A 57,671-nucleotide genomic window follows, 5' to 3' on the forward strand; every position below is an offset into this window, starting at 1 on the left:
GGGTTTGGCCTTGTGGGGTACGGTCGGTACCGTCAGCGGCCAGGGTTTGGCCTTGTGGAGTGCGGTCAGTACCGTCAGCGGCCAGGGTTTGGCCCTGTGGAGTGCGATCCGAACCATCCTGAGTGATCAGGCCTTTTTCTTTCAGGCGCTCGTTACCGTTGGCACCATCGGCAACGGTTTGGCTGAACACCGAGTGGCTGTCTTTGACTTGTGGAGTGGCCTGATCAGCAGCCGGCAGAGCAAAAGCGGTGCTGGCTAACATCGAGAGGGTCAGGCTAAGCAGTAATTCGCGTTTCATGATGGGTTGCTCCTTGGGAGGGCGATAAAGTGGGTACGAGGTCAATGCTACTCTCGATAAGTCGATATAAAAGTTCATAAACGCAATGGTAATAATCAACGGAATTGATTGTTTGGCCGAGCGGCTCTAGATCGGGCGTTTCCGGCGAACGGTTTTGCACTGAGGTGGGTATTTTCGACTCATTTTCGCCTTGCAAAAGTGCGGGGCCGGTAACGCTAAAAAGGGCGGGGGCGAGCCGGCTATTTACGTTCGAATCGGCCTTCGGGTTAAACCTGCGGGCCATTTTCCAGTCGTACATTTCATGGCAGGCCGGTTCTGGCCTAACGTTTCATCGGTGCGTCGCTGTCAGGGCGCTCAGTCGTATTCAGGAGCTCTGTGCAATGACGCGCACTCGTAAAATGCTTGCCTGGACCTCCGCCAGCCTCGTTGTGCTGCTGGCCGTCCTGGTGCTGCTCATCGCGTTCTTCGATTGGAACCGGATCAAACCGCCCCTTAACGCCAAAGTCTCCGAAGAACTGCATCGTCCATTCGCCATCAATGGCAACCTCACGGTGGTCTGGCAGCGCGAGCCCGACGAGGGCAGCTGGCGGGCCTGGGTGCCGTGGCCGCATGTGGTGGCCGAGGACCTGAGCCTGGGCAACCCGGACTGGTCGAAGCAACCGCAGATGGCCTCCCTCAAGCGCGTCGAACTGCGCATTTCGCCGCTGGCCTTGCTGACGCAGCGAGTAGTGATCCCGCGCATTGACCTGACCGAACCCAATGCCGACTTGCAGCGTCTGGCCGACGGCCGCGCCAACTGGACATTCAAGTTCGACCCCAAGGATCCGAACGCCGAGCCTTCAAACTGGGTGTTGGACATCGGAGCCATCGGCTTCGATAAGGGCCATGTCTTGCTCGATGACCAGAAGCTGAAAACCCAGCTCGATCTACTCATCGATCCACTAGGCAAACCGATTCCGTTCAGCGACATCGTCGGCGATAAAGCGGCAAAAAAAGCGATTGAAAAGGGCGGCTCGCCGCAGGATTACGCGTTTGGCTTGAAGGTCAAAGGGCAATACCACGGCCAGAATCTCGCCGGCCAAGGCAAGGTTGGCGGTCTATTGGCATTACAGGACGCCACCAAGCCGTTCCCGCTTCATGCGCAAATGAAGATTGCCGACACCAGCGTCGAACTGGCCGGCACGCTCACCGACCCATTGAACCTCGGCGCCCTGGATCTGCGCCTGAAACTGGCCGGTGCCAGCCTGGGCAATCTCTATCCGCTGATCGGCGTGACCCTGCCGGATACCCCGCCGTACGCCACGGATGGGCATTTGACCGCCAAGTTGCATGAGTCGGGCGGGGCGGTTTACCGCTATGAGGACTTCAACGGCAAGATCGGCGAGAGCGACATCCATGGCAACCTGGCTTATGTCGCGAGCCAACCGCGGCCCAAGCTCAGCGGAGCGGTGGAGTCCAATCAACTGTTGTTTGCCGACCTGGCCCCACTGATCGGCGCCGACTCCAACGCCAAGCAAAAGGCCCGCGGCGGTGAAAGCAAGCAGCCGGCAGACAAGATACTGCCGGTCGAGGAATTCAAGACCGAGCGCTGGCGCGATATGGACGCTGACGTTGAGTTCACTGGCAAGCGCATCGTCCACAGCGAAAAACTGCCGTTCAACGACCTCTACACCCATTTGGTGCTGACCGATGGTGTGCTCAGTCTCGAGCCCCTGCGTTTCGGCGTGGCTGGCGGCAATCTGGATGCGCAGGTTCGTCTGAACGGGCGCGCCGAGCCATTGGAAGGCCGGGCCAAACTGACCGCGCGCAAGTTCAAGCTCAAACAGTTGTTCCCCTCCATTGAACGGATGAAAACCAGTTTCGGTGAGCTCAATGGTGACGCCGACCTTACCGGTCGTGGCAACTCGGTGGCCAAGCTGTTGGGCACCGCCGACGGCAATTTGAAGATGCTGATCAATGACGGCGCGATCAGTCGCGAGTTGATGGAGCTGGCGGGGCTCAACGTCGGCAACTATGTGGTCGGGAAAATCTTTGGCGACAAGGAAGTGAAGATCAACTGCGCGGCGGCCAATTTCGACATCAAGTCTGGTTTGGCGACCACGCAGTTGTTCGTCTTCGATACCGAGAACGCGATCGTCTATATCGATGGCACCGCGAACATGGCAACCGAGCAATTGGACCTGACCATCACCCCGGAATCCAAGGGCTGGCGCTTGATTTCGTTGCGTTCGCCACTGTATGTGCGGGGCAAGTTCATCAAGCCGGATGCGGGGGTCAAACCAGTGCCGCTGATGCTGCGCGGGGCCGGGATGGTGGCGCTGGGTGTGATTGCCGCGCCGGCGGCGGGTTTGCTGGCGCTGATCGCGCCAAGCGCTGGCGAGCCGAATCAATGTGCGCCGTTGCTGGAGCAAATGAAGGCGGGCAAGGCGCCGGTGACGGTCAAGCCCACCCGGTAGATCAAAAGATCGCAGGCTGCGATCTTGGCAATAGACCAGACAATCGAGCCTCCTCCTGCAACCACGCAAAAAACGCCCGCACCGGCGGATGCCGTTCGCGCCCTGGTACGCACAGTGCGCTGTATCCGGCCCCGTCGACCTGAATCTCACCCCGGTAAGGCAGCAACAGACCGATAGCCACACTCTCCGACACCAGAATATTGCTCGCCAGCACCAAACCTTGCCCGGCGATGGCGGCTTGCAGGGCGTAATGTTCTTCGTCGTATTCACGCGCCGCTGGCTGCCCGGTCAGCCAGGTTTCGCCGGACTGCGCACACCAGGCCTCCCAGCCGTGGGCATACAGTTTGGAGTTGTGCCAGCGCACGCTGATCAGGGTCGGCGCCCGACTGGTTGCCAGGGCCACTTGTTCAGGCGAGCCATAAACCCCGAAGGATTCATCAAACAGGCACAACCCATACAGGTTCGGATAATCGTCGAGGCTGTAACGCAGCACCAGATCGACGCTGGCGTCCTGATGCAAATCGATGACTTCGCAGTGAGTGTCCAGCCGCACGCTGATGTGCGGATGCCGGGCATAAAACCGTCCCAGCCGTGGCACCAGCCAAAGGGCGGCGAAAGCGGCGGTGGTGGAGATCGTCAGGCTCGTGCCGCTGCGTTGCGGGCGCAAGGTATCGACGCTCTGCGCCACTTCCAGCAGCGCGCCGTGCAGGCTGCGGAACAGGCGTTCACCGCACTCGGTGAGGCGCACCTGGCGTGGCAGGCGTTCGAACAGCGGCACGCCGAGCCAGTTTTCCAGGGCGCGGATCTGGTGGGAAACCGCCGTCGGCGTCACGGACAGCTCTTCGGCGGCAGCCTTGAAACTCAGCAGGCGCGAGGCGGATTCGAAGGCCCGCAGGGCGGTCAACGGCAACGAGGCAAACATTGAAAACTCCATGGATGAAATGGATTCATCCTGACTGATTTTTGCTCATTTGAAGGCAGGCGGCTGCGCGCTTCAAGCTGCAAGCACAAGCCGTTTCAGTTTAGCCCTTAAGGAGATTCAGATGAGCAGAATTCTTGCCATTCACGCCAGCCCCCGTGGTGAACGCTCTCATTCGCGGCGGTTGGCCGAGGTGTTTCTTTCAGCCTGGCAGGTCCGCAACCCACAGTCGCATTTGACCCGCCGTGAAGTCGGCCGGGCGTTGATCCCGGCCGTCAACGAAGCGTTCGTAGCGGCTGCTTTTCATCCGGAGCCTCAAGCGCGACCGCTGTCGATGCAGGCCGACCTGGCACTCAGCGATGAGTTGGTGGGGGAGTTGTTCGGCCATGATCTGTTGGTGATTTCCACGCCGATGTACAACTTCAGCGTGCCCAGTGGCCTCAAAGCCTGGATCGACCAGATTGTGCGGCTCGGGCTGACGTTCAATCACACCCTGGACAACGGCATCGCGCAGTACGAGCCGCTGGTGCGGGGCAAGAAGGCGTTGATCGTCACCAGTCGCGGCGGGTTTGGCTTCGGCCCCGGTGGTGAGCTTGAAGCGATGAACCATGCCGATCCGTTTTTGCGCACGGCACTGGGGTTCATCGGCATCACTGACGTCACAGTCGTCGCCGCCGAGGGCGAAGAGTCCGCCGAGCGCACCTTCCAGGTTTCTGTGGCCGAGGCCGAGCAGCGTTTGCAGGCGCTGGCCAGGGAGTTCTAGATGGCCTGGCTGTTCTTGCTGATCGCCGCCGGGTTCGAAGTCACCTTCGCCATGGGCATGAAGTACGCCGAAGGCTTCACCCGGCTCTGGCCTTCGGTGATGACGGTGATAGCTGCAGTGGGCGGGATTTACTTCCTGACGCTGGCCATGCGTGAACTACCGGTGAGCATCGCCTACCCGATCTGGACCGCCATCGGTTCACTGGGCACGGTGTTTCTCGGCTTTGCGCTGCTCGGCGAAAGCCTGACCGCGCTCAAGCTGGTGTCGGTCGGGCTGATTGTGGCGGGCGTGGTGGGGTTGAAGTAGGGTGGATGTCATAGACTGGTCGTCGAGTTGTCATCTTGGGTGGCGATGCTTGGCTGAGGCCTTGCATCCAGCCTAGCTTCATCTCACCGACCACAAGGATGTTCATCCATGTCGCAAGGCTCCGCCACGCGTTACCCGTTGGTGCTGGTTCCGGGGATGCTCGGGTTTATCCGTCTGCTGCTCTATCCGTACTGGTTCGGGATCATTTCGGCGTTGCGCCGGGATGGGGCGACCGTGATTGCAGTGCAGGTCTCGCCGCTCAATTCAACCGAGGTGCGCGGTGAACAATTGCTGGCACGGATCGAGGAAATTTTGCGCGACACCGGGGCCGAGAAGGTCAACCTGATCGGCCACAGCCAGGGCTCGCTGACCGCCCGTTATGCCGCAGCCAAACGCCCGGACCAGGTCGCTTCGGTGACCTCGGTGGCCGGACCGAATCACGGTTCGGAACTGGCGGACTACCTGCACACCCATTATCCGGCGGATAGCGCCAAGTGCCGGCTGCTCAGTTTTTTGCTGTGGCTGATCAGCGCCTTGATGTGCCTGTTGGAAACCGGTTATCGCGGGCCAAGGCTGCCGGTGGATATCCCGGCTTCGCATCAGTCGCTGACCACGGCAGGCGTGGCGCTGTTCAATCAGCGTTATCCACAGGGGCTGCCTGACACTTGGGGCGGGCACGGCCCGGAAATGGTCAATGGCGTGCGCTATTACTCCTGGTCCGGGACTTTGCAGCCGGGCAAGACCGATCGCGGCTGCAACCTGTTCGACGGCACCAACCGCAGTTGCCGGTTGTTTGCCAGAACCTTCGTGCGTGAAGCGGGGCATTGCGACGGGATGGTCGGGCGTTACAGCTCGCATCTCGGGACGGTGATTGGCGATCAATACCCGATGGATCACTTCGATATCGTCAACCAATCGCTGGGGCTGGTGGGCAAGGGGGCAGAGCCGGTGCGGTTGTTTGTCGAGCATGCGGCGCGGTTGAAAGCTGTCGGGTTATAAGATCTTTTGATCTATTTACGGCCCAACACACTGGTCCAGCGCTCGGAAAGAATCACCCCACCCAACGTCAACACCCCACCCACCAGGTGATACAGCGCCAACTGCTCATACAGCACCACCGCCGCAATCAGCGCGGTGATCAACGGCAGCAGGTTGAAAAACAGCGTGGTCCGGCTTGGGCCCAGGCGCACCACGGCCTGCATCCACGCCAGCGGCGCAAGCATCGAGGCCAGCAGGCAGGCGTAAAGCACCAGCGGAATGTTATGCAGGGTCGGGCCGATTTTCGGTGAGGCGAGGAACAACGGAAACAGCACCACCACTGCGACCATCACCTGCAAATACAGCAACACCAGCGGCGGCAAGCGCAGCTGCCATTTTTTCAGCAAGGTGCTGTAAACCGCATAAGCCAGCGTGGCGATCAGCATCATCGCGTCGCCCAGGTTCACCCCGTGCTCCAGCAACGCGCCAAGGCTGCCGGACGACACCACCACCAACACGCCGGCAAACGACAATACCGCACCAGCCAGGGCACCGGCGGTCAGGCGTTGGCCGAGGCTGAGCATCGCCATGGCCAGCGACATCAACGGCATCAGCGACAAAATGATCCCCATGTTGGTGGCCGACGTCAGCGTCGCGGCGAAGTAAGCCAGGCTCTGATAAACCGCCATGCCGAGCACGCCGAGGATGAAAATTTTGCCCAGGTTCGGGCGTATTGCCGGCCAATGGGTTATCACCGGTTTAAGCATGAAAGGCGTGAACAGAATCCCGGCCAGCAGCCAGCGGTAGAAGCCGATTTCGGCGGGGAAGATTACGCCCACCGCGAGTTTGTTGATCACGGTGTTGCCGGCCCAAATGAAAATGGCCAGCAGGGGATAAGCGTATTGCATCGGGAAAAAGCCAAAACGTTAATGAGGGGTGATTATCCGTCTGTCTGGATGCAAGCCTATACTGCGATCCAGACAACCTGCCTCTGATTCCGGACAGCATGAACAGTAAACACATCGACCTGCTGGACTTCAGCGAACTGCCGTCGGCGGTGTATTTCCGCTACGCCGACTTCAACGCCCACGAATACGCCGCGCCTCACCGGCATCCGTGGGGCACGCTGGAGTACGCAGCCCATGGTGTGCTGCACATGGATGTCGATGGCAGCCGTTTCATGTCGCCGCCGCAATACGCGATGTGGGTGCCGCCCGGGACCGAGCACAGTTTTTATAGCAATCAGCCGATCAACTATCGCGCGGTCTGCCTGGCGCCGACGCTGTGTCACGATTTGCCGCAGCAGGCCTGTACCTTGGCGATCAGCGACATCCTCAAGGCGATCCTGAAAGACTTCGCCGCCCGCGATGTGAAAATTCCCGAGCACGACGCGGACCGGCGTCTGGCTCAAGTGCTGGTGGACCAACTGCAACAGGCGCCCATGCATGAGTGCTATTTGCCCTACGCCAGCAGTCCCGGGTTACTCGGCATCCTTGAGTCATTACAGGCCGAGCCTGGGGATAACCGACCGCTGGCGTATTGGGCCGGGCAGATTCACGTCAGCGAACGCACGTTGGCCCGGCAGTTTGTTCGCGAGTTGGGCATGAGTTTCGGTGAGTGGCGGCAACGGTTGCGGTTTCTGGCGGCGATCGAAGCGCTGGACAGCCACCGCAGCGTTCAGGAAATCGCCTTCGACATGGGTTACAGCACCGGCTCGGCGTTTATCGCGATGTTTCAGCGCCAGGCCGGGTGTACGCCGGAACAGTATCGGCGCGGCCACCTCGATAGCAGGTGAACGTGTAACAGGCTTTGTCTACACTCCAGAGCGAGGCCGTACCCATCGGTGCGGTAACAAGGAGAAAACTCCATGAAGATGTTGCGTGTCCCGTTGTTGATGATCGGTCTGCTGCTCTGCTCTCAGGGTTTCGCCGCCACCGCCCAGCAGAACAAAATGACCACCTGCAATGCCGATGCTACCGCCAAGAGCCTTAAAGGCGACGAGCGCAAAGCCTTCATGAGCACCTGCCTCAAAGCCGCGCCGGCCGCCGATGCCGCCAAACCCCTGACTCCTCAGCAAGAAAAAATGAAAACCTGCAACGCCGATGCCGCCACCAAAGCCCTCAAGGGCGATGCGCGCAAAGCGTTCATGAGCGAGTGTCTGAAGAAAAAATAAACATCTTCTCCTGTAGGAGCGAGCGGTGCGGCGATCCTACAGGTTATGCACAATCCCTAGTGCTGGCATCCGAACGCTGGCAGACTGCCAATCCTTTTACGTCGTTCGTTTTGAGGCTGTATGTCAGCGTTTTCTCAGCGTCAGGTCTTGTTGCTCATCAGTTGGGTCATCATCTTTGGCGGTTTGCTGCTGGTGATCCCTCTGCGATTGCTGCCCAGCCTGCTGGCCGGGTTGTTGGTGTTCGAACTGGTCAACATGCTCACGCCGCAATTGCAACGGCTGATCGAAGGCCGCCGTGCGCGCTGGTTGGCGGTGGCATTGCTGGGGACATTGGTGGTCAGTGTGCTGGCGCTGATCTTCGCCGGTGCGATCAGTTTCCTGCTGCACGAGGCGGAAAACCCCGGTGCTTCCCTCGACAAATTCATGGGCGTGGTCGACCGCGCACGCGGGCAGCTGCCGCCGTTCATCGACGCTTATTTGCCGGCCAGTGCCGCCGAGTTCCGGGTGGCCATCGGCGAGTGGATGAGCAAGCACTTGAGCGACTTGCAACTGGTGGGCAAGGACGCGGCGCACATGTTCGTGACGCTGCTGATCGGCATGGTGCTGGGGGCGATCATCGCCTTGCAGCGCGTGCCGGACCTGACCAAGCGCAAGCCCTTGGCTGCGGCGCTGTTCGACCGCTTGCACCTGTTGGTCCAGGCGTTTCGCAACATCGTATTCGCGCAGATCAAGATTTCGCTGCTCAACACCTTTTTCACCGGGATTTTCCTCGCGGTGATCCTGCCGATGTTCGGGATCAAGCTGCCGTTGACCAAAACCCTGATCGTGCTGACCTTCCTGCTCGGCTTGTTGCCGGTGATCGGCAACCTGATGTCGAACACTCTGATCACCATCGTCGGCCTGTCGCTGTCGATCTGGGTGGCGGTGGCGGCACTGGGGTATCTGATTTTTATCCACAAGCTCGAATACTTCCTCAACGCGCGCATCGTCGGCGGGCAGATCAGTGCCAAGTCGTGGGAGTTGTTGCTGGCGATGCTGGTATTCGAGGCCGCGTTCGGCCTGCCGGGGGTGGTGGCGGGGCCGATTTATTACGCGTACCTGAAGAGTGAGTTGAAGCAGGTGGGGATGGTGTAACCCCACCCGATCGTTCCCACGCAGAGCGTGGGAACGATCATTAACAGGATCTCGGATCAGGCCAAAGTGCCGTAACGCTTCATCGCCTCAATTGCCAACCCGCTGCCAATGCTGCCGAAGATGTTCCCCTCAACATGCTGCGCCTTCGGCAACATCGCCGAGACGCTGTTGCGCAGCGCCGGAATCCCGCTCGAACCGCCAGTGAAGAACACCGTATCCACCTGATCGACCCGCACATTGGCGTCGTTCAGCAATTGGGTCACGCTGTTGCGCACCCGCTCCAGCAAGTTGTCGATGGCTGATTCGAACAGCGCACGAGTCAGTTCCACACTCAAACCGGACTCGATGCGATCCAGCGGTACATGGCGGCTGTCGGCGTGGGTCAGCTGGATTTTGGTTTCTTCCACTTCCATCGCCAGCCAGTGCCCGGCGCGCTGGTCGATCAGTTTGAACAGGCGATCGATGCCGCCGGTGTCTTCAATGTCGTAACGCATGCTGCCCAGGGCCAGGGTCGATTTCTGCGAGTACACCGAGTTGATGGTGTGCCAGGTCGCCAGGTTCATGTGATGGCTGGTGGGCATGTAGGCGCCGCTCTTCATGCGGCTGCCGTAGCCGAACAGCGGCATCAGGCCCTGCAGGCTCAGCTGCTTGTCGAAATCGGTCCCGCCGATGTGCACGCCGCCGGTAGCGAGAATGTCGTCGTGACGGTTGTCGTGGCCACGTCGCTCAGGGGACAGGCGCACCAGGGAGAAGTCGGACGTACCACCACCGATGTCCACAATCAGGACAAGCTCTTCCTTTTCGATGGTCGACTCGTAGTCGAACGCCGCAGCGATCGGCTCGTACTGGAACGAGACTTCCTTGAAGCCGATGGCGCGGGCCACGTCCACCAGGGTGTTCTCGGCTTCCTGGTCGGCCAGTTCGTCGTCATCGACGAAAAACACCGGACGGCCCAGCACCACTTCCTCGAACTCCCGACCGGCGGCGGCTTCGGCACGCTTCTTCAATTGGCCGATGAACAACCCGAGCAGGTCCTTGAACGGCATCGCCGTGCCGAGGACGCTGGTGTCGTGCTTGATCAGCTTGGAACCCAGCAGGCTCTTGAGCGAGCGCATCAGCCGGCCTTCGTAACCTTCCAGGTATTCGTGCAGCGCCAGCCGGCCGTATACCGGGCGGCGTTCTTCCATGTTGAAGAAGACCACCGAGGGCAGGGTGATCTTGTCGTCCTCCAGCGCGATCAGCGTTTCCATGCCGGGGCGCAGCCAGCCGACGGTGGAGTTGGACGTGCCGAAGTCGATACCACAGGCACGGGCTGGAGATGCGTTTTTCATGTCTTTCAAGTTCCGGTTAAAAAACGGCCGCGCAGTGTATGTCAGTGCGGCGCAGATTCGAAGGCCGACTATCTGTTAAATCACATTGATCTGCGCTTGAAAGATGCGTCATCACCCCCAAACTTCCCTGCATAGGTTTGGCAATCCTTGGGCGACAGCAAGAACTGCGCCCTGTTGCCGATAAACTTCTGATGCGCTGCCCGGTCACAAAATTGAGATCGGTCAATCAAGACGCTGCAAACAAGAGCATGCTGTGCCGAGCGGCGCGATTTCGATAATGGATGGTGATTCCCTCGATGGACTTCAAAGACTATTACAAGATTCTCGGTGTGGAGCCGACCGCGGACGATAAGGCGATCAAGGCCGCCTATCGAAAGCTGGCGCGCAAATACCACCCCGATGTCAGCAAGGAAAAGGACGCCGAGGCCAAGTTCAAGGACGCGTCCGAAGCCTATGAAGCGCTGAAAAGCGCCGACAAGCGCGCCGAATACGACGACTTGCGCAAATACGGTCACCACGGCCAGCCCTTCCAGGGCCCGCCGGGTTGGCAGAGCCGTGGTGGTTTCGGTGGTGGTGGGCAGGACACGGGCGATTTCTCGGACTTCTTCAGTTCGATCTTCGGCAACCGTGGTCCGGGTTTCGGTGGTGGTGGACGGTCGGGCCATAGCGCCGGTCGTCGAGGGCAAGACGTGGAAATGGAATTACCGGTTTTTCTGGAAGAAACCCTGTCGACCGAATCGAAGAAGGTCAGCTTCCAGGTGCCGCAGTACAACGCTGCCGGCCAGCATGTCAGCAACACCAGCAAAAGCCTGAACGTGAAGATCCCGGCCGGCGTGACCGACGGCGAGCGCATCCGCCTCAAGGGCCAGGGCGCTCCGGGCATCGGTGGCGGGGCCAATGGCGACCTGTACCTGACCATTCGTTTTGCGCCGCACCCCAAATTCGACGTCGAAGGCGAGAACCTGATCATCACCTTGCCGCTGGCACCGTGGGAGCTGGCGCTGGGGACTGAAGTCGCGGTGCCGACCCTGACCGGCAAGATCAACCTCAAGGTGCCGGCCGGCAGCCAGAATGGCCAGCGCATGCGCGCCAAGGGCCATGGCCTGCTGCACAAGGCCGGTCACCGCGGCTACCTGTTCGTGCAGCTCAAGGCGGTGATGCCGAAAAAACTCGACCATGACGTCAAGGCGTTGTGGGAGGAGTTGGCGAAAAAAGCCGCTTTCGATCCGCGAGAGAATTTTTGATTCCGAGATAAGGAGGAGCCCAATCATGAGCGACCCCGTGATCGTTCAATTGGACCTGGCAGAATTCTGTGAGGCGACCGAGTTGTCGGACGTGCATGTGATCGAGATCGTCGAACACGGCATCCTCGAACCACAGGGGACAGAGCCCAAGGATTGGCGTTTCACCGACTATGAACTGGTATTGGCCAAGCGCGCCGCCAAGCTGCGGCGCGACCTGGAGCTGGAATGGGAAGGCGTCGCCCTGGCACTGGACCTGCTTGACGAGGTCCAGCAACTGCGGGCCGAGAACCGCATGCTCAAGCAGCGGTTGGGGCGGCTGGTGGTCGAGTAACGCGAAACATTCATTCAATAAAAGTCGCAGCTGACGTACCTGAGGACAGGTATGTTACTGATCGGCTATGCGCTTTTGCGGATAGGTCACAGTTATGAATACTGGCAATGACGCCAAGTGTCCCTTCTGGATTCCGTTCGTGGGTGAGGAGGGGGCAACGATTCAGGGATGAAAAACCATGTCACCAAAACCGCCTGTCAAAGGCAAAAAAGGTACGGGCGCAGGCGATATAAACACTCGTCCGATGCAGCCATCAAGCGAGCCTGCACCGAGTCCTACTGTACCCCATGTCGACTTCGGCCCGTCAATCGGGGCGCATCCGCGAAACCCCGCGGGACGGCGCCGAATACCGGGGGGAATCGAGCCAGGTGAAATCCCGCCAGCGCCGACAATATCAATTAGCGAAATACCTATAGGGTCTGTGCCGGTGCCGGATCACACGCATCGCCCGCTGCAGCATTACCGGATTACCGCTCGTGCCCGACTTCCGGAGTCCGATGCACAAGGTTTCAGGACGTTCAAAGGGCGGCGGTTTGTCGATGTCCCCGGCGGCCTCGTACACGTCGGAACGGACCCGCAAACAGGTCAGTACCGGGCCAAATTGCTAAGTGAGCTGACACCTTCCGGGCCGGTGCTGGTGCGCGATTCCGACCTCAAGCTCTGGTACCCGCTGGATGACGCCGGCCCCAGCCGCTTTCGGTCGGCCGCCCCCCGCACGGATGCCTTGTCGGCCATGAATACGGCGTCTCCTCTACGAATGTCCGCTGCGCAAGCAATCGAATTCGATGGAGGACACTATTTTATTGCCGGGTTTCCTGATGCAGGTGACGGACAGCACTACCTGTTGAGAATAATCGATCCGGATAATTCGTCCGAGCTCGTCAGCAGTGGAATCATTGCCGGATCGGATGACAATGGCGTCTGGCGTCGCAACAATATGCCAGAAAAGCTGATGTCGGAGTTGTCCGATGACGAGTTTCATCTGGCTTCAGAATCGATGCCGGTGAAGTCCTTTACCCCTGCGGAACTCGAGGTCATGCGGCGCGAAGAGCCTTACTTGGCTAAAAACAATCGACTGGGAACCTACAATCGCGCAAACAATGGAAAGTACCCACTCAGGGATCTGCGGGGTAGACCCGTACGTATTCGAACACTTGAGACCAAAGTCACACTCTCCGACGGTCGTCAATACACCTCGGAACAGATCAAGCCTTACATTAAGTTTGAAGGGTATGAAGATGTCGCCAGGTTATACGAAGAAAAACTGGAGTTGCGCCTGTTCACCGAGGCGGATGTAAAAGTGCCGGGAGAAAAGGCCTTGATAGGTCAATCCATGGTGGTTGCCAATAAGCGCATCGCCGAAGGTGAAATCGTTGGCGTTTATGGAGGAACACTTCGCGCCGGCAGATACCTTGACTTCGAGGAGGAAACGTTCTCCATGCTCGCCGGTATCAACCTCAAGTATGGTGAAGGACAGTTCGAGCAAGAGCGGATCGCTGTCGTGGGGGACACTATCGTTTCCAGAATCAATACCAACTTCGAATACGACGCTGCCGCGAAACCGATACGCCAGGCGGCGGCTGGCTATAACGTTGATAACATTCCATTTCAATGTGAAGCTGATCTGCAATTGGGCGACAAACTGGTCAGGAGGCAATATAGCTTGAATGCGATGTTTGCAACTGCTGATATCCCCGCGGGTACGGAGTTACGTTTGAATTATCGATATTCAGAGGATGAAATCGCGCGGAAATTTCCGTAAGCGCCGGGCTAGTCAAGGATGGGTAACCTCCATCAGTTGCGGCAAAACCAAAAGCCTGGCGATGCTAAGCAGCTGGCGCGTTTTTAGTTAACGTCACCGTAAACAACGTGCCATCTGCCTCGCTCGACGTTACCTCTATCGTGTCCTGATGGGCATCGACCACTTCCTTGACGATAAACAACCCCAGGCCAAAGCTGGTGGAGGGCTGGCCGAGTTCCTCGTAGGCACTGCGCACCAGCGGATCGAAAATAGTGACGATCGCTTCGGCCGGAATCGGCACGCCGTCGTTGTGCACGGTGAGCCGAACGCTGTCCTCTTCACCCCGGAGTGTCAGGATTGCCAGGAAGATGTCCCGGGAATGATTGACCTGCTCGGCATAGGCGGTGGTCGATTCGGCCAGGGCTTCGTCGATGGCTTCGTTGACGCGGATCATGTCCTGGAAATAGGCGATGTCGGGGGATTCCAGGCTATTGACCTACAAGCGGATCACGCAGGCGCGCAAATGGCGAAATTCGCTGGTCATCTGCACTAGGTCAGCGCCTACGGTATGGCGCAGCTCACCATGGCTGGCGCCGGCCTCGTCCATGCTCGGAGTTTTTTCCAGACCTTCGCCTTTGGCCTTGGCAATCTGTTCGCTGGAGGTTTGCGCGGTGGTCATGTCTCGTGCCGAGGCCAACAAAATGGCCTTGGCGTGATCGCGCAAGGCGGCCCTGTCCATGTGCTCGGCCGCCGGGGTAATGGTTTTGGCGAATTGCTCCCATTCATCGACGATACGGTCCACGTGTTGCCTGATGAATTCGGGTAGGCGTATGTCCGGTTTCCTGGTGGGACGTCTGGCGCACCTTACCCCCCCTTTGTGCTTCGCTAAAAACTACCGTTGCGCGGTGGGGCCCTCTATTCGGCAGTGTTCGGGTGGTAATTACTTATTTTTCAGATTCTGAAATCGAATGCGATCTTGATGTATTGCTGATTTCTGAGCTGTTTTTTGATCTTTTGTTTTTGTCGCCAACCCATAGTCTGGTCGTTCCTTTCATCGCATAAGGATTTGCGAAATGAACGAGCTTTCGGGCACTGCGACGTTGCAAACAATGACCGGGGTTGTAGGTGAAGAAGGAGAGCACAATGTTTATCGTGATTATCTTCTGAGCAAACTGCCCTCGCCGATAAAAGATGCACCCGCCTCACGCCTTGTTTCAATTGCCCATTCGGAACCGGATTTTCCTGAATGGTATTTGAATTCAAGGGCCATCGATCGCCAGTACCTCAAGGAGTTGATCGACGAGCGCTGGCGCCTCCAGGGTCCATTGGACGATACGCTGGAGGATGTGCAACAAGACATTCATGCCTTTGCCGAACCCTTGCTTGTTCAAGCATTGAAAGAGCAATTGAATCTGGAGCTGGACGTCAATACGACGCTGATTCGGCTGTATATCCCGGCCAAACTGGGTATTGGCATCGATACCAATGCCAGTCGACTCAGAGAGTCCACATTGCTGGAAGCTGCGTTGCACAATTTTGAACAACCCGAAACGCAGGAGGGCGCGTTTCGTGACGGTTCCGGCATCTTCATCAAGGATGACGAGAACCAACTTCAGCGGCAGGCACTGACGGTCGAAAGATTTGCTGTCTTGTGTCGGACGCTTGATATCGGTGCGCAATATCAGCGGCACATCAAGGCATTGCTGGCACCTGAGGCAGTCGCGGCCAAAGCGACAGTGGTGCGGCAATGCACGGCCAGTGAAAAAGCCGCCTTCAACGAATCGGCGCTTATCGCTTATCTGAAAAAAGACATCACTTCCTATGGCTACGGGAAACTTCGGCAGATTCGTGACAATGAACAAGGCGTTTTGATGGGGCGTCGTCCCTTGCAATGTCATCGGCTGTCGATCATGGGTTTCAGGCTGTCCGGTATTGTGTTGTTCAGTGCGGTGGCAGACCCTTCAAAAATCAAAAGAGTTTACGACGCTCTGATTCCACGGCATCAACGAACGATGCTGGAATGGTCGCGCCGTCTGACACTGCTCCCGGGACAGGAGTTTGAACAGTTCAAGTTGCTCGAGGCGTTTTTCGCCAATGGCCCCAGTGGTCTCGTCGACGCCATGCTGCAACGCAATGATGTTTATCAACAAAGCCGTCTCGAGGGGACGTTGATTGCGTATATACCCGATGATCCTGAGCACCCCTTCAAAGAGTACGAGTCCTTCACTGATTTCATGAAGGAACTGACGAGCCAGTTGCGCTCGCCGAGCTATCAACAGTTTTTCAGCCGTTTCGTGGCGCAAAAAGACAAGGGCAAGTTTTTTGCCCGGGTTCGCGAGCGTCTCTCGACGTTCACCTGGACACAGCGTGAACCATTGAACATGGGACCCTGGTGGCGAGAAACCGCGGTCGAAAATGCCGATGCAGAGCCTGTCACGAATATCATTTCCGGCGATCTCTGGCCGCAAATGGGCCTGTGGCGCAGGGAAAAAGCGATTGCAGATGCGCGGCAAATCGCCGTGCCGACTGGCGATGAAGACGCCACCACCCGTTGGAATCGCCTGAGCAGTTACCTGAACATCGGCTGGAACGTGTTCAACTTTGGCGCCATGCTGGTTCCCGGCCTGGGCGAAGCGATGCTGGCTGTCATGGTCGGGCAGATGCTCTTCGAAACCATGGAAGGCATCGAAGACTGGAGTAAGGGAGACAAGGAGGAAGGGGCGGCCCATCTTACTGGTGTCATGATCAATTTCGCCCAGTTGGCCATCATGGCGGCCGGGCATGTCCTGCCCTCCGGTGCGGCTGCGTCCGTCAAACCATCGGCTTTTATCGACCGGTTGAAAAAGGTTGAGCTGCCGGACGGCAAGACGCGCCTCTGGAACCCGGACCTTTCGCCCTACGCGCATGACGTGGCATTGCCCAATGAGGCGAAGCCAAACGAGCTGGGTCTGTACCGGCACAGTGGAAAAGACATCCTCAAGCATGAAAACAAACACTTCGAAGTCATAAACGATCCTCTCACCGGCCAGCCACGCTTGCGTCACCCGAACCGGCCACAGGCTTATCAACCGACACTGGAGCACAACGGTGCCGGCGTGTGGAAGACAGAACTCGACCGCCCCCTCGAGTGGGACAAAACCACACTCATGCGGCGCATGGGGCCGACGGTCGAGGGTTTTTCCGATGGCACGCTGGAGCAGATTCGTCTCGTCAGTGGACTGGAGGAGGACCAATTACGCAGGTTGCACGTCGTTGGCGATCCGCCGCCAGCGCTGCTGACCGATACCATCGAACGCTTCAAGAGCTGGGCTGATGTGCAAAAGCTGCCCGAGCAGATAAGGCTCAATGAGGTTGCGCAAGCGTTCGTCGAGCAGGTGCCCCGGTTGCTGGTTGAACTGCCGGGATGGCCCGAGCAAAAAAGCATCGAGCTTGTTGACGGTGCCGGACACGGGGAGCGCTCGATAAAGTTTGGCAACGTCGATGCGTTGCCGGCCAACACGCTGAAGGTAAGCCGTGCCGAGGTCCGTGCAGGAAAACTGCCGGGGCTTGCCGTGAAGTTTGCGAACGAGACCGACATCCACGCGATGCTCGGGCAGGGCATTTCCACTGACGAGCAAATCCGCATCGATGCCTTGAAAAATCAGCTTGCCGAGCGGGCAGGCAATCGGCCCGGGCCTCTGTTTGACGCGCTTGATCGTCGTTTGCAACAGACCGACAACCCACAAGTGCTGGTGCTCCAGGACGCGTTCAGTGGGCTTCCCACTGCCATAGCCCGGGAGCTGCTGGCCGACATCAAGCCGCAAGACCTGCCCAATATCACCGAGCCGTCGTGCATCCCCCTGCGGCTCAGAGAACGTGCGCGCGCCGCCCTGCAGGCGATACGAACCGCGCGCGCTTATGAAGGGCTCTTTCTCGATTCGGCGTTCAGTGTGGACACCGAGCGGTTGGCGTTGCGCTCGTTGCAAGCATTGCCCAACTGGCCGGAAAACGTTCGGATCGAAATCCGTGAAGACTCATTCGACGGGCCGTTGCACGACAGCGTCGGCCCGGCAGATGCCACCCACCGCAGAATCCTGGTCAGCGAGGACGGTCAGTATCAGGCACGCGATGCTGACGATCTTCATTTGCATGGCGCCGATAACCTTTACGCTTCGGTGTTGCATGCCCTGCCTGACGCCGAACGAAACGCGCTGGGGTATCACATCAATCAAGGCATCACGCTCAAACACGCGATTCATAAGGCGCCGTTGCCACGCGATACGTTCAGCGCCCTTCTCGCGGAAAACCCTGTACGCAAACCGACGTACGATCCCGCCACGATGCGACTGCGTGGCGGCATGCGTGGGGTTTCTCAAGGGGGGCGTCAAGTCACCGGGCCGATGACGCTGCAAGAGCGGGTTCGTGTCGTCCGTCCCGGATGGACGGAGGCCGAAGCCCAGGCTTATCTGCAGGCGGGTGGCAGCGAAGTGAGTCTGGAGCAGAGGGCGAGCGCACTCGAAGCGGAATTCAATCGGCTCAACGCCAATTTTCAACGCTGGTTGAAATCGCCAACCGAAGCGTACGGCTTCATGCCTGCCGGCATCGCCGAATGGCAGTCCAGAAATGCGTTATACAAAGCTGTCAGGGAGTGCTGGCAGCAAATCGGGTTGCGCGATGTGGATTCGTTTGGCGATCTGCGTGGCGTTGTGCTCGACCTGGAAAACATGCCGCTGGGGCGTCATCTGGGCACCATGCCCGCACTGGAAGGTAATTTCGATCACGTCACACGCCTGAATTTGAACCTGACCGAACTGACCGACGCGCACATTTCCTTCCTCGATCATTTCCCCCGTTTGCGTTCGCTCAACGTCAATGGCAATTCGCTCACAAGGTTTCCTCGGGCCATTGGCCGAATGCGCACGCTGGCGGAGCTGAACATGCGAGGAAACCGGATTGTGCTGGATGCGCCGGCGATCGCTGACCTGCGCAACCTGACACGCCTTGAGATCCTGGACCTGCTCGGTAATCCGTTGGGGCAAGTCCCGGATATTGGCAGCATGAGAATCTTGCATACGCTGATCCTGACGGACACCGGCGTTCATACCTGGCCGGATGGGTTGTTCGCACAGCCTCGGTTCCGGCATTTTTTCCTGGACATGCAGCGCAACGAAATCACCCAGATACCGACAGTGCCCCGTGGCTCCGCCCAGGCAGAGCTGCTGGCGCGTACCGTATTGAACCGGGAGCCGCAGTGGTTGGCGCAGGCCAATTTGCAGACGCTCAGGGACTACATCGAGTCCGTCGGCATGGATCCTGATCGACCGTATCCGCCGCGCGGTGTGCGCGACAGCCTCGACTGGGAGTCGGGTATGACACGGCCAGAGTGGGTGGCGAAACAAGAGGTCTGGAACAGCGTCGAGGATGAGGTCGGTTCGGTCGGGTTTTTCAATGAGATTCGTAAACTCACCGAATCGGGGCATTTCAAGCACGACCCTGCGTTCCGTGTCGACATGACCGCCAAGGTCTGGCGAATGCTCGAGGCGATGTCCAAAAACACCGGGCTGCGGCAAAAACTGTTCACCCTGACCACCGTGCCCACGGCGTGCGTCGATGCTGGCGCGCAGCTGTTCAATGCCATGGGGATGGAGGTGCTGATTCATGAGGCTTATGAGCTGGCAAGTCCCGCGTTGGTGGAGAGTGAGCTGGTGTCGCTGGCGCGGGGCAAGTCACGCCTGGATGAACTGAGCCGGATTGCCCGCAAAACGATCTCCGAGCGCGAGGCGATGGGCGAGGAGTTCAGGCGGGTGAATGCCACGGGCGAGGTGACAGGCACGATTGATGAGGTTGAAGTTCACCTGGCGTTCATGACGGATCTTGCAGACCGGCTGGACCTGCCCTGGCAGTCTCGAAACATGCAGTTCAGAGGGATTGCCGGCGTGACGTCAGGGATGATCGAGTCTGCGTACCGACGTGTGCTGGACCTTGAGGAAGGTGAACTGCTCGGTGATTTGCTCGTCGAGCAACCGTTCTGGTCATCCTATGTCGAGGGTTCCAACCGAAGTGCTTTCAAAGGCTTCAGACGTCGGATCGATGCCACGACAGCGTTCTACATGGCGTTGGACGAGCGCGCGACCGACACGACGCTTTCCCTTGAGCAAAAGGCTCGGTTGAAGGAAGAACTCCGGGTGCTCGGCGCTGAACTTAACAAACCGGAAAGCACGTTTGCGCCAGGACGCGTCATGACCGAAGAGGACTATGCCGCTGAGTTGAATGCAATCGACGAAGACAAAAAAGCGTTACTCAAGACCCTCTCGCAGCAGGCGATCGATCGGGCAAAACTGCAAAGGGTGGAAGCCCCCTTTACCGTACAACCGAATAGCTGATTGCTGTTGCCATTCGCAGGGGCCTGGCATGCCAGGCCCCTGCGATTTCGATTCGGTGTGTCAGGCCGATCGAGCGATCAAAACAGGAAGTAACGCTGGGCCATCGGCAGTACATCCGCAGGTTCACACCACAGCAGAACGCCGTCAGCCTTGACTTGATACGTCTGCGGATCGACGTCGATGTCCGGCAGGTAATCGTTGTGGATCAAGTCGGTTTTCTGCACATCGCGGCAGCCTTTGACCACAGCGATCTTTTTCTTCAAACCCAATGCTTGCGGCAACCCCGCCTCCTGCGCCGCCTGACTGATAAACGTCAGGCTGGTGGCGTGCAGCGAGCCGCCGTAACTGGCGAACATCGGGCGGTAGTGCACCGGTTGCGGCGTTGGAATGGAAGCATTGGCATCGCCCATCAGGCTGGCCGCAATGGCACCGCCCTTGAGGATCAGCGTCGGTTTGACCCCAAAGAACGCCGGGCGCCAGAGCACCAGATCCGCCCACTTGCCCACTTCGACCGAGCCCACTTCGTGGCTGATGCCATGGGTGATCGCCGGGTTGATGGTGTACTTGGCGATGTAGCGTTTGGCGCGGAAGTTGTCGTTGCCTTCACCGTCCTGGGGGAGCGCGCCACGCTGTTTTTTCATTTTGTCGGCGGTCTGCCAGGTGCGCGTGATGACTTCGCCGACCCGGCCCATGGCCTGGCTGTCGGAGCTGATCATCGAGAAGGCGCCGAGGTCGTGCAGGATGTCTTCGGCGGCAATGGTTTCGCGGCGGATGCGGCTTTCGGCGAAGGCCACGTCTTCGGCAATGCTCGGGTCCAGGTGGTGGCAGACCATCAGCATGTCGAGGTGTTCGTCGATGGTGTTGCGGGTGAATGGCCGGGTCGGGTTGGTCGAGCTGGGCAGCACGTTGGCGAAACCGCAGGCTTTGATGATGTCCGGCGCATGACCGCCGCCCGCACCTTCGGTGTGATAGGTGTGGATGGTGCGGCCCTTGAACGCGGCAAGGGTGGTTTCGACGAAGCCGGATTCGTTGAGGGTGTCGGTGTGAATCGCCACTTGCACGTCGTACTGGTCGGCCACGCTCAGGCAGTTGTCGATGCTCGCCGGGGTGGTGCCCCAGTCTTCGTGCAGCTTGAGGCCGATGGCGCCGGCCTTGACCTGCTCGATCAACGGTTCCGGCAGGCTGGCGTTGCCCTTGCCGGTGAGGCCGATGTTCATCGGGAACGCATCGGCGGCCTGGAGCATGCGCGCCAGGTGCCACGGTCCTGAAGTACATGTGGTGGCGTTGGTGCCGGTGGCCGGCCCGGTGCCGCCGCCGATCATAGTGGTGACGCCGCTCATCAGCGCTTCTTCGATCTGCTGCGGGCAGATGAAGTGGATGTGGGTGTCGATGCCGCCGGCGGTGAGGATCATGCCTTCACCGGCGATGACTTCGGTGCTGGCGCCGACGGCGATGGTGACGTTGGGCTGGATGTCCGGGTTGCCGGCCTTGCCGATGGCAGCGATGCGCCCGTCTTTCAGGCCGACGTCAGCCTTGACGATGCCCCAGTGGTCGATGATCAGCGCGTTGGTGATCAGGGTGTCGACCACATCGCGTGCCAGTAACTGGCTCTGGCCCTGGCCGTCGCGAATGACCTTGCCGCCGCCGAATTTCACTTCTTCGCCGTAGGTGGTGAAGTCCTGTTCCACTTCGATCCACAGCTCGGTGTCGGCCAGGCGGACCTTGTCGCCGACGGTGGGGCCGAACATGTCGGCGTAGGCCTGACGGGAAATTTTCATTGGAATTCCTTGCACAAATTGATCGTTCCCACGTCGAGGCGTCGAACCGTCTGCGTGGGAATGCCGCCATGGACGCTCTGCGTCCGCCGTTATGTGACGCGGAGCGTCACGGGATGCATTCCCACGGGGACCGTGGGAACGATCAGTCACCATGAAATTAAAGGTCGCCCATGATCCTGCCGGCAAACCCGAACACCCGGCGATGCCCGGCCAGGTCCACCAGCTCAACCTCGCGGCTCTGCCCAGGTTCAAAGCGCACCGCGGTGCCGGCGGGGATGTTCAGGCGCATGCCGCGGCTGGCGGCGCGGTCGAAGGTCAGCGCGTCGTTGGTTTCGAAGAAGTGATAATGCGAGCCGACCTGGATCGGCCGGTCGCCGCTGTTGGCCACCTTCAGGCTGAGAGTGCGTCGGCCCACGTTAAGCTCGATGTCGCCGGACTGGATCTGGTACTCACCGGGAATCATCACTGGGCTCCTTGGAGAATCTTGTAGTAGAGGGCAGTCGGTTTGTAGCGCCCGTCCGGGTCGCAGGCGTAGTCCGGGATTTCGCCGGCACGGGTGTAACCCAGGGCCTTGTAGAAGTCTTCGGCGGGGGAGCCGGCCTCGGTGTCGAGGTAGAGCATGCCGCGCTTGTGCTGGCGGGCCGTCAGCTCAAGGGCATTCATCAACTGCTGGCCCAGGCCGCGACGACGGGCGTTTTCACGCACCAGCAGTTTTTGCACTTCGGCGCGATTGAGCCCATTGGCTTTCTGGCACAGCGTCAGTTGCACGCTGGCCTGCACCTGTTCGTCCTTGACCACCACCCACAGCAGCACGTTGCCTTTGTTCAGGTTCTCCTGGACGTCATCGAAATAAGTCCGGGCCTGGGTGGCGTCCAGATCCGCCATGAAGCCGACGCTGGCGCCATAACCGACGGCATCGAGCAGCAGATCAATCAAACCCTGACGATAGTGCGCAAAGCTTTCAACGTTGACACGGCGCAGTTGGGCGGCGTTCATGGGGTATCACTCCTTGTGGGGACCAGGTGGCATTGCGCCCGGGTCGAGGATCAGTTGCATGAAGGTCAGGTCCAGCCAGCGGCCGAACTTGGTACCCACCTGCGGCATTTGGCCGGTGACGACGAAACCGGCCCGCTCGTGCAGCCGGATCGAGGCGCCGTTACCGCTTTCGATGGCGGCGACCATTACGTGTTTGTTGCAGGTTTTGGCGCGCTCGATCAGCGCGTCCATCAGTCGCGGCCCGAGGCCATTGCCGCGCTGGTCGTTGCGCACGTACACCGAGTGCTCGACCGTGTGGCGGAACCCGTCGAACGGCCGCCAGTCACCGAATGAAGCGTAGCCGAGTACGCTGTCGTCGCCGTCGACGATCACCAACACTGGGTAGCCCTGGGCTTGCCGGGCGCTGAACCAGGCCTGGCGGTTGTCCAGGTCCACGGTCTTATCGTTCCAGATCGCCGTGGTGTTGAGCACGGCGTCGTTGTAGATATCGCGGATCGCCGGCAGGTCGGCGAGCAGCGCATCGCGGATGTGGTAAGTCATGGCGGCCTCAGGCGATCGGTTGGTGAACGGTGACCAGTTTGGTGCCGTCCGGGAACGTCGCCTCGACCTGGATCTCCGGGATCATTTCCGGGATGCCTTCCATCACTTGTTCGCGGCTGAGCAGGGTGGTGCCGTAGTGCATCAGCTCGGCCACGGTCTGGCCGTCACGCGCGCCTTCGAGCAGCGCCGCGGAAATATAGGCCATGGCCTCCGGGTAATTGAGTTTCACGCCGCGAGCCAAACGCCGCTCGGCCACGAGGCCGGCGGTGAAGATCAACAGCTTGTCTTTTTCGCGTGGGGTCAGGTCCATCGTAGAAATCCATAATCGGCAGTTAAAAAATCTTGAATCGTGCAGGGTGGATCGTATTCAGGTGGCCCATATTCTGGGTGGTACGGCTTCGCGGCCAAGCAACGCAGGCCTGAGCAAACGCCACAAATCGATCAGCCAACCACGCGCCAACAGCGCCTCACTGGCCAGGCACCGAGCAACCAAAAGCCCCGGCAACTGTGTCAGATCCCCGTGCACCTCATTGGGCAGCGAGCGGCACTTCTCCAGCAATTCGCTATCAATTTCCCCGGTCACCAGCAACGTTGCAAACACCGGTTGCCCATCCAGCCCGATCGGTGAATCGAGCAAACCGTCAGCCCCGACAATGCGCTGGCGTTCGTGCCAGAGCAACTGGCCGTCGCGGCGGATGTCCAGGTGGGCCTGAAAGTGCCCGAGGTCGAAACGCTCGCCACTGGCCGGGCGTCCCAACGCCACCACGTCCCAGTAGAACAGCCGGGCATCGCCCTCAAGATCAATGCTCGTGCTGAGTTCAGCCTGAGCGGCGCTGAAGATAATCGTCTCTTGCGGCAGCCACTCCAACGTAGCACCGGCGCCAACGCGCAAATCGAGTTTCTGATAAGCCGGCCCGGCCGCGCGATACCACTTGGCAGCGCCGGGGCTGGTGATTTGCGCCCAGGCGTGCGTGCCGACGCTGGCCGAGATGTCCAGCCGATCACCGCCGGCAATCCCGCCCGGCGGGTGGACGATGATGTGCTGACACACCTCGGGGCCTTCGGCATACAGGTGCTTTTGCACCCGCAGCGGGCCTTTGTGGCGGCGTTGCACCGGGCGCGTGCTGGCGCCGAAACGGGCATAGGCCAGCTCCAGCTCGGCATGCCAGCTCGGGGTAAACAGCGCAGTGGGGAGAGGTAAATTCATATCGTCTAATTATCGTCAGAAGGCTGCAGGTTAGATCGTAACCAGTCCACGCACACCTTCGGCTTCCATATTTTCGCCACGACCCTGCTGGACGATCTCGCCCCGGGACATCACCAGGTACTGATCGGCCAGCTCGGCAGCGAAATCGTAGAACTGCTCCACCAGCAAAATCGCCATATCGCCGCGTGCTGCGAGCTTTTTGATCACGGCGCCGATTTCCTTGATCACCGACGGCTGGATGCCTTCGGTGGGTTCGTCGAGAATCAGCAGCCGTGGACGACTGGCCAATGCCCTGCCGATCGCCAGTTGCTGTTGCTGCCCCCCGGACAAGTCACCGCCACGCCGTTGCTTCATTTGCAGCAGCACCGGGAACAACTCGTAGATGAATGCCGGGACTTCCTTGGCTTCGGAGCCGGGGAACCGCGACAGGCCCATCAGCAGGTTTTCTTCCACGGTCAGCCGGCCGAAAATTTCCCGGCCCTGAGGCACGTAAGCGATACCGGCATGCACCCGTTGGTGCGGCTTGAACGTGGTGATCGGTTGGCCTTCCCAGTTCACCGCGCCTTCTTTGGCCGGCAGCAAACCCATCAGGCATTTGAGCAAGGTGGTCTTGCCCACGCCGTTGCGCCCGAGCAGGCAAGTGACTTCGCCGACCTTCACCTCAAACGTCAGGCCCCGCAGGATGTGGCTACCGCCGTAGTACTGGTGCAGCTTGTCGACTTGCAGCATCTTCAAATTCCCCCCTGTGATCAGCGGCCGAGGTAGACCTCGATCACCCGCTCATTGTCCTGCACCTGTGCAAGCGACCCTTCGGCCAGCACGCTGCCCTGGTGCAACACGGTGACGTGGTCGGCGATCGAGCCGACGAAGCCCATGTCGTGTTCCACCACCATCAGCGAATGCTTGCCGGCCAGGCGCTTGAACAGCTCGGCGGTGAATTCGGTTTCGGCGTCGGTCATGCCCGCCACCGGCTCGTCGAGCAGCAGCAGTTGCGGGTCTTGCATCAACAGCATGCCGATTTCCAGAAACTGCTTCTGGCCGTGGGACAACAACCCCGCCGGGCGATTGACCGAACTGGTCAGGCGAATGGTCTCCAGCACCTCGCTGATGCGATCCCTCTGTTCACCACTCAGCCGCGCCCGCAAGCTGGCCCATACCGACTTGTCGGTTTTCTGCGCCAGCTCCAGGTTTTCGAACACGCTCAGCGCTTCGAACACGGTTGGCTTCTGGAACTTGCGACCGATGCCGGCCTGGGCGATTTGCACTTCGCTCATCTGCCTCAGGTCCAGGGTTTCACCGAACCAGGCCTTGCCGTGGCTGGGGCGGGTCTTGCCGGTGATCACGTCCATCAGCGTGGTTTTGCCCGCGCCGTTGGGGCCGATGATGCAACGCAATTCGCCAACGCCGATGTACAGGTTCAGATTGTTCAGGGCCTTGAAGCCATCGAAGCTGACGCTGATGTCTTCCAGGGTCAGGATGGTGCCGTGGCGCGTATTCAGGCCCGGGCCGACGCGTTGACCGAGGCCGATAGCGTCGCGGCTGCTGCCGGCATCCTTGTTGGGCTGCGGCGGAAAGAAGGCCGGTTCGAGCATGAATTCAGCGGTTGCAGTAATTCTCATTGCTCACTCCTTTTCTTCAGCAATCCGATCACCCCTTTGGGCAGATACAACGTCACGACGATGAACAGCGCCCCGAGGAAGAACAGCCAGTATTCCGGAAATGCCACGGTGAACCAGCTCTTCATGCCGTTGACCACACCGGCACCGAGCAGCGGGCCGATCAGCGTGCCGCGCCCCCCCAAGGCAACCCATACAGCCGCTTCGATCGAGTTGGTCGGCGACATTTCGCTCGGGTTGATGATCCCGACTTGCGGCACATACAGCGCCCCCGCCAAGCCGCACAACACCGCACTCAACACCCAGACAAACAGCTTGAAGCCGCGCGGGTCGTAGCCGCAGAACATCAGGCGGTTTTCCGCGTCGCGCAACGCGGTCAGCACCCGGCCGAACTTGCTTTGCGCCAGCCGCCAACCGATGAACAGGCTCGCCACCAGCAACAGCACCGTGGCGAAAAACAGCACCGCACGAGTCCCCGGTTCCGTGATGCCAAACCCGAGAATGCTGCGGAAATTGGTGAAGCCGTTGTTTCCGCCAAACCCGGTTTCGTTGCGGAAAAACAGCAGCATCCCGGCGAAGGTCAGGGCCTGGGTCATGATCGAGAAATACACGCCCTTGATCCGCGAGCGGAAGGCGAAGAAACCGAACACCAGCGCCAACAAGCCCGGCGCCAATACCACCAGGCACATGGCCCAGAGGAAGCTGCTGGTGCCGGTCCAGTACCACGGCAATTCGGTCCACGACAGGAACGTCATGAACGCTGGCAAGCCGTCACCCGAAGCTTGGCGCATCAGGTACATGCCCATCGCATAACCGCCGAGGGCGAAGAACAGGCCGTGCCCCAAGGACAGCAAACCGGCATAACCCCAGACCAGATCGAGGGCCAGGGCGACGATGGCGTAGCACAGGATTTTGCCCATCAGCGTCAGCGTGTAGGCCGAGACATGAAACGCACTGTCCGGCGACAACAACGACAGCAGCGGCAACGCCAGCAACAATACGAGGATCACCGCGCCGACGGCGATGGTGACCTTGGGGCCGGCCTTTTGGGTGGCCGTGAGCATCAGGGGCTGGTTCATCAGTCGATCACCCGTCCTTTCAGTGCGAAGAGGCCTTGCGGACGTTTCTGGATGAACAGAATGATCAGCGCGAGGATCAGGATCTTGCCCAGCACCGCACCGATCTGCGGTTCGAGAATCTTGTTGGCGATGCCTAGGCCGAACGCGGCCAGCACGCTACCGGCCAGCTGACCGACACCGCCGAGCACCACCACCAGGAATGAGTCGATGATGTAGCTCTGGCCGAGGTCCGGGCCGACGTTGCCGATCTGGCTGAGCGCCACGCCACCGAGGCCGGCGATGCCCGAGCCTAAGCCGAAGGCGAGCATGTCCACTCGCCCGGTGGGCACGCCGCAGCAGGCGGCCATGTTGCGGTTCTGGGTGACGGCACGCACGTTCAAGCCAAGGCGCGTCTTGTTCAACAGCAGCCAGGTCAGCACCACCACAAACAAGGCGAAGGCGATGATCACGATGCGGTTGTACGGCAGCACAAGATTGGGCAGCACCTGAATCCCGCCCGACAACCACGCCGGGTTGGCCACTTCGACGTTCTGCGCGCCGAACACCAGCCGCACCAATTGGATCAGCATCAGGCTGATGCCCCACGTCGCGAGCAGGGTTTCCAGCGGGCGGCCGTAGAGGTGACGAATCACCGTGCGCTCCAGCGCCATGCCGATGGCGGCGGTAACGAAAAACGCCACCGGCAGTGCAATCAGCGGATAGAACTCGATGGCTTGCGGGGCGAAGCGCTGGAACATCAGCTGCACCACGTACGTCGAGTAAGCGCCAAGCATCAGCATCTCGCCGTGGGCCATGTTGATCACGCCGAGCAGACCGAAGGTGATCGCCAATCCGAGGGCCGCCAACAGCAGAATCGAGCCGAGGGACATGCCACTGAAAGCCTGGCCGAGCACTTCGCCGATCAGCAGTTTGCGTTTGACCTGGGCCAGGCTGGTTTCGGCGGCGGTGCGCACACTGGCGTCGGCTTCAACGCCGGGTTCGAGCAAGCCTTCGAGGCGGGTGCGGGCCAGCGGGTCGCCGGTTTCGCCGAGCAAACGCACGGCGGCGAGGCGCACGGTCGGGTCGCTGTCGACCAGTTGCAGATTGGCCAACGCCAGGCTCAGGGCGGCGTGAACGCTTTTGTCTTGTTCGCTGGCCAACTGCTGGTCGAGGAATTTCAGTTGTGCCGGTTTGGCGCTTTTCTGCAATTGCTGCGCGGCCGCCAGACGGATTTTGGCGTCGGCGGCGAGCAATTGGTGGCTGGCCAAAGCGGTGTCGATCAGACCCCGCAGGCGATTGTTCAGGCGCAGGGTTTTCGGTTGGCCATCGATGGTCAGTTCGCCTTGTTGCAGGGCGTTGATCAGTTCGATACGGGCCGGATCGGGCTGCGCGGCCCAGGTTTCCAGAAGCTTGGCTTGCTGCACGGGATTGGCCGCGACGAAGTCTTCGGCGTCGCCGGCGTGGGTGGCCATCGGTAATAACAACACGATGGCGAGGATGAAACGGTAAAGGGCGGTGGGCATAGCAGGTGTCCTGTGTTGATCGTTCCCACGCGCAGCAAAGGAATGCAGCCAGGGACGCTCCGCGTCCCCAAGGCGGACGCAGAGCGTCCGTCGAGGCATTCCCACGCAGAGCATGGGAACGATCAGGCTGTGCGGGGTGACTCAGTTGCTCTTCACCGCATACTCCGGCTTCTTGTCGTTACCCGGGATGAACGGGCTCCACGGTTGGGCGCGGATCGGCCCTTCGGTCTGCCACACCACGTTGAACTGACCGTCGGCCTGAATCTCGCCGATCATCACTGGCTTGTGCAGGTGATGGTTGGTCTTGTCCATGGTCAGGGTGTAGCCGGACGGTGCGGCGAAAGTCTGGCCGGCCAGGGCTTCGCGGACTTTGTCGACGTCGGTGGACTTGGCTTTCTCGGCGGCTTGCGCCCACATGTGGATGCCGACGTAAGTGGCTTCCATCGGGTCGTTGGTCACCGCTTTGTCGGCGCCCGGCAGGTTGTGTTTCTTGGCGTAGGCTTTCCAGTCATCGACGAACTTCTTGTTCACCGGGTTTTCCACCGACTCAAAGTAGTTCCACGCCGCGAGGTTGCCCACCAGCGGCTTGGTGTCGATGCCGCGCAGTTCTTCTTCACCCACGGAGAACGCCACGACCGGCACGTCGGTGGCTTTCAGGCCCTGGTTGGCCAGCTCTTTGTAGAACGGCACGTTGGAGTCGCCGTTGACGGTGGAGATGACTGCGGTCTTGCCACCGGCAGAGAATTTTTTGATGCTGGCCACGATGGTTTGATAGTCGCTGTGGCCGAACGGGGTGTAGACCTCTTCGATGTCCTTGTCCGCCACACCTTTGGAGTGCAGGAACGAGCGCAGGATCTTGTTGGTGGTGCGTGGGTAAACGTAGTCGGTGCCGAGCAGGAAGTAGCGTTTGGCGCTGCCGCCTTCTTCGCTCATCAGGTACTCCACCGCCGGGATCGCCTGCTGGTTCGGCGCCGCGCCGGTGTAGAAAACGTTCGGCGACATCTCTTCGCCTTCGTATTGCACCGGGTAGAACAGCAAGCCGTTGAGCTCTTCGAACACCGGCAACACTGATTTACGCGACACCGAGGTCCAGCAACCGAACACCACTGCCACCTTGTCCTGGGTCAGCAACTGCCGGCCCTTTTCGGCGAACAGCGGCCAGTTCGATGCCGGGTCCACGACGACAGGTTCGAGCATCTTGCCGTTCACGCCGCCCTTGGCGTTGATTTCGTCGATGGTCATCAACGCCATGTCTTTGAGCGAGGTTTCGGAGATCGCCATGGTGCCGGACAACGAATGCAGAATACCGACCTTGATGGTCTCGGCTGCCTGGACAGTCCAGGTCATGCCCATCGCGGCAATGCTTGCCGTGAGTGTGAAAGCCTTGATCAAACTGCGACGCTTCATTGTGCGATCTCCATGAACGTTAAAGTTTTTTATGGTTGGCAGATGCGGACGACTGAAGGGTCTGTAGCAAGGGCTGTGCCTGGACGGCAAAGGCAGGGAAACATCGTAATAGAGCCATCGGTGAACCCGGTGGCGCACCAGACTGGGGCTTGATGCAGGCGTGGGTGCATCGGCGTGCGCAGCATTGGTGCCTGCAGCGTCAACAGCCGAAACCCTGCGGGCGATAAATATGTACCACCTGCGGCGCTCCGGGATCCTGATCATGATCCCTTCTCAATCAAGTGAGCAGCGCATGGACAGCACCTCTATCAGCACACCTTCAATACCTCGAGAGACGGCCAGATTTCCTGCCCTGGGACCGACATTCATCAGTGCCGATGATGCGGCTTATTGGGTACACCGGCAGATCGGCGCGCGCCGTGACAAAGCCTACGGCGGCGTGATCGTGCAGCGTGGCGACGGAAAGTTTCAGCCCACATTGCCGGTGGCGGGAAGGATGGGGCATTTCGATTTCGACTTCCTGATGTCTACCGGCAACCCCTACGAGCTGTTTGCCCCCCCGGGATACAGCGGCGCGGCCTATTACCTGACTCATTCGGCCAGCCACGCCGAGGTCCTGCGTGCTCATCCCCGCTGGACGACGGAACAGGTCAAGTTGAACCTCGGTTTTTTTTCGAGAGGACACATCCTGAGCCACATGCAGGACCCGGGCGCCTATGGCCAGCGCCACTATCTGTCGGGGCCGGATGGCTCGTTGATCAAGTACGAGTCGACTCAACCGGCTGAGGAGAAAAAACTCTTTGAGCAGGGGTTCAAGTCGTTCGGGCCATTCACCGACGTCGAACTTTTGATTCAGAAGGTGGCCACGACCGGCACGCTGAGCGTACTGGTGCCCAATGATCAGTGGGGCGGTGTACGGGGAAACGTGTCGGCGAGCTGGACCCTCGGTACTGCTGCGGTGCGAGATCCGAGCCCGGTACAGCCGTTTTTTGGCTCGGTGTGCGATCAAGTGGACAAGGCCATCGAAGCTGTAGCTGTAGCTGTAGCTGTAGCAGTGACCATCACCCCAACCTCCGGCAGCCTTTATCTGGGTTTCGTGCTGACCTCTGCCGGCAGTTCGGAGTGCATGGCAACCTATCCGGTTCTCTCTAGTCAGCCGGCGGCCGAACTGTACAAAACCTTTCCGATGAGCGCCGATCGAAAGCTGCAGTGTCTGCTCGACTTCGACCTCAACGGCGTCTATTTCATGTCGCACAGCGATGGGGCGCAGAGTGCCAGTGAGCCTTGGCTTTATGAGCGGTTTTTTTCACCGGACGAGTTGGCGGCAGGCCTCGAGTTTTCGCTTGGGGATGTTTACCGGCAGGAGTACCCGGATTATCTGAGGGTATACGCCCGGACCCGCGACGGTGCGGTGTTGCAGTATCGCCCCTCGGGGCACCTGCATGAAGTTCCGTTGGAGGACAGCGCGGATCTCAACATTCGATTGAAGGCGGGCACGCTCAAGCCTGGGGATTACGTCAAACAGGTGGCGGCCGCCGGCGAACTGACGGTGCTGAAGGACAGCGCGTTGTGGGATGTTGTCGGGAACGTTGGCACCGACTGGCAACCCTACGCCCGGTCGAGGCGTTTGAGTCCCGCTTTTCTCATGGCGGACGATGCCGCACGTTTTGCGCATGAGTACATCGGCAGCCGACGTGAGCAAGGTTTCGTCGGGATGATTTTGCAGGATCGAAACAACCGGTTCGTCGCCACCGAGCCGGTTACGGGCGCACAACCACGGTTTGCCCTGGACTGGCTCTGCCCTCTCGACGCTACCGGCGCACCGATTGTGCTGCTCGAGGGGTATTCGTTTTATGGCCTGTACGCCTCGCGCTGGCAAGCCGACTCAAACTCCGTTGAACGTGCCGACGAACAAGAGCAATTGACGCAGGCGCAAATGTTCACCACTGAAGACATTCGCTCGATGCTCGCCAAGAGCGCGCACGTTGTCGACTTTTACCTCTCGGGTTCGCCAGACAGCCTGCTGGTTTACAGTACCGACTTATCGAAAGTGGCCGCCCGCAACAAGGTGCAAGAGCGAGTTGCCTTACTCGCCGATGGCTCGACCCTGATCGACCGGGAGCTGAAGGCCGGCACACTGGCGCCCGATGCCGTTGTCGACGAACTGGCCGGGACCGGCCGATTGCGTGTGGTAGCGGGCAATGATGTGTGGGGGCCGCGAGGAACGGTACTGGGTAATGAGTCAATTCGCGCAGGCGTTTCCCCTCCGTTGCTCGGGGCGATTTTTGCCAGCGCCGAAGAAGCCGTGCTGAACGCCCGCCATCGAGCCAGGCTCGACTACCGCACGGCTGCGGCAGGTTGGGGGTTCATTCTTAAGCACAAGGACCGCGACGAGTATGTGGCGACTGAAACGTTGCCTGTCATACGCCTGGGTGCATTGAATCAGGCGAGCGACTTTGGCGCGCCCGTGTTGATCGACGAGTTTCGCACCCTCGCGATTTACTACTCGGCAAGCTGGATTCCTGACGGGTTATCGACAGCGGACGCCTGGTTTGCCCGACATTTTGCATCCTTGACCGATCTGGCGGCGGCCATCTATGACGACGAGGGCACACAACGACTTGCGCATTTTCAAGACCTGAGCGTTTTTGTCGCGACCCTGGATGGGGCCTTGTTGCGGTACCAATTCTCGGCCACCTCAACCCAGTTCGACGCTAAAGGTTTGCAGCAACTGAGGTCGCTGTTGGTCAATGGCACACCACCCTATGCCGACGTCATTCAACTGATCGCCAAAGCCGCAGAGCTGAAGGTGCTGCGCACCAGCGAGTTGTGGGACGAGACGGGCATTGTCGGTGCGGATTGGAAGCCCTACGCGCAGATCCAGCGGCGAGCGCTCAGCCCGGTCTTTGTGTCGCAGGATGACGCAGTGCGCTATGTGCTGACGCAGTTGGGCTCGCGGCGTGAGCGGATCTACGGCGGCCTGGTGCTGCGTCGGCTCGATGGCTTGTTTGTCGCGACGTTACCGGTGGTCGTCGAGGTCGAGAATTTCCCCGCCAGCTGGATTCGTCTGGACGAATTGACCGAACAGGGGTTGTTTCTGGCTGGAAGCACAGTCGTCGCCCGCTACCATTCGCGAATGCAGGTCGAACCGGTTTTCGCGCTGTCGAACCGCGAACGGGACGTGTACCTCGCTATGTTTTCCACCGATTTCATGTCGGCAATCCTGAGCGGCTCCGCGCTTTCGCCGTCTCTATCACCCGGCAGGGAATATTTGCTGGGACTGGATGGCAGCCTGATCAGCTACACCCTCAGCGCCAGTGCTGCCGAAAAGCAACTCGCGCGGTCATTGGCGTCACCCAGTCAATTGCAGCGCAGGCACACCCCGATAGAACTGCAAATGCGCAATGGCACGCTAACCCCGAGTGAGTACGTCAATCAGGTTGCAAGAGCCGGCAGGTTGCAAGTGATCAAGGGTAGTCGACTGTGGGGCAAGGTCAGACAGTTGTCAGCATGGAGCGCTTATTCCGGGGGAGCCCCATCGCAAGTGCATCGGTCGGCCATAGCTGATCCGGCGCTCAGTCCGGTCTTCACGCAATTGGACGACGCCGTAAGGCATGTCCACCGAGCGGTGGGCGCTCGAACCGGATTGCTGTTCGGGTTCGTACTCAAGTCGCTGAAAGCCGAGCGGTATATGACGACGATGCCGATTGACGGGCGGCGAGGAAGTCTCGCCATCGAGAAGGTATTCCCCGATGGGCTGTTGCCCCTGGGATACAGCGTTGAGGGAATCTATCTGTGTCCGTCGACCGGGGCGGGGCAACTGCCGCACGAGCTGAATCAGAGTTTCATCGCGCCTCGGGATCTGATGTACGGGCTGGACGCTGTCCGAGTGCGCACGGGGGCAGTGACGACTTTTCTCAACGTTTTCGTGTCCTGTGCCGATGGCGCCTTGTTGCGATACAAACCCAAGGCCAGCGCACGGGAGTGGACCCAATTACAAGCCGCGGTCGCCTACGAGAAAGTACTGCAATCAGGGCACGAAACGCTGTTCGAGTATCTGCGCAAAGTGATCGCGAACGGTGAGTTGCAGGCAGTGGTGCGCAGCGCATTCTGGTCGCCGTTCAGGGTGGATGCCAAGGGTGTCAAAACCGGCATCGGGTTGGTGAGATGGGCGCCTGATAATCGGTTTGCTCTCGGGCCGGTATTTGCCCATGCCGATGATGCTGCTCGCTCGGCTCAAAGACTGATTGGCGGATACGTCGGCCAGCAGTATCTGGGTGGTGTTTTGATGCACGAGGCGACGGCTTCGTTCGTTGCCGTCGAGCCGCTTGAAGACGGCATCGACAGTTTCGCTGCCAGCGCGCTGTTTTACTCAGGGTCGGGCGGGCCGATTGCCCCGGTTACCGTACCCGGGTTTCCGCCCTTGCCATTACCGGTATTTCCTCCTTACTACAAATGGATCGCGGTTCATCAGTTCTACAAACGCTTCAATCTGTTCGTGAAGGACCCCGCTGCGACGGATCGATTGCTGTTGGATAACCTGGCCCTGGCGGACCTGTGGTTCAGCAGGGACGTGGTGAAAAAGAGCGGGGTCTCCGGCGGCTGTTGCTATTTCACCGGGCGAGGCGGGGCGCTGTTCAAATTCACCCCCAGTTTCTCGCCTCAGGAAACGGAGTTTTTCAGCGAGGAAGCAAAGGACGGAGTCGCTGCATACCTCGCCAGCGTCGGCAGGCTTGAAGTATTGGATACCGATGGATATTGGCTCCGTCGCGGGCGTCTGAATTCGAACTGGACGCCGGCTGTACAATCGGAGGCGAAGCCGGGCCGTGATGAACTGTAGAGCGCCGCTTACATTGAACTGAGTGCCTGATGAGCCGTGCCCACGCGAACGCAATCAGTCAGGGAAGTGAAGTGCGCCCCAGAAGTTGGATACCAATCCAACCTTTGGGGCGCACTTCAAAGAGGAATAACTATGTACCGCCATGGGCGTATTTCTCAGTGCCACAGTGGGTGCTCAATGATCACTAGTGGAGTACCCCCATCATGGATGACCAACCACAAGGGCACGAATGGATAATCGCTCTATCAAGACCAAATATATTGGGTCGGAGCTTTCTTTCGGCGGACGACGCTGCCTGTTATGCCCACGAACGAGTAGGCCGTCGTCGTAATCGCGGATACTACGGCTATATATTTAAGCGAAATGATCAACGGTACGTGGTTACTGAACCTGCCGAAAAACCGTACGATTCGCCTTTCCTGCTGTCCTTCGACAATCATGTATTGCACAGTCTGTTTTACTCTCACCCCGCACTTTCGACACTCGATGCGGTCAAGGTCGCGGAGCTGAAATGGTCCATCGACGATGCGACGACGAGCCTGCTGATGTTCAATGCCGAAGAGCTGCGCAAATCTTTCGGAACCGGAGGGACGGGTTATCTATCGGGGGCCGAAGACAGTTTGATCCGATTCACCCCCGACAGCAGCCCGCGCTCGTCGGCACTGCTCAAACAGTTGGGAACCACCCAATCGCCCGGCAAGCTTGCCCTCGACCTGGAAAAAGGAGTGGTCAAACCGGAACAACTCGTGAACGAGGCGACGGTCGCCGGCGATTTGCAGGTCATTATCAGCAACGGTCGCTGGCGACCTCGGGGAAAAGTCACGGAGCACTTCGTTCCTGGCCCTTGGGAGCGGAATGTACCGGAGAGGGTGTCGTTGGGTGCGGTTTTCCAGTCAGCTGACGCAGCGGCGCTCGATCGTTATGCCCGAAACACCGTACAACGTGATGAAGGACAGACCTGGTTCGGGTTGATTCTCAAGCACAAGGACAAAGAAGAGTATGTCGCTAGCGAACTGGTCCCCGTCAGTTTTCCAAGAGACAGGCTTTTCCTGGAACGTAGTTTTTTCCGACGCTCCCCAAAGTCCGGGGAATATGACTATCCCGAGTCACTCATCCCTCACTCCTATTTCTATTCGCGCCTGCGGGTCAAGCATGAGCGGGATGCCCCCCGACGCTGGTTGGCCGAGCATTTCATTGTTCCGAAAGATCTATGGGTCGTGGTCTACAACGCAAAAAAACGCCCGGTCATCGGGGCGAGAGTTCCGGCGTCTCTCTACATGTCGACTCCGGACGGCGCACTGCTGAAGTATGTACCCCGCCCGGACACCCAGCTGTTCGACAACGACGTCCCGAACATGGGGTTGGAGGCCATTCAAAACAATCTGGCCAAGGGGCAGTTGAGCGCAACCGATTTTGTCGTGACGGTCGCCAGAAACGATTCATTGCAGGTGTTGCGCACCAGTGTGTGCTGGGACAGGAAAGGGCTGGTTGGCATTCATTGGGCGCCGAGCCAGAACCTGCAGCGTCGTTCGCTCGGCCCGGTGTTCCTGACGGCTGATGACGCCGCCGTGCATGCGCGCTCGCAAGTGCCTGCCGGTACGGCAAGAGTATTCGGTGGCCAGATTCTCCTGCGCTCTGATGGAAGGTACGTGGCCACTGATCCTGTCGATATTCCCCAGGAAGACTTTGATATCAAGTGGGTCTTTGCGGATGCAGCAGTCGAGCTCGGCCAGTTTCCTACAGACTGCACAATCGTTGCGCGTTATCGCTCAAGGGTGCTACGCGCATTACCCATCTTGTTATCGGACGTCGACAACGAGCTCTATCGCAACATGCTCTCTGTCGATTCTGTTTACACCGCATTCATGCGCAGAGCGCGGGCGTTCGATGAATACCTGTTTGCACCCGACGGAGCGATCATCCGTTACCGGATCGGCACTTGGGAGCGTATCCGCGCGGATCTGGGCATTGCGATAAGCATGTTGGGGAAACCGGCTCGTGATCTGGATGCCACCTGGATCAAGGAACAGATCCATGCCGGTACTTTGACGCCGACCGCGTGGGTTAAAAAGCTGGTCAATTCCGGATACCTGAAAGTGGTTGCAGGAAGCCGCCTATGGGGCCCGGCTCGTGACGTCACGGAGTTTGAGCCCTATCAGACGACCCCCCACACGACGGGTTACCCAAGGGCTTTGACGGAACCGGCTTACAGTGCGATCTGCGTCCAGGAGCAGGATGCCGCACGCCTGGCACATGAACAGGCAGGCAGTCGCTCATTACTCGGCTTCGGATTTATCCTGCGCAACGCTCGCGACGGTTCTTTCCTCGCGACGTTGCCCGTGAGTGTGCGCAACTCACGGTTGGCGTATGACCGTGTTTTTCCCGGAGTATTGCCTTACCGCTACGTGGACAGTGGGCTCATCATGTGTGCAGCCGCTACGCCGCCGGGGCTGTCGGACGATGACTATCGGCACTTCTTTTCACCCTTGGATGTGAGCCTGGCGCGTGACAGCGTCCGTACACCCCAAGGATACAGGCCGATTTATTTTTCCTGTGGCGACGGCGCCCTGCTGCGTCTTGAACTCGCCCCATTCGATCCGCGCGTCACGCTCGACAGATTTGGTCAGGTTGAAATCAGGGACAATCCGTTTGCAACCAATGCGCAAGCTCAGCGGGACCAGGACGCTATCAACCGTGGCACATTCACGCTGACCAATTACATCAGGCGTATGGCGGCGGCGGGAAAACTGGAGGTTCTGCTGACCAGCGCTTACTGGTCACGACCGGGTGAGGTGGGTCAGGACTGGCTTGCTGGTATGCGGTCTGTGTCCGTCGAAGCAAGGTGGGCCAGCAAGTCCAGGCTGCCGTTTGGGCCCATGTTTCATCATCCCGACGATGCAGCTCGTTATGCTCAGCTTCGAGCGGCACGATTCAATATAGGCGTGGCGTGTACAAGCGCAATCCTGGCCAAACCCGATACTTACTCATACGTTGGCATGGAACCCCTCGCTGGCACGGGTCATCCCGATGAAGCCATCAGGCTGATCTTCCGCACGGCAAGCGACGTTTCAGCTGCACCAGGCACTAGATTGCTGCACTTGCCTGACGGCTGCAAATGGATGGCCAGTCATCAGATTGTTCAATCTGATGACGCTGACAATGCGAACTTCGCTTCTCCCGAGTCGATTCATTCGCACACCCAGGCCTTGAAAAACAAAGGCTTCGATATTACGGCTTTCTACTACTCGACACGCGACGGTGCATTGTTGAAGTACGTACCGACCTATTCGATAGCGGAACAAGCATTGCTTAAAGTAAAACTGGTGCAACCCCCCAATGACCGATGGACCACCGTGTTGTCGTTCGAGGCGTTCATTTCCAGGCTGGCTAACAACAGCCATTTAGAAGTGTTGAAGGCTGCCGGTTATTGGCGCCAGGCCGGGCAACTGGGAACCGATTGGAAAGTCATACGCCAGCAGGTTCCCGATGTATCCGTCCAATACCCCCGGGATGAGTTATAACCGTTTCAGGAGCCTGACTACATAGCACCCGGTCAACGCTTGCGCATGAGGCCGATGAAAAACAACCCGCCAATCGCCGCCGTGGCCACGCCAATTGGCAAGTCTTCGGGGGCGATCAGCGTGCGCGCGGCGACATCGACCCACACCAGAAACACACTGCCCAGTAATACGCACACCGGCAACAATCGTCGGTGTTCGGCCCCGACCAATCGACGGGCAATGTGCGGCACCATCAGCCCGACGAAACCAATCGAGCCACTGATCGACACCAACACCCCGGTCATCAGCGAGGCAATCAAAAACACCCGCAAGCGCACGGTGCGGGCATTGAGGCCCAGGGTCACGGCGGTCTGTTCGCCGGCCATCAACGCATTCAACGGTCGGGCCATGCCCAACAGCAAAACCAGCCCCAGCAAGACACTGGCGGCCGGCACCGCAAGCAACTCCCAACGCGCCAGCCCGAGCCCGCCAAGCATCCAGAACATCACCGCCGAACTTGCCCGGTGATCGCCGAGGAACAGCAGCAAATTGGCAATCGCCATCATCACGAACGACACAGCCACGCCGCACAACAGAAGCCGATCACTGTCCAGCCGCCCATTGCGATTGGCGATCATCAGCACGACCAACATGCTCAGCAGCGCGCCGATAAACGCCGCGATCGGCAAGGTCAGCAGGCCGACGATTTCACCGACATGCAGCACCACGATCACCGCGCCGAGGGTCGCGCCGGAGGTCACGCCCAACAAGTGCGGATCGGCCAGCGGATTGCGCGTCACCGCTTGCAGCACCGTGCCGATCAACGCCAGGCCGGCGCCCACCAGTGCGCCGAGCAACATGCGCGGCACGCGGATCAGCCAGACGATGTGTTCCTGGCCGGCTGTCCAGCTCTGCTCGCCAACACCGAAGGCCTTGTGCAGCAGAATCCGCCACACCACGTCCACTGGCACCCGCGCCGGACCGAAGCCCAACGACACCACACACGACACCAGCAACAGCGCGCCGAGGGCCATCAGCAACAAGGCATAACGACGGTCAATCATTCGCCGTGGAAACCCTTGGCCAGGGTTTCGACCGCCAGCACGTTGTCGATTCCCGGCGTGGCCTGCACGTAAGGAATGACGATGAAGCGCTGGTTCTTGATCGCGTCCACCGATTGCAGGGCCTGGTTGTTCAGCAAAAACTGCTCCTTCTGTTCGGCGGTGACCTCGCCGTAATCGACGATCACGATGACCTGCGGATTACGCTCGACCACGTTCTCCCAGTTGACCCGGGTCCAGCTCGCCTCGACGTCATCGAGAATGTTACGCCCGCCGGCAGCATCGATCAGCGCTTGTGGCATGCCGAGGCGCCCGGAGGTCATGGCCCGGTCTTCACCGCTGTCGTACAGAAATACCCGAGGCTTGTCGGTCGGCAGGTCCTTGTGCACCTCGGCGACTTGCTCCTGCATCTGGGCAATCACGGCATTGGCGCGATCCTGCACGTCGAAGATTTTGCCGAGGTTGCGCAGGTCGTTGTAGGTGTCTTCCAGGCTGGCCGGCGGACGCTTCATCACGAACGCGCAGGACTCGGTCAACTCATAGACATTGATCCCCAGCGGTTGCAAGGTTTGTGGCGTGAGGTCACCGCCCACGCGCATGCCGTAATCCCAACCGGCGAAGAAGAAATCGACGTTGGCGTTGAGCAGGGTTTCCACCGACGGGTACTTGGCCGCCAACTCCGGTAAGCCATCGAGGATGGTCTGCATCTCGGGCGTCACCGATTTCCATCCGGTCACGCCGCTGTAGCCGGCCATCCTGGGTTTGAGACCGAGGGCGAGCATCATCTGGGTCATGTTGATGTCGTGGCTGACCGCGTGTTTCGGCGCTTGCTTGAAGGTGACTGCGCGATTGCAACTCTGAACCGTCAGCGGGTATTTCGTGGCCTCGGCGAAGGCATGGGCACTGCCCAGCAACAACGCGACGCAAAGCAGGGAACGCAAAGTCATGGTTGGGTTATCCAGGTGATTCGTGGGTAGCCGTGCAAGGGGTGGTCATCGATCAGGGCGTCGACGCCGAACACGGTGTGCAGAAGGTGGGTGGTCAGGACTTCTTTGGGGGTGCCGCCGGCAATGATGCGACCGTGATGGATCACGTACAGCCGATCACAGAAGGCCGCCGCCAGATTGAGGTCGTGGATGCTCGCCAGCGTGCCGATCTGCAGGCGTTTGACGAGCTGCAGCAGTTCCAGTTGATAGCGCGGGTCGAGGTGGTTGGTCGGCTCGTCGAGGATCAGCAATTGCGGTTGCTGGGCCAGGGCGCGGGCGAGGATCACGCGCTGTTTTTCACCGCCGGACAGGGTGGCGAAGGCGTGGTCTTCGAAGCCTTTGAGTCCGACTGATTCGAGGGCTTGGGTCGCGAGCTTTCGGTCTTCAAGCGTGTCGCCGTCGAACAGGCCTTTGTGCGGCGTGCGGCCCATGGCGACCACTTCCTCGACGGTCAGGCCGAAGGCATCGGGGAATTCCTGCAACACCACCGCAATGCGTTGCGCGCACCAGCGTGAGGATTGCTTCCAGACGTTGTGATGGTCGAGTTTTACCTCGCCATGTTCCGGTTTACTGAAGCGATAGGCACACCGCAGCAGGCTGGTCTTGCCGCTGCCGTTGGGGCCGATTAACCCGACGAACTCACCCGCGGCCACGTGTAAGGAAGCGTCACGCAGCTGGAACTGGTGATGGCAGTGGCCGTGGCCCAGGGGTGTCCAGGCGAGGTTGGTGATGTTCAGCGAAGTCATTTCATTCCCAACGATCGTTCCCACGCTCTGCGTGGGAACGCCACAATGGACGCTCTGCGTCCGCTTTGGGGACGCGGAGCGTCCCGGGCTGCATTCCCACGCAGAGCGTGGGAACGATCAATCGGCGGTGACGAAGAAAGATCGCGGCCGTCATTGTATTGGCTTTGCGCGTACGCGTATCTCGCCTGTTTTCATAATGAAGGTGAGGTGGATTCAGTTTGCCGGCCCAAGCGCGACAGCAGCACCCGATCCAATACCCACACGACAACCAGCGAAGCCCCCACCAACGGAAACATCACCGCCAGGGCGAACATGATGACCATCGCGGTTTTCCATTTCGGCAGGTCGTGACGCAACGGCGGCACACCGAACTTGCCCTGTGGCCGGCGCTTCCACCAGATCACCACGCCGCTGACAGCACTGAGCAGAATCATCAGGCAGATCAGCAGCACGATGATCTGATTGAACGGGCCGAACATCTTGCCTTCGTGCAGCATCACGCCGACTTCCGTGGCCCGGGCGACGTTGCTGTATTGCTGCCAGCGCACGTCGGCGAGGACGTCGCCGGTGTATTGGTCGACGTGCAGGGTGGCGTCGTTGCGCGGGTCGTCGGCGAACACCGCGATGGTGAACACACCGGTGGCGGTGGTGGGGAAGGTGATGCTGTAGCCGGGCTCGACCTTGCGCTGCACGGCAATGTTTTGCACGTCTTGCAGGCTGATGGTCGGCGCTGCCGGACCGGCCTGCGTGCCGGTGTGAGCCATGTGTTCGGTGTGGTCGCCGGACATTGGCATCGGCGTGTTTTCCATGGCCCACGGCACGGTCTGGCGCGTGGCGCTGTTGAGGCTGCGGGCCTCGACGTCGGATTTGGGCACGTCATTCCACATGGCGACCGGAAAGCGGTTCCAGAGGTCGGCGTATTGCTTGCCCCAGAAGCCGGTCCAGGTCATGCCGCTGAGCAGCATCACCAGCAACAAGGCCGCGCCCCAGAACCCGGTTACCGCGTGCAGGTCACGCCACAGCACGCGGCCGCGACTGTTCAAGCGCGGCCAGAGAATGCCGGCGCTCTGGCCACGCGGCCACCACAGAAAAACGCCGGAGACCACCAACACCACACCCCAACCGGCGGCCAGCTCCACCAGCCGATCTCCGACGGTGCCGATCATCAACTCGCCGTGAATCGAGCGTGCGAGCGCCTGCAGATTGTTCTTCGCATCCTGCTCGCCGAGGATGTCGCCGTGGTACGGATCGATGAACACGTTCAGTTCATGACCTTCATTGATCACCACAAATTGCGCGCTGCGTTCGGCGTTGACCGGCGGCAGGTATTGTTTGATCCGGGCTTGTGGATACGCTTCTTTCACCCGTTTGAGCAGGTCGTCGGCGGCCACGGTGTGATGACCGGCCGGGATGTTCATCAGGCTGCCGTACATCAATGGATCGAGTTGTGGTTTGAACAGGTAAACGATGCCGGTCAGGGCCAGCATCACCATGAATGGCGCGACGAACAGGCCGGCATAGAAATGCCAGCGCCAGGCCAGGTTGTAGAAGTTCGGTTTGGGCTGTTTCATTTCGAGTGCTCCGCTAGGCTTGGATCTTTTAGTTGTTTGTTGCGGTTGCTGCGCAACCGATCGCGGGCAAGCCCGCTCCCACATGGACGGTGTTGAACCTGTGGGAGCGGGCTTGCTCCGGGCGGCGTTCCGACGATGCTCTTAGAAACTCATGTCGACCTTGGTCCAGAGCGTGCGCCCCGGTTCGTTGATGGCTTGCGGATCATTGGCCGGGAAGCCGAAACCGGCGTTGCCGGCAAGGTTCAAGTGTTCGGCGTAGGCCTTGCCAAACAAGTTGTCGACGCCGCTGCTGACCTTCCAGTTCTTATTGATCCGGTATGCGCCGTTAAGCGAGAACACGCCAAAACCCGAGCTCTTGTCGAAGTCTTTGCCGACCACGTTGCCCTTGTTCTGGTCGATGCGGTTCTGCGTCGCGACCACCCGCCACAAGGCGCCGGCGCTCCAGTTGTCTGCGCTGTAGGTCAGGCCGAAACGCGCATCCAGCGGTGGCATCTGCGGCAGGGCAGTGCCGTCGCTGCTGTTCTTGCCCCAGGCGTAGGCCAGGGTCGCGTCGGCTTTCCAGTTGGTCGTCAGCTTGTAGGCCGCACCGAGTTCGCCGCCCATGATTCGCGCGTCGATGTTCTCGGCTTGCGAGGTCATGCCCATCATTCCCGGCGTGTAGTTGAACAGGATGTAGTCACGCACCTGCCCGACGTAACCCGAGGCCCAGGCTTCGAGGTCTGCGGTCTTGTATTGCAGGCCGAAGTCGAGCTGGGTGGTTTTTTCCGGCTTGATCGAGTCGAACGCATTCACCGAACCGGCAGGGCCGGACTTGGGTGAAAACAGCTCCCAGTAATCCGGGAAACGCTGGGCATGGCCGAGGCCCGCATACAGCGTGGTCGGGCTGTCGGCCAGGTCATGCTCGTAACGCACGAAACCGCTGGGCAGTGTGTCGGCGCGGGTGTCATCGGCGGTCGGGTTGGGGCGGGCCATCATCCCGGAGCCGATGGTCTGCCGATAATCCTTGGCCGAAGCGCGGTCCAGTCGTGCGCCGGTGATCAGTCGATCACTGTCGGCGGCGTACCAGGTCAGTTCGCTGAACACGCCGTAGTTGTGGAAGTCGGCGTCTTTTTCGCGGGGCACATCCTTGTAGGTGTCGACGCCCATGGCGCTGCGTCGGCGGTGCTCGTTGGTCTGCGCATCCAGGCCACTGATCAGCTGCACATCGGCCCAGCGCCAAGTGGCTTTAATCCGCGCACCGAGGGTCCGGCGGTCGACGTTGGAAGCCATCGGGCCGGCCATCATCCCGGTGCCAGACGGCGTGCGCAGGGTGTAGTTGTCCATCACGTGGTCGGCGTAGTTGTAGTAGACCTGCGCCTCGACCTTATCCAGCACCTCACCGATGTTCGACTGCTCGAAGCGCAGGCCGAGGCTTTCGCGCAAGAACTGCGAACCGTCCATGCCGCGCCCGGCGTAACGGGCTTCGCCGTCGCCCTTGCCGGCGGTCAGTTCCAGCAGGGTATCGGCGTTCGGGGTCCAGCCGAGCGCTACATCACCGTTCCACTTGTCGTAGCGCGAGGGCACGGTGTCGTTGTTGCCGTCCTTGTAGTCATCGGAATGCGCGGTGTTGCCGATCACGCGCACGTAACCCAGCGGCCCGCCGGCAGCGGCGTCCAGCACTTTGTCGAAGCGGCCGTTGGAGCCGGCCAATACGCTGGCATTCACCCGGGTACCGAGTTCGCCGAAGCTTTCCGGTTCTCGGTCGAACAGGATGGTGCCGGCCGATGCACCGGGGCCCCAGAGCACGGTTTGCGGGCCTTTGATCACGGTGAGTTTGTCGTAGGTTTCCGGTGAAATGTACGAGGTCGGCGCGTCCATCCGGCCGGGGCAGGCGCCGAGCATCATGCCGCCGTTGGTGAGGATATTCAGGCGCGAGCCGAACATGCCGCGCAGCACCGGATCGCCGTTGGTGCCGCCGTTGCGCACCAGGGCGAAGCCAGGGATGGTTTTCAGATAATCGCCACCGTCGCTGGCCGGCACCGGTTGGCGTGGGTCCTTGGGGTTGGTGACCACGGTCAGCGGCGAGCTCGGCGCGATGGCGGTGATCACCGTCGGGCTCAGTTCTTCGGTGTGGCCGGCGTGTTCATCAGCCAGCACCATTGGAGTCAGCAGCAAGCCGCAAAGAGCGGCGGTGGCCTGCCTGAGGCGAACGCGGGATGGGTTCAGGGCAAAAAAAGCCTGGGCAGCGCCCAAACGTGTGTCAGCAGAAAACCTGGACATGACAATTTCCATCGAACAGTCGTAAACGACACGGCCGGCAGCCTGCGGCTGTCTTCTAAACCGTGTGAGATCGGAGGTGGGTGTTTACGCGACGATGGGCGGGGCGCGGGTGCGGGCGCCGGGGAAGAAGGGTTGCCGGGCGTGGCCCAGGCGGGTGGAGGGTGTGGTGAAGGTGGTGGCGGGCGGTGTGTCGAACGCGGTGAATGAAGCGCCACTGGTGAGCGCCGGGCAATTGAACAGCAGGCTGCAATAGCCGCATTTTTCCCACAGCGCGTGATGCTCGGCTGTCGGCCGGCAGTGTTCGGCGGCGGGTTGTGCGTCGTGGTCGGCATGCTCCATCGCCGACATGTCCATGCTCATGTCCATCGACATGTTCATGGACATGTTTGTAGAAGCAGGCGCGCGCGAATCCATCGGCATCGACTGAGAAATCAGCGGGCCGATAAAGATCATCAGCATGGCGAACAGGCTGATCCAGCTGCCGCGGGTCAGGCTCATTGGCTGACGGCGGTGCACGGATGGCCTGGCGCTATGCGGGCGCATAGGCGTTTTCAACGGGGGCGATTACTGGGCGTGCATGTGCTCTTGCATGCCGTCCGGTGCCTTTTTCTGCACCGAGACCTCGACCGTCACATCGCCGGACTTCTCGAAGTGCATCGTCAGCGGGAAGCGCTTGCCGTCGCTCAACTGGCTGCGGTCTTTCAACTCCAGCAGCATCACGTGGTACGCCATCGGCGCGAAGGTAACTTCGCCGCCAGCCGGAATCTCGACGCTGGGCACTTGCTGCATTTTCATCAGGTCGTTTTGCATTACATGTTCGTGCAGCTCGGCCTTGCCGGATATCGGCGATCCGACGCTGAGCAGTCGGTCAGCGGTTTTGCCCTTGTTGTGAATCACGAAATACGCCGCGACGGTGGGCGCATTGGGCGGCAGCTCCTGCGACCACGGATGGGCGATCTCAAGTTCGCCAACCTTGTACTCGTGGGCATTGGCAAAACAGGCAGGCAGCAGCAACACAGCCAGGACGATGAGTTTGTTCAACATGGCAGTTCTCCAGAACGATTCAAAACGCAGGTCAATTGCGAGAAGGAATCACACCAGAGGGGACGCGCGGGGGTTGAGACTGGGCCATTGCTGGCGCGGTGTCGGTGTGTCGAGCGTGGCAGGCGGCACGCTTCGATTGGCGTCGAATCGTGCGTAATACAATTGCGGCGCATGCCCCGGCAACGCCACCAACGGCGCGGAGCCCGAGCAACACCAGCAATGCTGCATGTTGGAATGATCGTCGTTCTGCGGCGTTTTCTGTTCGATGTCGCCCAGGGAAATCGCCACCAGCTTCGTGCCGCTGGAAGAGCAGAAGCTGCCCCACAACAACTGCTCGGCAGGTGATTTCGCCGTTTGGGCCATCGCTCCGGACATCGGCATGGCGAGCATGTTGAACAGCACTGCAAAGCAGGCGATCCAGGCAAATGCGAGCCGTTGTCGGGACATGGGACAGATCCGTTTGAGTGGGCGATCAGGCGCGGCTATTTAGCCTGATCAGGGGCGATAAGTAAAAAGACCGCGTGCGGTGTGGTGTCGCAGCGCGTCAGTCAGCATACCGAGCAGCCGGCGCGCAAGCTCAGCCTCGCCGTTTTGAAAGAGTGTAGCGACTTCGACTCTTAATGCTTGCGCGAATTGAGGGTCACTTTGGATTCTTGCCCGGATTGTGTGTTTGACATCTCTGAGCGCTACACGATTGAAGCTTCCATCGCCTGAGTCTTCCTCTTCGCAGGCCTTGATGTAGTGCCACATATCGGCAGGCGTCAGGAGAAACTCAGTGATATCGAAGCGAGTGAATTTTTCAGTCATCCGCCATTCCCCGTTACATGGGTGGGGCTTGAAATATGAGGGTTGGGTTGTGAGCCCACAAGTCAGTCGATTTGGATGATGTTGTGCGTTAGGTCCGATGGATATGTAGGGGGGTGCACATTTTCTGCTACAGGTTTTGTGTGAGGGCCGCTAAAACCTCAGTCACAGACCAAAACTCCCGCTCAACCCCCGGCAACACCGGCCGCTTCAACACCAACACTGGCACTCCACGTTCCCGCGCCACTTCCAGTTTCGGCTCGGTGGCGGTGCTGCCGCTGTTCTTGCTGATCAGCACGTCGATCCGCCGTCGCTCGAACAACGCGTGTTCGTCCTCGATCAGAAACGGCCCACGCGCGCCGATCACTTCGCAGCGCTCGTTGCCCGGATAAACGTCCAGTGCACGCAACGTCCAGAATTGCTCCGGCGGGATTTCGTGCAGGTGCTGCAATGGCTCGCGACCGAGGGTGAACAGCGGTCGGCGAAAGGGTTTCAGCGCTTCGATCAGCTCGCCCCAGTCGCTGACTTCGCGCCAGTCATCTGTGGCTTGTGGCTGCCAGGCCGGACGGCGCAAGGCCCAGCAGGCAATGCCGCTCAACTTCGCGGCGGTGGCGGCGTTGTGGCTGATGCGGGCCGCGTAGGGGTGGGTCGCATCCAGCAGCAGGTCAATGCCTTCGTCACGAATGAACTGCGCCAGACCTTCGGCGCCGCCATAGCCGCCAACGCGGACCTGGCAGTTCAGATCGGTCGGCACCCGACCGACACCGGCCAGGCTATAGATGTGCTCCGGGCCCAGGGTTCGGGCGATGGCCAGGGCCTCAGTGACGCCGCCAAGCAACAACACACGCTTCATTGAAAAACTCCCGCGTGGCCGACGATCCCGCCCTGGCGATCGATGGCGAACACTTCGACCTGAACCTGCGCCGGCACCACGCTGCGGGCAAAGTCGAGGGCGTGCTGACACACCGCGTCGCCGAGGGCGATCCCGGCGGCGCTGGCCATGGCCAAGGCTTGCTGACTGGTATTGGCGTCGCGGATCGCCTGTTGCAACGCCGCATCGGCACCGACCGCCGCGGCCCATTCGGCCAGTTGCGGCAGGTCGATGCTTGAATGCCGACTGTGCAAATCCATGTGCCCGGCCGCCAGTTTGCTGATCTTGCCGAAGCCGCCGCACAGGCTGAGTTTATCCACAGGCACTTTGCGCAAGTGCTTGAGTACCGCACCGACGAAGTCGCCCATTTCGATCAGGGCGATTTCCGGCAAGTCGTAGACCCGGCGCATGGTGTCTTCGCTGGCGTTGCCAGTGCACGCGGCGATGTGCAGGTAGCCATTGGTTTTGGCGACGTCGATGCCCTGGTGGATCGAGGCGATGTAGGCGGCGCAGGAGAATGGCCGGACGATGCCGCTGGTGCCGAGGATCGACAAGCCGCCGAGAATGCCCAGCCGTGGGTTCATGGTTTTCAGCGCCAGGGCTTCGCCGTCCTCGACGTTTACCGTGACCTCGAAGCCGCCCTGGTAATTCAGTTCCTCGGCCAGCAACGTCAGGTGATCAGTGATCATCTTGCGCGGCACCGGGTTGATCGCCGGTTCGCCGACGTTCAGCACCAGCCCGGGCCGGGTGACGGTGCCGACACCACGGCCGGCGCTGAAGCGGATGCCCGGTTCGCTGTGCAGGCGCACCTGGGAAAACAGCAGGGCGCCGTGGGTCACGTCGGGGTCGTCGCCGGCGTCCTTGATCGTTCCGGCTTCGGCACCGTCGTCCGTCAGCCGACAGAATTCCAGGCGCATCTGCACCCGTTTGCCTTTGGGCAGAATGATTTCGACGGCGTCCGCTTCCACGCCGCCGAGCAGCAGGCGGGCGGCTGCGAGGCTGGTGGCGGTGGCGCAGCTGCCGGTGGTCAGGCCGCTGCGCAGCGGGGCGGGTTGTTCGGCGGTTTCGTCACGCATCGAGGGGTTTCGTCACATCCAGCAAGGTAATCGGCAGCGCCTGACGCCAGGTATCGAACTCGCCCAACGGTTGCGCCTGGGCGACGTGAATGCGGGTCAGCTCACCGCCATGCCGTTCACGCCAGGCCATCAAGGTCACTTCGCTTTGCAGGGTCACGGCGTTGGCGATCAACCGGCCACCGGGTTTGAGCTGGGCCCAGCAAGTGTCGAGCACGCCTTCGCGAGTGACGCCACCACCGATAAATATCGCGTCCGGGCGTTCGAGCCCGCTCAGGGCTTGCGGAGCACTGCCGCGAATCAGTTGCAGGCCGGGCACGCCCAGGGCATCGCGGTTGTGTTCGATCAACGACTGCCGTCCCTCATCCGCTTCGATGGCCAGCGCCCGGCAACTCGGGTGAGCGCGCATCCATTCGATGCCGATCGAACCGCTGCCGGCGCCGACGTCCCACAGCAGTTCGCCGGGGACCGGGGCGAGGCGCGCAAGGGTGATGGCGCGTACATCGCGTTTAGTTAGTTGGCCGTCGTGCTGGAAAGCGGAGTCTGGCAGGCCGGCCAATCGGGACAAGCGCGGTGTGTTCGGTTCAGCAATGCATTCAATGGCGATCAGGTTCAGATCGGCGATCACCGGGTCGCTCCAGTCGTTGGCGACGCCCTCGATGCGTCGTTCGGTTTCACCGCCCAGATGTTCCAACACGGTGAGGCGACTCGGTCCGAAACCGCGCTCACGCAGTAGCGCCGCGATGGCCGCCGGACTCTGGCCGTCGTTGCTCAGCACCAGCAAACGCACACCACTGAACACATGGGCGTTGAGCGCGGCGACGGGGCGGGCGACCACCGACAGCGTCACCGCATCCTGCAACGGCCAGCCCAGGCGAGCGGCTGCCAGCGATACGGAAGAGGGGGCGGGCAGGATCAGCATTTCTGTGGCGGGCAGTTGCCGCGCCAGGCTGGCACCGACGCCGAAGAACATCGGATCGCCGCTGGCCAGCACACACACCGGCTCGCCACGCAGCGCCAGTACCGGCTCGAGGGTAAACGGACTGGGCCAGGGCTGGCGTTCGCCGCGAATGCACACGGGCAACAAATCCAGTTGCCGCTGGCCGCCGAAGATCCGCGAAGCGCCCAGCAGGGCATGGCGGGCATTCTTGCCCAGGCCCTTGAAGCCGTCTTCACCGATACCTACTACTGTCAGCCAGGGCGACATCTGCAGTCCTCAAAAAAATGCCTTAAAGGGGGGGTTCCGACGGGCAGGCTTTTCATGCCGTCGGACAAAGCAGGCATAATACCGCGCCTTCGCCCGCGAAGCGCCTTTCCCACACTGCCGGTCGCCCCTTTGAACGAACGCCCGATGTCCACCGCCTTACGCCCCTCGGCCTGCCCGGGGTTGCTGCGCATCGTCCCGGCGCTGGATGGCGGCATCTGTCGGATCAAATTGACCGGCGGCTCGATCAACGCTGCCCAGGCTGAAGCGGTGGCCAGCGCAGCCGAACGGTTTGCCGGGGGCGTGATCGAGGCGACCAACCGCGCCAACCTGCAGATTCGCGGGATTGGCAGTGAGCAGACGGCACTCATCGACAGCCTGCTCGCTGCAGGGTTGGGCCCGAGCACCGCAGCGGGTGACGATGTGCGCAATTTGATGCTCAGCCCGGCCGCCGGGATTGATCGGCACATGCTCTTCGACACGCGTGCGCTCGCGCAGCAGATCCTCGCCACCCTGCAAAGCCACGAACGTTTCCACGAACTCAGTGCCAAGTTTGCCGTGCAACTGGATGGCGGCGAGGCGTTGGCGATGCTCGAACACCCGCATGATTTGTGGTTGTCTGCTGCTGAGCAAGAGGGCGAACAGTTGCTGGCATTCGGACTGGCGGGTTGCCCCACGGACAGGCCCGCAGGCGCGGTTTCACTCGAGCAGGGGCACGCGCTGGTGGTTGCGGTGCTGGAGTTGTTTCTCGACCTGGCGCGTCCCGATCAAACACGGATGCGTCATTTGCTGGCCGAATACCCGCTCGCAGAGTTTCTTGCTCGCCTGGCCGAGCAGGTGCGCTTGAAGTCGATTTCCGATTGGCAGCGTTCACCGAGTCCGGACGTGCTGCACATCGGCGCTCATCCGCAACGTGAAATCGAGTATGTCTACATCGGCGCCGTACCTCCTTTGGGACGACTCGACCCCGCCATGCTCAGAGGCGCGGCACAACTGGCGCGCGAGTTCGGCGATTCGAGCCTGCGTTTCACCCCATGGCAAAGTCTGTTGCTGCCCACGGTTCAAAAAGAGCAGGTGCCCGAAGTCATTCGGCGCCTGGAACAACTGGGCCTGCTGTGCAAGGCCGATCAGCCCTTGTCACGGTTGATCGCCTGCACCGGTTCCGCTGGCTGCGCTAAAGGCCTGGCCGATACCAAGCGCGACGCCGTGCAATTGGCCGCGCTGTTGCCGCGTCACGATCAAGCAGTGCATTTGTCCGGCTGCCGGCGTTCCTGCGCCGCCGCCCATGTGGCGCCCGTCACTTTGCTGGCTGTCGCCCCCGGTCACTACGACCTCTATCTTCGCGATGCAGCGCAGCCGGGTTTCGGCACGCTGCACGCACACAACCTTACTATTGAAGCGGTCGCAGCCTTGCTCGACGCCCGCTCACGGAGCGCCCTTGATGCTTGATTACATCCGCGACGGTCAGGAGATCTATCGCAACTCCTTCGCGATCATTCGCGCCGAGGCCAACCTTGCGCGTATTCCGGCCGATCTGGAGAAACTCGCCGTGCGGGTGATCCACGCCTGCGGCATGGTCGAGGCCATCGACGGGCTACAGTTTTCCGAAGGCGCCGGCAAGGCCGGGCGTGATGCGCTGGCCGCCGGTGCGCCGATTCTGTGCGATGCGCGGATGGTCAGTGAAGGCGTGACCCGCGCGCGTCTGCCGGCCAATAACCCAGTGATTTGCACCCTGCGCGACGACAGCGTGCCGGAGCTTGCCCGTGAGCTGGGCAACACCCGTTCCGCTGCCGCGCTGGAGCTGTGGCGCCCGCACCTGGAAGGCAGCGTGGTGGTAATCGGCAATGCACCGACCGCACTGTTTTATCTGTTGGAAATGCTCGATGCCGGCGCGCCGAAACCCGCGCTGATCCTCGGCTTCCCGGTGGGCTTCGTCGGCGCCGCCGAATCCAAGGCGATGCTCGCGGCGGACAGCCGTGGCGTGCCTTTCGTCATCATGCAAGGCCGGCTGGGCGGTAGCGCCATGGCCGCCGCCGCTGTCAACGCCCTCGCCACGGAGATCGAATGATGCAGCAACCTGGACGTTTGATTGGCCTGGGCGTCGGCCCCGGTGATCCGGAACTGATTACCGTCAAAGCCTTGCGCCTGCTGCGTGAATCGCCGGTGGTGGCGTACTTCGTCGCCAAGGGCAAGAAGGGCAATGCGTTCGGCATCATCGAAGCGCATCTGCAGGATGCACAGACCCTGTTGCCGCTGGTTTACCCGGTGACCACCGAAGCGTTGCCAGCACCGTTGTCGTACGAACAAGTGATCAGCGATTTCTACGATGCGGCCGGCGAAGAACTCGCTGCGCATCTGGATGCGGGCCGTGACGTGGCGGTGATCTGCGAAGGCGATCCGTTCTTCTACGGCTCTTACATGTACCTGCACGATCGTCTGGCCGAGCGCTACGAAGCTGAAGTCGTGCCGGGTGTCTGCTCGATGCTCGGTGGCGCGTCGGTACTCGGTGCGCCGCTGGTGTATCGCAATCAGAGCCTGTCGGTGTTGTCGGGTGTGTTGCCTCACGACGACCTCAAACGGCGACTGGCCGACGCCGATGCGGCGGTGATCATGAAACTGGGGCGCAACTTTCCCAAGGTCCGCCAGGTGCTGGAAGAGCTCGGTCTGGCGCAGCGTGCGCTGTACGTGGAGCGCGCGACCATGGCTAATCAGAAGATCGTACCGCTGGATCAGGTCGAGCCGATGTCCTCGCCGTATTTCTCGCTGATCATCGTTCCCGGTGAAAGGTGGCAAGGCTGATGGCCCATTCCACTCCGGCGATTGTCATTCTCGGTAATGGCAGCCTCGCGACCGCACGCAAGATTGCACGGCTATACCCCGGCGCGCTGATCCATGGACTGGCCGAACGGGTCGAAGGCGCGGATCGTGTTTATCACGAGTTCGGCGCGACCCTGCGTGAGCTTTATCAACAGGACACGCCGATCATCGCCCTGTGCGCGGCAGGGATCGTAATTCGCACTCTGGCGCCGTTGCTGCTGGAAAAAGGCGCCGAACCGCCGGTGCTGGCCGTGGCTGAGGACGGCAGCGCGGTGGTGCCGTTGCTCGGAGGCCTCGGCGGGGTGAACGTCATGGCGCGCGAGATCGCCGCCGGCCTTGACGTCGCGGCGGCGATCACCACCAGCGGTGAATTGCGCTTCGGCACTTGTCTGCTCAATCCACCGAGCGGTTATGCCCTGGGTGATCTGGAACTGGGCAAGCGCTTCGTCTCGGATTTGCTCGCAGGTCAAAGCGTGCGCGTTGAAGGGGCTGCGCCGTGGCTTGATCAGGCACAGTTACCGGAAGATCCCCAGGCTCGGTTGTCGATTCATGTCGGCAGTGCCGAGCGCACGCCTGCGGCCAATGAATTGATGATCTACCCGCGCAGCGTGCTGGTGGCGGTGAGCGCCGAGGTGGCGGACCTGCCGAGCGCCGTTCGAATGGCTTTGCATCAGGCGAAAATCGCTGTGCAATCGCTGGCGTGCCTGTTGGCCAGCGACTTGGACATGGCCAACCCTGCGTTGCGCGAAGCGGCGCTTGAGCTGGGCGTGCCACTGCGGTTTGCGTCGGTCAGCGGCGTCAGCGAGTTGGCCCGCCACACCGTACCGCACGCTACCGTCGTGACGGCGGATAGCGGGATCGCCATCGCAGTGGCCAGTCAGCCACTGGAACTTGCGCAGATCGGTCGTGCGCGCGGTCGGTTGGCCGTGATCGGCCTGGGCCCTGGCGCTGCCGAACTGATGGTGCCGGCGGTCAAGGCCGAACTGGCGCGCGCTAATGACGTGCTCGGTTATGAAACCTACGTACGTATGGCCGGGCCATTTCGCGACGATCAGGTGTTGCACTGCACCGACAATCGCGAAGAAATGCAGCGTGCCCGCCACGCCTTTGAACTGGCGGCCCAAGGGCGGTCGGTGGTGGTGGTTTCGTCCGGGGATCCGGGCGTGTTCGCCATGGCGGCGGCGGTACTCGAGGCGTTGCACGAGTCGAGTGAGCCCGCATGGCACAGCGTCGATCTGGAGATTCTTCCGGGTGTCTCCGCGTCCCTGGCAACGGCGGCTCAGGCCGGTGCTCCGTTGGGCCATGATTTCTGTGTGATGTCGCTGTCGGACAACCTCAAGCCTTGGGCAATTATCGAGAAGCGTCTGGATTTGGCGTCTCAGGCCGACCTGGCGCTGGCGTTCTACAACCCGATCTCGCGGTCGCGCCCTTGGCAACTGGGCCGGGCACTGGAGATCGTCGCGCAACACCGCACCGCTGAAACGCCGGTGGTGCTGGGTCGCGACATTGGCCGCCCGGGCCAGACTTTGCGCGTTATCACTTTGGGGCAGCTGACCCCGGATCAGGTGGATATGCGCACCATGGTGCTGATCGGCTCTTCCACCACCTGCGAGTTCCCGCGTGCCGAGGGTGGCAAGTGGGTGTATACGCCTCGCTGGTACGGCGACAAGCCAGCCGGGTAAGCCATGGCGGCCAGATCTGCTGGCCGCAATCCCCCCTTCGATGCGTAGGATTTTTCACCGTGCATCCACAGAAAGATGCTCGGATACCCGCCGTACATTAACCGGGTGCGTCTGGAACGTTTTTGCGGGCGCATCAGGCAATTCACTATCCGGCTCATTATGTTCTGAAGCAACCGACGCAGGCCGTTTGGTTCAAGGTCGTGCGCAGTTTGTTAATAGCCGTTTCTGTCAAAGATAAAAGTTACATTTGTTTTTCTAGCTTAAGTGTAATTAATTGATTGGCTGTTCGATTGAGGTTGTTGTTTTTATCGCTTGGTGTTTTTTGAGTGCGGCGACTTAAACAGGGTCTGTGTTATCTGCTGCTTTGCCAGATGCAGCATTGAACCGCTAAATAGGTTGATAAGAACATCGTCAATTTCAGAGTCTTCAGCGCTGGTTTAAATATTAATTCAGGTTCGCAATCGTCGATGGACTGTGCTTGGTATTGTTTTGCTTATCTTTTGTCTGTTGTTTTTGACTGTTTTAATGCTCTGGATTTTCGGTTGGTCATCAATTGTTTGTTTTCTTGTTTGAGGCTGAAAATCAGTTTGGTTAGTATTGTTTTAAAGTCGGATGCGTTTATCCGTCTTGGTGGGTAACCCCCTTTTATTTTTACAAGGAAGTATTTCTATGGGTGAGCAAGCTGCTGTTCGTGTGAACGGCTACGTCAATTTTATTGATTTATTTAAACTGTCTGACCTTGAGCAGGCGTTACAGGAATATAAAGGATCAGAGGATTATGATGCCGTGTTTCGGTATTACTTCGGTTGTATCGGGCTGCTCGATTTCCCCCGGATGCTGGTGCCGCTCGGTTTACTGCGTCACGCACTGAAGTCCTTTGTCAAACCCACGCAGAGGCGTCGACGTGCGGCAGAGTCGGAGCCGTTAAACGCGCCGGATGAAGGTCACGTTCCCGGCCTGACTGAGATTCTAGACAGAGTTGAGGGGTTCCATGAGCGTCTGTCCAACAGTATCGAACAGCTGACTGTCACGCCGACTGAAGTACCGAAAAACCTGCACTTCGTCTGGCTCGGCGGCGGCATCGGGGATATTCAGCGCGACTACATCAATGTCTGGAAGCAGGTTATGCACGGGCATGGTTACACCGTCAAACTCTGGTACGACAGCGATGCGCTACTGGCGCATGAAACCAATCGGATCATTGTCCAGGCTGCCAAGGCCGACGCTATGCACAGCGGTGGACAGCTCAGCAAGACAGCTATCGAGCTTGGCGATAAGTACGAAGAGCGAGCCATCGTCCTCAAGCAACAAATGTTTGCGCATATCACCGACGCTGTAGAACTTGGGGTAGAAGCCGATGATGCAAGGGTTGATCTTCTCGTTCGCGGTTATGGCCAGAACGAAGCGCACTTGAAAGCCTTGAAGAAAAAAAACATTCGCAGTATCGCTGTACTGGGCGAGGGGGGCGTTGAGCTTCGCGATCTGGCGGCGGAGCTAACGCCGCGCCGTTTACAGGCTATCTACGAACGAGAAATCAGCCTGCGTGGAAACCTTGCGGCTGCGTCCGATGTTGTGCGCGTCGAGGCCTTGATGGCTGAAGGTGGAAGTTACGCGGATGTCGACAACTTGCCACCTCTTCTGGAAAACCTCGGCGGCGTGGACATCAGCCAATTTGGCACCGATGAGCGATTGGGGGTGCTGCAATTATTGCTTGATGAAAATCCCGAGTGGATGCCAGGCCGTCAGGCTGTACGTAGCAAGTACACCAACCAGGTTGACTACCTCTCTTCGGAGCATCGCACGAGGCTGGAATTATTTGCCAAAAGTCGTCCAGCCTTGAGTAGTGTTTTTCGTCTGCCGACAGAACGTCTTGTCCGTCCGAACGGGATGCGGGCGGTCGTCGACCAAGGCGGATTGAGTAATGCATTTATGATGGCCCACGCCGGGTCGGAGATGCTCGATTCGGTGATCGACCGATTCATACTTAACTATGAAGTGGTCGATGCTGTGGCTCGGCTGGCTATCGAGAGACAAGTTGCAATGACTGACGTCGATAGCATGATCGGCATTGCGACGGAGGTGATCGAGAGTAAATTTGGTCCCGTGCACGAATTGTCGGAGGAAACCAGGATCGCCCTCATCCCTCTGACTAGCGCTGCATCGTCCTATTACAGCGATGGTATTCGCCCCCAGAGCGACGCAACGATCTACCTGACAGGGCCTGGCGCGATGCGGGAAGGTATTGCGAGTTACGCCAGGACGCACTTCACCCCTCGAGCGTTTGAAACCTGGCGGGCGGACGTCGCTATTGTCGCCAAAGCGACCGTTAACCGCGCAACCGAGGAGGAGTTGGATCACTCATGGAAAGAAAACGAGAACAACACGGCTCAATGGTTGAAAAATGAGCAAGCGCGCTGGGAGGAGGGTCAATTCAAAACACGTTTCGCAGGCAATCTGGCGCAACTGCTAAAACATCAGACAATTGATTTCGAAGAAGGCTGGCCGGTGGTTGAAGGGCGTTATGTCTTGTTGACTGAGCTGTTGCAACGTCTGGCCGACGAACTTGGAGAGCCCTTCCTGACGGCAATGAACGAGCAGCACACGGGCTCGGTGACCTTTAAAAAAGCATTGCCATTGAGCTTTGATGACCGGCAATTGATCCTCGCTCAGGATATCAGGGCATTACCACCCGCTTCACAGAGCGATTCGACGACTCGCAACTTGTCCCTTGACGAAGTGCTGATGCGAATCGCTAAAGATTCATTTCACAGCGGGCAATTGAGTCCCCGACAACGGCTGTTGCTTGGCGCACTGCTAGGGGTGCAAGCACTGGATAACCGCAACTTCGAAACTGTGAATGCCGAGTTAAGCAATCTGGCCAACACGGTCTCCGAGCTCGGCGTGTCTGGCCGCTATGCGGTTCTGGAGCGAGAACTATTCAGGCGCAAGACACCGGCTTTCCTTGAGGGAATGGCAAACCCTCAAAATGAGGGGCCAGCGTTCTCCGAAAAAGCACTGACACTCAAGAAAAACGCGCTCGAGCAGCCGTTGA

General features: G+C 60.0%; 44 protein-coding genes and 2 pseudogenes (1 of these 46 running past the window's edge). 18 read left to right on the forward strand and 28 right to left on the reverse strand.

The genetic code is table 11. From position 1 onward, the window contains the following. Window positions 1-298: pseudogene (locus tag PMI21_RS17470) on the reverse strand (hypothetical protein); the annotation flags it as partial. A 380-nt stretch (window positions 299-678) separates the two neighbouring features. Between PMI21_RS17470 and PMI21_RS17465 the strand changes: the two are divergent. Then, entirely contained in the window at window positions 679-2,754 is a 2,076-nt protein-coding gene (locus PMI21_RS17465; RefSeq protein WP_007937071.1) for an AsmA family protein, read from the forward strand. A 1-nt stretch (window position 2,755) separates the two neighbouring features. Here PMI21_RS17465 and PMI21_RS17460 read toward each other — a convergent pair whose 3' ends face one another. Further along, the gene (locus PMI21_RS17460) at window positions 2,756-3,688 is read right to left on the reverse strand and encodes a LysR substrate-binding domain-containing protein (protein ID WP_162130332.1); all 933 of its coding nucleotides are present in this window, start codon (window positions 3,686-3,688) and stop codon (window positions 2,756-2,758) included. A 109-nt stretch (window positions 3,689-3,797) separates the two neighbouring features. On the opposite strand from PMI21_RS17460, the gene PMI21_RS17455 reads away from it, so the two are divergent. From PMI21_RS17455 to PMI21_RS17445, 3 genes are all read left to right on the forward strand, one after another. Continuing rightward, window positions 3,798-4,436 carry an FMN-dependent NADH-azoreductase gene (locus PMI21_RS17455; protein ID WP_007937073.1) on the forward strand — a complete coding sequence of 213 codons (639 nt, stop codon included), beginning with the start codon at window positions 3,798-3,800 and terminating at the stop codon, window positions 4,434-4,436. Then, window positions 4,437-4,742, forward strand: coding sequence for a DMT family transporter (locus tag PMI21_RS17450; protein WP_007937074.1), 306 nt, complete (start codon window positions 4,437-4,439; stop codon window positions 4,740-4,742). It abuts the gene before it with no gap. Window positions 4,743-4,850: 108 nt separating this feature from the next. Further along, complete coding sequence (locus PMI21_RS17445; RefSeq protein WP_007937075.1) at window positions 4,851-5,741, forward strand: esterase/lipase family protein; 891 nt, start codon at window positions 4,851-4,853, stop codon at window positions 5,739-5,741. Window positions 5,742-5,752: 11 nt separating this feature from the next. Here the strand turns inward: PMI21_RS17445 and PMI21_RS17440 are convergent, their stop codons facing one another. Next, window positions 5,753-6,628 (reverse strand): DMT family transporter, encoded by an 876-nt coding sequence (locus tag PMI21_RS17440; RefSeq protein WP_007937076.1) that lies wholly within the window; start codon window positions 6,626-6,628, stop codon window positions 5,753-5,755. A gap of 98 nt (window positions 6,629-6,726) precedes the next feature. Here PMI21_RS17440 and PMI21_RS17435 point away from each other — a divergent pair, with 98 nt between their 5' ends. From PMI21_RS17435 to PMI21_RS17425, 3 genes are all read left to right on the forward strand, one after another. Then, a complete protein-coding gene (locus PMI21_RS17435; protein ID WP_007937077.1) occupies window positions 6,727-7,515 on the forward strand; it encodes an AraC family transcriptional regulator in 789 nt (262 codons plus the stop codon). 72 nt (window positions 7,516-7,587) lie between these two features. Further along, window positions 7,588-7,893: a PsiF family protein gene (locus PMI21_RS17430; protein ID WP_007937078.1), complete on the forward strand. Its 306-nt coding sequence runs from the start codon at window positions 7,588-7,590 to the stop codon at window positions 7,891-7,893. Window positions 7,894-8,013: 120 nt separating this feature from the next. Beyond that, complete coding sequence (locus PMI21_RS17425; RefSeq protein ID WP_007937079.1) at window positions 8,014-9,027, forward strand: AI-2E family transporter; 1,014 nt, start codon at window positions 8,014-8,016, stop codon at window positions 9,025-9,027. Window positions 9,028-9,083: 56 nt separating this feature from the next. Here the strand turns inward: PMI21_RS17425 and PMI21_RS17420 are convergent, their stop codons facing one another. Next, window positions 9,084-10,358 (reverse strand): Hsp70 family protein, encoded by a 1,275-nt coding sequence (locus tag PMI21_RS17420; RefSeq protein WP_007937081.1) that lies wholly within the window; start codon window positions 10,356-10,358, stop codon window positions 9,084-9,086. A 296-nt stretch (window positions 10,359-10,654) separates the two neighbouring features. On the opposite strand from PMI21_RS17420, the gene PMI21_RS17415 reads away from it, so the two are divergent. The 3 genes from PMI21_RS17415 (at window position 10,655) to PMI21_RS17405 (ending at window position 13,695) form a co-directional block, all read left to right on the forward strand. Continuing rightward, entirely contained in the window at window positions 10,655-11,602 is a 948-nt protein-coding gene (locus PMI21_RS17415; protein ID WP_007937096.1) for a DnaJ C-terminal domain-containing protein, read from the forward strand. Window positions 11,603-11,627: 25 nt separating this feature from the next. Next, window positions 11,628-11,933, forward strand: a complete 306-nt coding sequence (locus PMI21_RS17410) for a chaperone modulator CbpM (RefSeq protein WP_007937105.1) — start codon at window positions 11,628-11,630, stop codon at window positions 11,931-11,933. Window positions 11,934-12,360: 427 nt separating this feature from the next. After that, window positions 12,361-13,695 (forward strand): hypothetical protein, encoded by a 1,335-nt coding sequence (locus PMI21_RS17405; protein WP_007937115.1) that lies wholly within the window; start codon window positions 12,361-12,363, stop codon window positions 13,693-13,695. A 64-nt stretch (window positions 13,696-13,759) separates the two neighbouring features. On the opposite strand, the pseudogene PMI21_RS0128080 reads toward PMI21_RS17405, so the two are convergent. Further along, window positions 13,760-14,506, reverse strand: a pseudogene (locus PMI21_RS0128080) (sensor histidine kinase). A 241-nt stretch (window positions 14,507-14,747) separates the two neighbouring features. On the opposite strand from PMI21_RS0128080, the gene PMI21_RS17400 reads away from it, so the two are divergent. Continuing rightward, the gene (locus tag PMI21_RS17400) at window positions 14,748-20,036 is read left to right on the forward strand and encodes a dermonecrotic toxin domain-containing protein (RefSeq protein WP_007937130.1); all 5,289 of its coding nucleotides are present in this window, start codon (window positions 14,748-14,750) and stop codon (window positions 20,034-20,036) included. Between the two features lie 77 nt (window positions 20,037-20,113). Here the strand turns inward: PMI21_RS17400 and ureC are convergent, their stop codons facing one another. The 11 genes from ureC to urtA all read right to left on the reverse strand — a co-directional run bounded on the left by ureC (window position 20,114) and on the right by urtA (window position 30,161). After that, window positions 20,114-21,814 carry an urease subunit alpha gene (gene ureC, locus PMI21_RS17395; RefSeq protein ID WP_007937134.1) on the reverse strand — a complete coding sequence of 567 codons (1,701 nt, stop codon included), beginning with the start codon at window positions 21,812-21,814 and terminating at the stop codon, window positions 20,114-20,116. Window positions 21,815-21,971: 157 nt separating this feature from the next. Then, window positions 21,972-22,277: an urease subunit beta gene (locus PMI21_RS17390; RefSeq protein ID WP_007937136.1), complete on the reverse strand. Its 306-nt coding sequence runs from the start codon at window positions 22,275-22,277 to the stop codon at window positions 21,972-21,974. Continuing rightward, window positions 22,277-22,810, reverse strand: a complete 534-nt coding sequence (locus tag PMI21_RS17385; RefSeq protein ID WP_007937138.1) for a GNAT family N-acetyltransferase — start codon at window positions 22,808-22,810, stop codon at window positions 22,277-22,279. The genes PMI21_RS17390 and PMI21_RS17385 overlap by 1 nt, the downstream gene beginning before the upstream one ends. A 6-nt stretch (window positions 22,811-22,816) precedes the next feature. Further along, a complete protein-coding gene (locus PMI21_RS17380) occupies window positions 22,817-23,350 on the reverse strand; it encodes a GNAT family N-acetyltransferase (RefSeq protein ID WP_007937140.1) in 534 nt (177 codons plus the stop codon). A gap of 7 nt (window positions 23,351-23,357) precedes the next feature. Beyond that, entirely contained in the window at window positions 23,358-23,660 is a 303-nt protein-coding gene (gene ureA / locus PMI21_RS17375; RefSeq protein WP_007937143.1) for an urease subunit gamma, read from the reverse strand. Between the two features lie 57 nt (window positions 23,661-23,717). After that, a complete protein-coding gene (locus tag PMI21_RS17370; RefSeq protein WP_007937146.1) occupies window positions 23,718-24,557 on the reverse strand; it encodes an urease accessory protein UreD in 840 nt (279 codons plus the stop codon). Window positions 24,558-24,587: 30 nt separating this feature from the next. Beyond that, window positions 24,588-25,286, reverse strand: a complete 699-nt coding sequence (gene urtE, locus PMI21_RS17365) for an urea ABC transporter ATP-binding subunit UrtE (RefSeq protein ID WP_007937147.1) — start codon at window positions 25,284-25,286, stop codon at window positions 24,588-24,590. 20 nt (window positions 25,287-25,306) lie between these two features. After that, the gene (urtD, locus tag PMI21_RS17360) at window positions 25,307-26,176 is read right to left on the reverse strand and encodes an urea ABC transporter ATP-binding protein UrtD (RefSeq protein WP_007937148.1); all 870 of its coding nucleotides are present in this window, start codon (window positions 26,174-26,176) and stop codon (window positions 25,307-25,309) included. Further along, window positions 26,173-27,252, reverse strand: coding sequence for an urea ABC transporter permease subunit UrtC (urtC, locus tag PMI21_RS17355; protein WP_007937149.1), 1,080 nt, complete (start codon window positions 27,250-27,252; stop codon window positions 26,173-26,175). The genes urtD and urtC overlap by 4 nt, the downstream gene beginning before the upstream one ends. Then, window positions 27,252-28,754 (reverse strand): urea ABC transporter permease subunit UrtB, encoded by a 1,503-nt coding sequence (gene urtB / locus PMI21_RS17350; protein WP_007937150.1) that lies wholly within the window; start codon window positions 28,752-28,754, stop codon window positions 27,252-27,254. Before urtB ends, urtC begins: the two co-directional genes overlap by 1 nt. A 141-nt stretch (window positions 28,755-28,895) precedes the next feature. Further along, complete coding sequence (gene urtA, locus PMI21_RS17345; RefSeq protein WP_007937152.1) at window positions 28,896-30,161, reverse strand: urea ABC transporter substrate-binding protein; 1,266 nt, start codon at window positions 30,159-30,161, stop codon at window positions 28,896-28,898. 262 nt (window positions 30,162-30,423) lie between these two features. Between urtA and PMI21_RS17340 the strand changes: the two genes are divergently transcribed. Both PMI21_RS17340 and PMI21_RS17335 read left to right on the forward strand, forming a co-directional pair. Beyond that, on the forward strand, window positions 30,424-35,001 hold the full coding sequence (locus tag PMI21_RS17340; RefSeq protein WP_238541212.1) for a DUF4329 domain-containing protein: 4,578 nt from the start codon (window positions 30,424-30,426) through the stop codon (window positions 34,999-35,001). Between the two features lie 203 nt (window positions 35,002-35,204). Further along, window positions 35,205-38,522 carry a hypothetical protein gene (locus PMI21_RS17335; protein WP_007937156.1) on the forward strand — a complete coding sequence of 1,106 codons (3,318 nt, stop codon included), beginning with the start codon at window positions 35,205-35,207 and terminating at the stop codon, window positions 38,520-38,522. A 32-nt stretch (window positions 38,523-38,554) separates the two neighbouring features. Here PMI21_RS17335 and PMI21_RS17330 read toward each other — a convergent pair whose 3' ends face one another. From PMI21_RS17330 to PMI21_RS17275, 12 genes are all read right to left on the reverse strand, one after another. Next, window positions 38,555-39,565, reverse strand: coding sequence for a FecCD family ABC transporter permease (locus PMI21_RS17330; RefSeq protein WP_007937159.1), 1,011 nt, complete (start codon window positions 39,563-39,565; stop codon window positions 38,555-38,557). Continuing rightward, complete coding sequence (locus tag PMI21_RS17325) at window positions 39,562-40,509, reverse strand: ABC transporter substrate-binding protein (protein WP_007937161.1); 948 nt, start codon at window positions 40,507-40,509, stop codon at window positions 39,562-39,564. Before PMI21_RS17325 ends, PMI21_RS17330 begins: the two co-directional genes overlap by 4 nt. Continuing rightward, window positions 40,506-41,294 carry an ABC transporter ATP-binding protein gene (locus tag PMI21_RS17320; RefSeq protein WP_007937164.1) on the reverse strand — a complete coding sequence of 263 codons (789 nt, stop codon included), beginning with the start codon at window positions 41,292-41,294 and terminating at the stop codon, window positions 40,506-40,508. Before PMI21_RS17320 ends, PMI21_RS17325 begins: the two co-directional genes overlap by 4 nt. Window positions 41,295-41,485: 191 nt before the next feature. Next, window positions 41,486-42,865 carry a PepSY-associated TM helix domain-containing protein gene (locus PMI21_RS17315; RefSeq protein WP_007937165.1) on the reverse strand — a complete coding sequence of 460 codons (1,380 nt, stop codon included), beginning with the start codon at window positions 42,863-42,865 and terminating at the stop codon, window positions 41,486-41,488. A gap of 141 nt (window positions 42,866-43,006) precedes the next feature. Next, on the reverse strand, window positions 43,007-45,124 hold the full coding sequence (locus PMI21_RS17310; RefSeq protein WP_007937166.1) for a TonB-dependent copper receptor: 2,118 nt from the start codon (window positions 45,122-45,124) through the stop codon (window positions 43,007-43,009). Window positions 45,125-45,208: 84 nt separating this feature from the next. Continuing rightward, window positions 45,209-45,667 (reverse strand): DUF2946 domain-containing protein, encoded by a 459-nt coding sequence (locus tag PMI21_RS17305; protein WP_033063951.1) that lies wholly within the window; start codon window positions 45,665-45,667, stop codon window positions 45,209-45,211. Window positions 45,668-45,688: 21 nt separating this feature from the next. Further along, window positions 45,689-46,168, reverse strand: a complete 480-nt coding sequence (locus PMI21_RS17300) for a copper chaperone PCu(A)C (protein WP_007937168.1) — start codon at window positions 46,166-46,168, stop codon at window positions 45,689-45,691. Between the two features lie 48 nt (window positions 46,169-46,216). Continuing rightward, window positions 46,217-46,615 (reverse strand): DUF2946 domain-containing protein, encoded by a 399-nt coding sequence (locus tag PMI21_RS17295; protein ID WP_007937169.1) that lies wholly within the window; start codon window positions 46,613-46,615, stop codon window positions 46,217-46,219. A gap of 48 nt (window positions 46,616-46,663) precedes the next feature. Continuing rightward, complete coding sequence (locus PMI21_RS17290; RefSeq protein WP_007937170.1) at window positions 46,664-46,975, reverse strand: hypothetical protein; 312 nt, start codon at window positions 46,973-46,975, stop codon at window positions 46,664-46,666. 127 nt (window positions 46,976-47,102) lie between these two features. Further along, the gene (locus PMI21_RS17285) at window positions 47,103-47,825 is read right to left on the reverse strand and encodes a cobalt-precorrin-6A reductase (protein WP_007937171.1); all 723 of its coding nucleotides are present in this window, start codon (window positions 47,823-47,825) and stop codon (window positions 47,103-47,105) included. Next, window positions 47,822-48,919 (reverse strand): cobalt-precorrin-5B (C(1))-methyltransferase, encoded by a 1,098-nt coding sequence (locus PMI21_RS17280; protein ID WP_007937173.1) that lies wholly within the window; start codon window positions 48,917-48,919, stop codon window positions 47,822-47,824. Before PMI21_RS17280 ends, PMI21_RS17285 begins: the two co-directional genes overlap by 4 nt. Further along, complete coding sequence (locus PMI21_RS17275; RefSeq protein WP_007937175.1) at window positions 48,912-50,123, reverse strand: bifunctional cobalt-precorrin-7 (C(5))-methyltransferase/cobalt-precorrin-6B (C(15))-methyltransferase; 1,212 nt, start codon at window positions 50,121-50,123, stop codon at window positions 48,912-48,914. The genes PMI21_RS17280 and PMI21_RS17275 overlap by 8 nt, the downstream gene beginning before the upstream one ends. Window positions 50,124-50,267: 144 nt before the next feature. On the opposite strand from PMI21_RS17275, the gene cobG reads away from it, so the two are divergent. The 5 genes from cobG to PMI21_RS17250 all read left to right on the forward strand — a co-directional run. After that, a complete protein-coding gene (gene cobG, locus PMI21_RS17270) occupies window positions 50,268-51,569 on the forward strand; it encodes a precorrin-3B synthase (RefSeq protein WP_033063953.1) in 1,302 nt (433 codons plus the stop codon). Next, window positions 51,562-52,188 carry a precorrin-8X methylmutase gene (locus PMI21_RS17265; protein ID WP_007937188.1) on the forward strand — a complete coding sequence of 209 codons (627 nt, stop codon included), beginning with the start codon at window positions 51,562-51,564 and terminating at the stop codon, window positions 52,186-52,188. The genes cobG and PMI21_RS17265 overlap by 8 nt, the downstream gene beginning before the upstream one ends. Continuing rightward, window positions 52,188-52,919: a precorrin-2 C(20)-methyltransferase gene (locus tag PMI21_RS17260; RefSeq protein WP_033063954.1), complete on the forward strand. Its 732-nt coding sequence runs from the start codon at window positions 52,188-52,190 to the stop codon at window positions 52,917-52,919. The genes PMI21_RS17265 and PMI21_RS17260 overlap by 1 nt, the downstream gene beginning before the upstream one ends. Next, entirely contained in the window at window positions 52,919-54,619 is a 1,701-nt protein-coding gene (cobJ, locus tag PMI21_RS17255) for a precorrin-3B C(17)-methyltransferase (RefSeq protein WP_007937193.1), read from the forward strand. The genes PMI21_RS17260 and cobJ overlap by 1 nt, the downstream gene beginning before the upstream one ends. A gap of 669 nt (window positions 54,620-55,288) precedes the next feature. After that, window positions 55,289-57,671 carry the beginning of a TcdA/TcdB pore-forming domain-containing protein gene (locus tag PMI21_RS17250; RefSeq protein ID WP_007937195.1) on the forward strand. It continues 4,712 nt past the right edge of the window, so only the first 2,383 of its 7,095 coding nucleotides appear in the window; it begins with the start codon at window positions 55,289-55,291; the stop codon falls past the right edge of the window.

The organism is Pseudomonas sp. GM18, from assembly GCF_000282195.1.
Classification (GTDB): Bacteria; Pseudomonadota; Gammaproteobacteria; order Pseudomonadales; family Pseudomonadaceae; genus Aquipseudomonas.

Bases quoted from the DNA above. Each gene is read 5' to 3' on its own strand.
- PMI21_RS17465 (WP_007937071.1), top strand. From the start codon at position 679: ATGACGCGCACTCGTAAAATGCTTGCCTGGACCTCCGCCAGCCTCGTT.
- PMI21_RS17460 (WP_162130332.1), bottom strand. From the start codon at position 3,688: ATGGAGTTTTCAATGTTTGCCTCGTTGCCGTTGACCGCCCTGCGGGCC.
- PMI21_RS17455 (WP_007937073.1), top strand. From the start codon at position 3,798: ATGAGCAGAATTCTTGCCATTCACGCCAGCCCCCGTGGTGAACGCTCT.
- PMI21_RS17450 (WP_007937074.1), top strand. From the start codon at position 4,437: ATGGCCTGGCTGTTCTTGCTGATCGCCGCCGGGTTCGAAGTCACCTTC.
- PMI21_RS17445 (WP_007937075.1), top strand. From the start codon at position 4,851: ATGTCGCAAGGCTCCGCCACGCGTTACCCGTTGGTGCTGGTTCCGGGG.
- PMI21_RS17440 (WP_007937076.1), bottom strand. From the start codon at position 6,628: ATGCAATACGCTTATCCCCTGCTGGCCATTTTCATTTGGGCCGGCAAC.
- PMI21_RS17435 (WP_007937077.1), top strand. From the start codon at position 6,727: ATGAACAGTAAACACATCGACCTGCTGGACTTCAGCGAACTGCCGTCG.
- PMI21_RS17430 (WP_007937078.1), top strand. From the start codon at position 7,588: ATGAAGATGTTGCGTGTCCCGTTGTTGATGATCGGTCTGCTGCTCTGC.
- PMI21_RS17425 (WP_007937079.1), top strand. From the start codon at position 8,014: ATGTCAGCGTTTTCTCAGCGTCAGGTCTTGTTGCTCATCAGTTGGGTC.
- PMI21_RS17420 (WP_007937081.1), bottom strand. From the start codon at position 10,358: ATGAAAAACGCATCTCCAGCCCGTGCCTGTGGTATCGACTTCGGCACG.
- PMI21_RS17415 (WP_007937096.1), top strand. From the start codon at position 10,655: ATGGACTTCAAAGACTATTACAAGATTCTCGGTGTGGAGCCGACCGCG.
- PMI21_RS17410 (WP_007937105.1), top strand. From the start codon at position 11,628: ATGAGCGACCCCGTGATCGTTCAATTGGACCTGGCAGAATTCTGTGAG.
- PMI21_RS17400 (WP_007937130.1), top strand. From the start codon at position 14,748: ATGAACGAGCTTTCGGGCACTGCGACGTTGCAAACAATGACCGGGGTT.
- ureC (WP_007937134.1), bottom strand. From the start codon at position 21,814: ATGAAAATTTCCCGTCAGGCCTACGCCGACATGTTCGGCCCCACCGTC.
- PMI21_RS17390 (WP_007937136.1), bottom strand. From the start codon at position 22,277: ATGATTCCCGGTGAGTACCAGATCCAGTCCGGCGACATCGAGCTTAAC.
- PMI21_RS17385 (WP_007937138.1), bottom strand. From the start codon at position 22,810: ATGAACGCCGCCCAACTGCGCCGTGTCAACGTTGAAAGCTTTGCGCAC.
- PMI21_RS17380 (WP_007937140.1), bottom strand. From the start codon at position 23,350: ATGACTTACCACATCCGCGATGCGCTGCTCGCCGACCTGCCGGCGATC.
- ureA (WP_007937143.1), bottom strand. From the start codon at position 23,660: ATGGACCTGACCCCACGCGAAAAAGACAAGCTGTTGATCTTCACCGCC.
- PMI21_RS17370 (WP_007937146.1), bottom strand. From the start codon at position 24,557: ATGAATTTACCTCTCCCCACTGCGCTGTTTACCCCGAGCTGGCATGCC.
- urtE (WP_007937147.1), bottom strand. From the start codon at position 25,286: ATGCTGCAAGTCGACAAGCTGCACCAGTACTACGGCGGTAGCCACATC.
- urtD (WP_007937148.1), bottom strand. From the start codon at position 26,176: ATGAGAATTACTGCAACCGCTGAATTCATGCTCGAACCGGCCTTCTTT.
- urtC (WP_007937149.1), bottom strand. From the start codon at position 27,252: ATGAACCAGCCCCTGATGCTCACGGCCACCCAAAAGGCCGGCCCCAAG.
- urtB (WP_007937150.1), bottom strand. From the start codon at position 28,754: ATGCCCACCGCCCTTTACCGTTTCATCCTCGCCATCGTGTTGTTATTA.
- urtA (WP_007937152.1), bottom strand. From the start codon at position 30,161: ATGAAGCGTCGCAGTTTGATCAAGGCTTTCACACTCACGGCAAGCATT.
- PMI21_RS17340 (WP_238541212.1), top strand. From the start codon at position 30,424: ATGATCCCTTCTCAATCAAGTGAGCAGCGCATGGACAGCACCTCTATC.
- PMI21_RS17335 (WP_007937156.1), top strand. From the start codon at position 35,205: ATGGATGACCAACCACAAGGGCACGAATGGATAATCGCTCTATCAAGA.
- PMI21_RS17330 (WP_007937159.1), bottom strand. From the start codon at position 39,565: ATGATTGACCGTCGTTATGCCTTGTTGCTGATGGCCCTCGGCGCGCTG.
- PMI21_RS17325 (WP_007937161.1), bottom strand. From the start codon at position 40,509: ATGACTTTGCGTTCCCTGCTTTGCGTCGCGTTGTTGCTGGGCAGTGCC.
- PMI21_RS17320 (WP_007937164.1), bottom strand. From the start codon at position 41,294: ATGACTTCGCTGAACATCACCAACCTCGCCTGGACACCCCTGGGCCAC.
- PMI21_RS17315 (WP_007937165.1), bottom strand. From the start codon at position 42,865: ATGAAACAGCCCAAACCGAACTTCTACAACCTGGCCTGGCGCTGGCAT.
- PMI21_RS17310 (WP_007937166.1), bottom strand. From the start codon at position 45,124: ATGTCCAGGTTTTCTGCTGACACACGTTTGGGCGCTGCCCAGGCTTTT.
- PMI21_RS17305 (WP_033063951.1), bottom strand. From the start codon at position 45,667: ATGCGCCCGCATAGCGCCAGGCCATCCGTGCACCGCCGTCAGCCAATG.
- PMI21_RS17300 (WP_007937168.1), bottom strand. From the start codon at position 46,168: ATGTTGAACAAACTCATCGTCCTGGCTGTGTTGCTGCTGCCTGCCTGT.
- PMI21_RS17295 (WP_007937169.1), bottom strand. From the start codon at position 46,615: ATGTCCCGACAACGGCTCGCATTTGCCTGGATCGCCTGCTTTGCAGTG.
- PMI21_RS17290 (WP_007937170.1), bottom strand. From the start codon at position 46,975: ATGACTGAAAAATTCACTCGCTTCGATATCACTGAGTTTCTCCTGACG.
- PMI21_RS17285 (WP_007937171.1), bottom strand. From the start codon at position 47,825: ATGAAGCGTGTGTTGTTGCTTGGCGGCGTCACTGAGGCCCTGGCCATC.
- PMI21_RS17280 (WP_007937173.1), bottom strand. From the start codon at position 48,919: ATGCGTGACGAAACCGCCGAACAACCCGCCCCGCTGCGCAGCGGCCTG.
- PMI21_RS17275 (WP_007937175.1), bottom strand. From the start codon at position 50,123: ATGTCGCCCTGGCTGACAGTAGTAGGTATCGGTGAAGACGGCTTCAAG.
- cobG (WP_033063953.1), top strand. From the start codon at position 50,268: ATGTCCACCGCCTTACGCCCCTCGGCCTGCCCGGGGTTGCTGCGCATC.
- PMI21_RS17265 (WP_007937188.1), top strand. From the start codon at position 51,562: ATGCTTGATTACATCCGCGACGGTCAGGAGATCTATCGCAACTCCTTC.
- PMI21_RS17260 (WP_033063954.1), top strand. From the start codon at position 52,188: ATGCAGCAACCTGGACGTTTGATTGGCCTGGGCGTCGGCCCCGGTGAT.
- cobJ (WP_007937193.1), top strand. From the start codon at position 52,919: ATGGCCCATTCCACTCCGGCGATTGTCATTCTCGGTAATGGCAGCCTC.